This is a genomic window from Marichromatium sp. AB31 (assembly GCF_003718685.1).
Lineage (GTDB): Bacteria > Pseudomonadota > Gammaproteobacteria > Chromatiales > Chromatiaceae > Marichromatium > Marichromatium gracile.
Window position 1 is genome coordinate 1 of record NZ_RHFI01000018.1, and the last position, 57,671, is coordinate 57,671.

46 protein-coding genes (1 of these 46 running past the window's edge) are annotated in these 57,671 nt (G+C 69.3%); 23 read left to right on the plus strand and 23 right to left on the minus strand.

Features of this window, described 5'->3' with window-relative positions; genetic code table 11:
- A partial coding sequence (locus tag EBL84_RS12595; RefSeq protein ID WP_190287960.1) for an alkaline phosphatase family protein occupies positions 1-878 on the minus strand: 878 nt, incomplete at its 3' end.
- A gap of 25 nt (positions 879-903) precedes the next feature.
- Entirely contained in the window at positions 904-2,442 is a 1,539-nt protein-coding gene (locus tag EBL84_RS12600) for a lipopolysaccharide biosynthesis protein (RefSeq protein WP_190287961.1), read from the minus strand.
- A 272-nt stretch (positions 2,443-2,714) separates the two neighbouring features.
- Here EBL84_RS12600 and EBL84_RS12605 point away from each other — a divergent pair, with 272 nt between their 5' ends.
- The 4 genes from EBL84_RS12605 to EBL84_RS12620 are packed head-to-tail and all read left to right on the plus strand — an operon-like array spanning position 2,715 to position 9,322.
- Positions 2,715-4,697, plus strand: coding sequence for a hypothetical protein (locus EBL84_RS12605; protein WP_148040298.1), 1,983 nt, complete (start codon positions 2,715-2,717; stop codon positions 4,695-4,697).
- Positions 4,672-6,138, plus strand: a complete 1,467-nt coding sequence (locus EBL84_RS12610) for an O-antigen ligase (RefSeq protein WP_123141139.1) — start codon at positions 4,672-4,674, stop codon at positions 6,136-6,138. Before EBL84_RS12605 ends, EBL84_RS12610 begins: the two co-directional genes overlap by 26 nt.
- Positions 6,129-8,168 (plus strand): polysaccharide biosynthesis tyrosine autokinase, encoded by a 2,040-nt coding sequence (locus tag EBL84_RS12615; RefSeq protein WP_123141140.1) that lies wholly within the window; start codon positions 6,129-6,131, stop codon positions 8,166-8,168. The genes EBL84_RS12610 and EBL84_RS12615 overlap by 10 nt, the downstream gene beginning before the upstream one ends.
- A 14-nt stretch (positions 8,169-8,182) precedes the next feature.
- Positions 8,183-9,322, plus strand: coding sequence for a polysaccharide export protein (locus tag EBL84_RS12620; RefSeq protein ID WP_123141141.1), 1,140 nt, complete (start codon positions 8,183-8,185; stop codon positions 9,320-9,322).
- On the opposite strand, the gene rfaD is transcribed toward EBL84_RS12620, so the two are convergent.
- From rfaD to EBL84_RS12655, 7 genes are read right to left on the minus strand one after another with little or no spacing between them, the layout of a single operon-like run.
- Positions 9,309-10,328: an ADP-glyceromanno-heptose 6-epimerase gene (gene rfaD, locus EBL84_RS12625; RefSeq protein WP_123141181.1), complete on the minus strand. Its 1,020-nt coding sequence runs from the start codon at positions 10,326-10,328 to the stop codon at positions 9,309-9,311. The two genes, EBL84_RS12620 and rfaD, sit on opposite strands and share 14 nt — an antisense overlap.
- Positions 10,329-10,340: 12 nt before the next feature.
- Entirely contained in the window at positions 10,341-11,510 is a 1,170-nt protein-coding gene (gene iolM, locus EBL84_RS12630; protein WP_123141142.1) for a scyllo-inosose 3-dehydrogenase, read from the minus strand.
- 5 nt (positions 11,511-11,515) lie between these two features.
- A complete protein-coding gene (locus tag EBL84_RS12635; protein ID WP_190287962.1) occupies positions 11,516-13,033 on the minus strand; it encodes a class I adenylate-forming enzyme family protein in 1,518 nt (505 codons plus the stop codon).
- Between the two features lie 19 nt (positions 13,034-13,052).
- Positions 13,053-14,489, minus strand: a complete 1,437-nt coding sequence (locus EBL84_RS12640; protein WP_123141144.1) for a sugar transferase — start codon at positions 14,487-14,489, stop codon at positions 13,053-13,055.
- Complete coding sequence (locus tag EBL84_RS12645; protein ID WP_123141145.1) at positions 14,470-16,620, minus strand: molybdopterin-dependent oxidoreductase; 2,151 nt, start codon at positions 16,618-16,620, stop codon at positions 14,470-14,472. The genes EBL84_RS12640 and EBL84_RS12645 overlap by 20 nt, the downstream gene beginning before the upstream one ends.
- Positions 16,617-17,624, minus strand: a complete 1,008-nt coding sequence (locus tag EBL84_RS12650; RefSeq protein ID WP_123141146.1) for a glycosyltransferase family 2 protein — start codon at positions 17,622-17,624, stop codon at positions 16,617-16,619. Before EBL84_RS12650 ends, EBL84_RS12645 begins: the two co-directional genes overlap by 4 nt.
- Entirely contained in the window at positions 17,617-19,104 is a 1,488-nt protein-coding gene (locus EBL84_RS12655) for a radical SAM protein (RefSeq protein ID WP_123141147.1), read from the minus strand. Before EBL84_RS12655 ends, EBL84_RS12650 begins: the two co-directional genes overlap by 8 nt.
- 212 nt (positions 19,105-19,316) lie before the next feature.
- Between EBL84_RS12655 and ampD the strand changes: the two genes are divergently transcribed.
- Positions 19,317-19,871, plus strand: a complete 555-nt coding sequence (gene ampD / locus EBL84_RS12660; protein WP_123141148.1) for a 1,6-anhydro-N-acetylmuramyl-L-alanine amidase AmpD — start codon at positions 19,317-19,319, stop codon at positions 19,869-19,871.
- Here ampD and EBL84_RS12665 read toward each other — a convergent pair.
- From EBL84_RS12665 to EBL84_RS12675, 3 genes are all read right to left on the minus strand, one after another.
- Positions 19,760-20,542, minus strand: coding sequence for a GNAT family N-acetyltransferase (locus EBL84_RS12665; RefSeq protein WP_123141149.1), 783 nt, complete (start codon positions 20,540-20,542; stop codon positions 19,760-19,762). The genes ampD and EBL84_RS12665 overlap by 112 nt on opposite strands.
- Positions 20,543-20,741: 199 nt before the next feature.
- The gene (locus EBL84_RS12670) at positions 20,742-21,104 is read right to left on the minus strand and encodes a phenylpyruvate tautomerase MIF-related protein (protein ID WP_123141150.1); all 363 of its coding nucleotides are present in this window, start codon (positions 21,102-21,104) and stop codon (positions 20,742-20,744) included.
- Between the two features lie 53 nt (positions 21,105-21,157).
- The gene (locus tag EBL84_RS12675; RefSeq protein WP_123141182.1) at positions 21,158-21,976 is read right to left on the minus strand and encodes a UDP-2,3-diacylglucosamine diphosphatase; all 819 of its coding nucleotides are present in this window, start codon (positions 21,974-21,976) and stop codon (positions 21,158-21,160) included.
- A gap of 229 nt (positions 21,977-22,205) precedes the next feature.
- Between EBL84_RS12675 and EBL84_RS12680 the strand changes: the two genes are divergently transcribed.
- From EBL84_RS12680 to EBL84_RS12690, 3 genes are all read left to right on the plus strand, one after another.
- On the plus strand, positions 22,206-23,876 hold the full coding sequence (locus EBL84_RS12680; protein ID WP_123141183.1) for a cation:proton antiporter: 1,671 nt from the start codon (positions 22,206-22,208) through the stop codon (positions 23,874-23,876).
- Positions 23,876-24,778: a universal stress protein gene (locus EBL84_RS12685; protein WP_123141151.1), complete on the plus strand. Its 903-nt coding sequence runs from the start codon at positions 23,876-23,878 to the stop codon at positions 24,776-24,778. Before EBL84_RS12680 ends, EBL84_RS12685 begins: the two co-directional genes overlap by 1 nt.
- A gap of 470 nt (positions 24,779-25,248) precedes the next feature.
- Positions 25,249-26,469, plus strand: a complete 1,221-nt coding sequence (locus EBL84_RS12690) for an argininosuccinate synthase (protein ID WP_123141152.1) — start codon at positions 25,249-25,251, stop codon at positions 26,467-26,469.
- Between the two features lie 560 nt (positions 26,470-27,029).
- Here the strand turns inward: EBL84_RS12690 and EBL84_RS12695 are convergent.
- From EBL84_RS12695 to EBL84_RS12720, 6 genes are all read right to left on the minus strand, one after another.
- Positions 27,030-28,160: a PQQ-dependent sugar dehydrogenase gene (locus EBL84_RS12695; RefSeq protein ID WP_123141153.1), complete on the minus strand. Its 1,131-nt coding sequence runs from the start codon at positions 28,158-28,160 to the stop codon at positions 27,030-27,032.
- A 53-nt stretch (positions 28,161-28,213) separates the two neighbouring features.
- Entirely contained in the window at positions 28,214-28,648 is a 435-nt protein-coding gene (locus EBL84_RS12700) for a gamma-butyrobetaine hydroxylase-like domain-containing protein (protein WP_123141154.1), read from the minus strand.
- Positions 28,649-28,662: 14 nt separating this feature from the next.
- Positions 28,663-29,763, minus strand: coding sequence for a ferrochelatase (gene hemH / locus EBL84_RS12705; protein ID WP_123141155.1), 1,101 nt, complete (start codon positions 29,761-29,763; stop codon positions 28,663-28,665).
- Complete coding sequence (locus EBL84_RS12710) at positions 29,763-30,323, minus strand: hemerythrin domain-containing protein (protein ID WP_123141156.1); 561 nt, start codon at positions 30,321-30,323, stop codon at positions 29,763-29,765. The genes hemH and EBL84_RS12710 overlap by 1 nt, the downstream gene beginning before the upstream one ends.
- A gap of 144 nt (positions 30,324-30,467) precedes the next feature.
- Complete coding sequence (locus EBL84_RS12715; RefSeq protein ID WP_123141157.1) at positions 30,468-32,183, minus strand: TrkA family potassium uptake protein; 1,716 nt, start codon at positions 32,181-32,183, stop codon at positions 30,468-30,470.
- Between the two features lie 33 nt (positions 32,184-32,216).
- Complete coding sequence (locus EBL84_RS12720; RefSeq protein ID WP_062277143.1) at positions 32,217-32,600, minus strand: DUF6394 family protein; 384 nt, start codon at positions 32,598-32,600, stop codon at positions 32,217-32,219.
- 316 nt (positions 32,601-32,916) lie between these two features.
- On the opposite strand from EBL84_RS12720, the gene EBL84_RS12725 reads away from it, so the two are divergent.
- Positions 32,917-35,550, plus strand: a complete 2,634-nt coding sequence (locus EBL84_RS12725; RefSeq protein ID WP_123141158.1) for a DUF2339 domain-containing protein — start codon at positions 32,917-32,919, stop codon at positions 35,548-35,550.
- Here the strand turns inward: EBL84_RS12725 and EBL84_RS12730 are convergent.
- The gene (locus tag EBL84_RS12730) at positions 35,507-37,081 is read right to left on the minus strand and encodes an alpha-isopropylmalate synthase regulatory domain-containing protein (protein WP_123141159.1); all 1,575 of its coding nucleotides are present in this window, start codon (positions 37,079-37,081) and stop codon (positions 35,507-35,509) included. The two genes, EBL84_RS12725 and EBL84_RS12730, sit on opposite strands and share 44 nt — an antisense overlap.
- The gene (thrC, locus tag EBL84_RS12735) at positions 37,078-38,478 is read right to left on the minus strand and encodes a threonine synthase (protein WP_123141160.1); all 1,401 of its coding nucleotides are present in this window, start codon (positions 38,476-38,478) and stop codon (positions 37,078-37,080) included. Before thrC ends, EBL84_RS12730 begins: the two co-directional genes overlap by 4 nt.
- A gap of 543 nt (positions 38,479-39,021) precedes the next feature.
- Between thrC and EBL84_RS12740 the strand changes: the two genes are divergently transcribed.
- The 13 genes from EBL84_RS12740 to pyrC all read left to right on the plus strand — a co-directional run bounded on the left by EBL84_RS12740 (position 39,022) and on the right by pyrC (position 55,127).
- Positions 39,022-39,279: a DUF4212 domain-containing protein gene (locus EBL84_RS12740; RefSeq protein ID WP_123141161.1), complete on the plus strand. Its 258-nt coding sequence runs from the start codon at positions 39,022-39,024 to the stop codon at positions 39,277-39,279.
- A gap of 12 nt (positions 39,280-39,291) precedes the next feature.
- Entirely contained in the window at positions 39,292-41,097 is a 1,806-nt protein-coding gene (locus tag EBL84_RS12745; protein WP_123141162.1) for a sodium:solute symporter family protein, read from the plus strand.
- A 177-nt stretch (positions 41,098-41,274) separates the two neighbouring features.
- Positions 41,275-43,134, plus strand: a complete 1,860-nt coding sequence (locus tag EBL84_RS12750) for a DUF294 nucleotidyltransferase-like domain-containing protein (RefSeq protein ID WP_123141163.1) — start codon at positions 41,275-41,277, stop codon at positions 43,132-43,134.
- Positions 43,135-43,143: 9 nt separating this feature from the next.
- The gene (locus EBL84_RS12755) at positions 43,144-43,821 is read left to right on the plus strand and encodes a 3'-5' exonuclease (protein ID WP_123141164.1); all 678 of its coding nucleotides are present in this window, start codon (positions 43,144-43,146) and stop codon (positions 43,819-43,821) included.
- A 250-nt stretch (positions 43,822-44,071) separates the two neighbouring features.
- Positions 44,072-46,018: an acetate--CoA ligase gene (acs, locus tag EBL84_RS12760; RefSeq protein WP_123141165.1), complete on the plus strand. Its 1,947-nt coding sequence runs from the start codon at positions 44,072-44,074 to the stop codon at positions 46,016-46,018.
- Positions 46,019-46,491: 473 nt separating this feature from the next.
- A complete protein-coding gene (locus EBL84_RS12765; protein WP_123141166.1) occupies positions 46,492-47,346 on the plus strand; it encodes an NYN domain-containing protein in 855 nt (284 codons plus the stop codon).
- Between the two features lie 94 nt (positions 47,347-47,440).
- The gene (gene pilB / locus EBL84_RS12770; protein WP_123141167.1) at positions 47,441-49,156 is read left to right on the plus strand and encodes a type IV-A pilus assembly ATPase PilB; all 1,716 of its coding nucleotides are present in this window, start codon (positions 47,441-47,443) and stop codon (positions 49,154-49,156) included.
- 6 nt (positions 49,157-49,162) lie between these two features.
- Complete coding sequence (locus EBL84_RS12775; RefSeq protein ID WP_123141168.1) at positions 49,163-50,425, plus strand: type II secretion system F family protein; 1,263 nt, start codon at positions 49,163-49,165, stop codon at positions 50,423-50,425.
- Positions 50,426-50,482: 57 nt separating this feature from the next.
- Positions 50,483-51,352 carry an A24 family peptidase gene (locus EBL84_RS12780; RefSeq protein WP_123141169.1) on the plus strand — a complete coding sequence of 290 codons (870 nt, stop codon included), beginning with the start codon at positions 50,483-50,485 and terminating at the stop codon, positions 51,350-51,352.
- On the plus strand, positions 51,349-51,975 hold the full coding sequence (gene coaE, locus EBL84_RS12785) for a dephospho-CoA kinase (protein ID WP_123141170.1): 627 nt from the start codon (positions 51,349-51,351) through the stop codon (positions 51,973-51,975). Before EBL84_RS12780 ends, coaE begins: the two co-directional genes overlap by 4 nt.
- Positions 51,976-52,049: 74 nt before the next feature.
- Complete coding sequence (locus EBL84_RS12790) at positions 52,050-52,304, plus strand: hypothetical protein (RefSeq protein ID WP_123141171.1); 255 nt, start codon at positions 52,050-52,052, stop codon at positions 52,302-52,304.
- A 172-nt stretch (positions 52,305-52,476) separates the two neighbouring features.
- Positions 52,477-54,081 carry a phosphoenolpyruvate carboxykinase gene (locus tag EBL84_RS12795; protein ID WP_123141172.1) on the plus strand — a complete coding sequence of 535 codons (1,605 nt, stop codon included), beginning with the start codon at positions 52,477-52,479 and terminating at the stop codon, positions 54,079-54,081.
- A gap of 5 nt (positions 54,082-54,086) precedes the next feature.
- The gene (pyrC, locus tag EBL84_RS12800; RefSeq protein ID WP_123141173.1) at positions 54,087-55,127 is read left to right on the plus strand and encodes a dihydroorotase; all 1,041 of its coding nucleotides are present in this window, start codon (positions 54,087-54,089) and stop codon (positions 55,125-55,127) included.
- Between the two features lie 57 nt (positions 55,128-55,184).
- On the opposite strand, the gene EBL84_RS12805 is transcribed toward pyrC, so the two are convergent.
- Entirely contained in the window at positions 55,185-55,943 is a 759-nt protein-coding gene (locus EBL84_RS12805; RefSeq protein WP_123141184.1) for a VacJ family lipoprotein, read from the minus strand.
- A 121-nt stretch (positions 55,944-56,064) separates the two neighbouring features.
- On the opposite strand from EBL84_RS12805, the gene rnt reads away from it, so the two are divergent.
- Positions 56,065-56,730, plus strand: coding sequence for a ribonuclease T (gene rnt, locus EBL84_RS12810; RefSeq protein WP_123141174.1), 666 nt, complete (start codon positions 56,065-56,067; stop codon positions 56,728-56,730).
- Between the two features lie 14 nt (positions 56,731-56,744).
- Here rnt and grxD read toward each other — a convergent pair whose 3' ends face one another.
- Together grxD and EBL84_RS12820 are read right to left on the minus strand one after the other, a co-directional pair.
- The gene (gene grxD / locus EBL84_RS12815; protein WP_005224048.1) at positions 56,745-57,080 is read right to left on the minus strand and encodes a Grx4 family monothiol glutaredoxin; all 336 of its coding nucleotides are present in this window, start codon (positions 57,078-57,080) and stop codon (positions 56,745-56,747) included.
- Positions 57,081-57,146: 66 nt separating this feature from the next.
- Positions 57,147-57,671, minus strand: partial view of an N-acetylglutaminylglutamine amidotransferase gene (locus EBL84_RS12820; protein ID WP_123141175.1) — the final stretch only. 1,266 nt of this gene lie beyond the right edge of the window; the window shows 525 of its 1,791 coding nt (coding positions 1,267-1,791); the start codon falls outside the window, past its right edge — the gene reads right to left on this strand; its stop codon occupies positions 57,147-57,149.

Genomic DNA, 57,671 nt, shown 5'->3' on the forward strand with positions numbered 1-57,671 from the left:
ATCTCGCGACGCAGATAGCCCTCGCGCGCCAGCCAGTGCTCGAGCCTGACCCCCTTGTAGAGCGGCCCGAAACCGTGATCGGACATCACGCACAGGGTCACGTCCTCGGGCACCAGCGCCAGCAGCTCGCCGAGACGGCGGTCGAGATCCTCGTAGGCGCGCTCGACCAACTCGCCGTAACGGGCATGGTCGCGGGCGTTGTACTCGGGATGGGCCGGATCGCGGAACTTCCAGAAGTTGTGCTGGGCACGGTCGGTCGACTCGAACACCACCACGAACAGGTCCCAGGACTCGCGACCGAGCAGATGCGCGGCGGCGCGGAAGCGGTTCTCGGTGATCTCCTCGATGCTGCGCGCATAACGCCCGACGGCACGGCGCGAGAGCCGCCGCTCGACGCGTTCGAGACGGTAGCCGCCGGTGACCCGGTCGAGCTCCTCGCGAAACTCCGACGGATGGACGAAGGCGCTCTCCAGGCTCGGCGTGTCCATCCCCGAGACCATCACCCCGTTGATCGGGTCGGGCGGGAAGGTGAAGGGCACGTTGAGCACGCAGCTCCGACGCCCGCGCGCGCTCAGCAGGCTCCACAGCGGCGGTCGGCGACGGTAGGAGGCGTTGAAGAAGCGGGTCTCGTAGGAGCCGGCCTCGACCGGTCCGAAGAAGTCGTTGACCCCGTGCGCCCCGGGGGTGACCCCGGTCATGAACGAGGTCCAGGCCGGCGGGCTCAACTCGGGCACGCTGGAGTCGAGCGTGCCGCTCGCCCCGCGCGCGATCAGCCGCGCCAGATTGGGCAGCCGGCCGGCATCGAGCAGCGGCTGCATGATGTCGAAGGTGGCCCCGTCCATGCCGAAGACCATCACCCGGTTGTTGCTCTGCGTCATCTCGTCTCCCCCATGCCCCGGGCGCTCAGGCCCGGCTCAGTCGCCCGCCGCGAGCGAGCCGTCCGCCCAGCCCCCGCAACAGTCTCAGGTCCTCGGCCGCGAGACCGAGGCGCCAGCCCAGCGCCGCCAGCGCCAGCCCGACGCCCAGCCCGCACCACAGCGGCGCCAGCGCGCGCAGCCCGCTCAGCTCGCACCCCAGCACCACCACCACACCAGCCGCCGCCACCAGCAGCGGACGCCGGGCGAAGGGCTGCATCCCCAGCCGCGCCCGGACCATCAACAACCGCAGCCCGTTGAGCGCGACCAACGCGATGGCGGTCGCCAGCGCCGCGCCGAGCGGCCCGAGCAGCGGGATCAGCGCCAGGTTGAGCGCCAGGTTGAGCGCGATCGCGATCAGGTTGGCGAGCAGCTCCAGCCCCTGGTGACCGGTCATCGCCAGCACCTGACCGACCCCACCGCTGGCGCAGTTGAGCGCGTGACCGATCACCAGCACCGCCAGCACCCCGGCACCGGTGGCGACGAAGCCGGGGCCGAACAACGCCATCAACGGCTCGCGCGCGAGCACCGCCGCGCCCGCCAACGGCAACGCCAGCAGCGTCAGCCAGCGCGTGGTGGCACGATAGAGATGGGCGACGCGCGCCGGATCGGCGCCACCGTGGGCACTGGCGATCAGCGGCGCGAGGATGCTGTTGACCGAACTCATCAGCGTCGAGGACAACAGCCCGGCGAGGGCGAGCGCGGCGGCATAGACCCCGACCTCGGCGACCGACACCCAGTGACCGAGCAGCAGCAGGTCGAGCGAGCCCATCAGCATCGCGGCGAAGCCGCTCAAAAACAGCGGCAGCGAGTAGCGCAGCACCACCCCGACGCCCGGCGCGGGCGCGACGGCGGCGGACGGCGTGCGCGGCGCGCGCAGCGCGGCGCCGAGCTGACGGCGCAGCGCCAGCAGGATCAGCGCCAGCGCCACGCCATAGGCCAGCACCATCCCCCAGATCACCGCCCCGAGGCTGCCGCCGAGCAGATAGCCGCCGAGCACGGCGCACAACAGCAGCGCCGGCAGCGCGAGCTGCTCGACCAGGGTCGCGTAACGGGTGGTGTGGAAGCCGCGGCTGGTCTCGACCCCGACGCGCAGCAGCGCCAGCGCCGGGATGGCGAAGGCGATACGTTGCAGGTGCGGGGCGAGCGTGGGATCGCCGAACCAGCCGATGGCGAGGGTATCGGCGCCGTGGAAGAGGGCCAGGGCCCAGAGCAGCGAGAGCGCCAGCGGGATCGAGAACACGGTACGCAACAGCGCCGGGATGGTCTCGGGGCGACCCTCGCCGAGCGCCAGCGCGAGAAAGCGCATGCCGCCGCGCGCCAGCCCGGCCACCGCCAGGGTGCGGGCGAACTCGCCGACGAGCAGACAGAGCGCCAGCGCGCCGAAGGCCGCCTCGCCGAACAGTCGGGTGACCAGCACCCTGAGGGCGAAGCCCAGCCCCTTGCCGGCGAAGGTGCCGGCGAGGGTGATCAAGGAGCCGCGCGCGGCCACGCCCAACGCGCCGTCGCCCTGGTGCGAGCCGGTCACCGCACGACCACCCTGGATGGATCAATCCCGACCACTGCGTGTTCTCCCGACCGTTCAAGCCCTCACGCCAAGTCGGCCGCATCCTGACTGGCCCGCGCCGGCGGGATACCGACGGATCGCGACCTTGCGATAGATAGAAGGATAACAGCAGCGCACCGGACCGACCTTGTTCCAGCGCAGCTCGCGCACACGCCGCGCAACCATCGCCACTGGACCTGACACCCGCAGCCGACCGACAATAGGCCGATGCCACCCCGCTCTCGGGAGCGCCGATGACACCATCCAGCCGCCTCGCGACCCTGGCCCTGTTGCTGACGAGCCAACTGCTGCCGGCCTGCGCCCCCGAGAGCGGCCCCCGACCGCCACCCTGGGGCCGACCCGCCGCCCCCATGGCCGAGCGCCCGGCACAAGGTCAGGCGCAGCGCCCGGCCATGGCACGAGTGGAGCGGGTCGAGGGCGAGCGGGTGCACCTGATCAGCGCCGACGGGCGCGCCCTCACCCGGACGCTCGGCGGACTGCGGCTGCTGCGTCACAGCCGTGTCGACCCCGCCGCGCTCACCCCGGGCGAGCGGGTGGTGGTCCCCCAGGGAGGCGCGGGACGGGGTCCGCTGCGCGGACGCGTGGTGGCCGGCACGCCGCCGCGGATCGAGACGCCCGGCGGCGAGACCCGAGCGCTCCCGACCGGCGCCCTGGTGTTGCGCGAACACGAGATCGGACGCGACGCGCTGACCCCGGGGACCCGGGTGCGCCTGACCCCGAACGCGCTGATCGTCGTCGACGGCGGCCCGGGAGGCGCACGCCCGCCAGGCGCGCCGAGCGTGCGCCCCGCCCTGGCCGGCGCACCGGCGCGGGCGGCGGCGCAACGCCCGACGGTCTCGCTGCCGATGCCCGAGACGGCGCCCGAGGACCACTTCGACCGGGCCCGGATGCAGGCCTCGCTGGACTCGCCCTTCGGCTTCTTCGACCCCAACATGCTGCGCTTCCGGCACACCTCCTGGAACCAGGGCTATGGCGAGACCATGCGCGCGCTCGGCGCCCACTGGGCGTCACAGGGCGCGACCTTCGCCTTCAGCTGGAACCTGGTGCAGGGGCGCGACGCCGACGGCGGCTGGGCCGGCTACGACTGGAGCCGGCTCGACGCCCTGGTGCGCTACAGCCAGGCCAACAACATCCATCTGGTGCCCATCCTCACCGCCTCGCCGCCGCAACCGACGGGCCAGCGCATGGCGCGCTCGATCCCGCGCAAGCCCGATGACACCGCCGCCTACAGCGCCTTCGTGCGCGCCGCGGTGGAGCGCTACGACGGCGACGGGCGCGCCGACATGCCCGGCCTGCGCGCGCCGATCCGGCGCTGGGTGGTGGAGAACGAACCCTATGCCAAGCGCTACTGGCAGGGCGACGGCGCCGACCTCGCCGACACCCTGATCCTCGCCCATCGCGCGATCCGCGCCGCCGACCCCGGCGCCGAGGTGATCGCCGGCATGGTGCGCGGTCCCGGCTGGCACGGCGACACCGACCCGCGCCGCTTCATGGATGCCTTCTTCGACCGGCTCGGCGCCCGCGCCGGGGGCGAGCGCCCCTATGACTATCTCGACCAGCACTGGATCGGCACCGCCCCGGGGGTGGCGCTCGAGCGCCAGTACGCCGAGCTGCGCACCTGGATCGACGACCTCGAGCGCGCCGCCGCGCGCAACGGCTTCGCGCCCGCGCCACTGGTCGCGCTCGAGCATGCCGGGCGCCATCAGGACGAGCGCGCCCAGGCCGAGGACGTGGTCAAGCGTCACGCCTACCTGCTCGGCTCCGGGTTCCGCCTGACCCTGTGGTCGGGGCTGCGCGCCGCCCCCGAGCGTGGCGCCAGCCCGGGCGACGGCTACTTCCGCCAGGTCACCCTGATCGACGCCGACGGGCGGCGCAAACCGGCCTATCACGCCTATCGGCGGATGACCGAGCGGCTCGACGGCTGCGACTGGCGGCGCACCCGGCTGCTGCGCGACGAACAGGGTCTGGTGGTGGTGCGCTTCCACTGTCACGACGCACCGCTGCTGGTGGCCTGGAGCGACCGCTCGGGCGGCAGCGCAGCGGTACGCATCCCCATCGAGCACCCCGGGGTGAGGCGGGTGCGGGTCGAGTCGGCGCTGCCCGACAGCGGCCCCTCACCGCGCACCCTGGCGCTGGAGGACGGCGCGATCCGACTCGACCTCGACGCCACGCCACGCTACCTGAGCCCGGATGGACCGACTGGCGACGCCCCTTAACGCCACCCTGCAGCTCGCGCTCGCGCTACCCGCGGTGCTCGCCATCCTGATCTCGCCCTGGCTCGGGCTCGGGCTGGTCGCGCTGCTGTGGTTCTATGCCGCGAGCCTGCGCTGGCCGCTGACCGGTTTCCTGGTGGTCTATGGCGCGGCGCTGCTGATGAACATCAACCTGATCACCGACTCGCCGCTACGCGCGCTCGGCGAGCGCTACCCGCTGGCCCTCGGGCTCGCGCCGCTGCTGCTGCCGCTGCTTGCCGCGCGGCTGCTCGCCCGACGCGTGCCCGGCGCCGCCCCGACGATCGCCCCGCTCGACACCCTGCCGCCGCTGCTGCTGCTGTGGATGCTCGCCAGCTACGGTTGGAGCCTCGACCCGCTGCACGGCACGAGCATGGGGTTGAACCTCGCCTTCGGGGTCGGACTCTATTTCCTCATCCAGCTCTATGTCACCGACCGCCGCGCCCTCACCCTGACCCTCGGCTTCACCTTCGTCTGGGGCCTGGCGCTGGCACTGATGCTGGTGCTCTCCAACAAGATCGACACCAGCCCGCTGCAGGCGCTGCAGGTCCGGCTCGGCGCCGACTGGCGCTTCGAGCCCTCGCTGATCCTCTACGGCACCCGCGCCGGCGGCTTCGCGCCGCCGCAGATCGCCGGCACCGTCACCACCTTCGTGTTCATGGCCGGCTGCGCGCTCTGGCCCGAGTGCGGCGGGCGCGCCCGGCTGGTGCTCGCGCTGAGCGCCCCCTGGCTGATCTCCAACCTGCTGGCCACCGGCTCCAAGGGCGCCGCCGGCGCCTTCGTCATCGCCGTCTCGGCCTTCATCGCGCTCTACCCCGGGTTGCGCGGGCGACGGTTGCTGACCGGGCTCGGCTTCCTCGTCGCGCTGGTCGCGATCATGGCCTTCAACGTGGTGGTGTTCAGCGCCGACCGGCTGGCCTCCGGGGCCGAGGTCAACGAGCTCTCCATCACCTTCCGGCTGGAGTTCTGGGAGGCCGGACTGGCGCTGCTCGGCGAGCGCTGGATCGGCGCCGGGCTCGGCGGCTTCGCCCATCTCGTCGACCCCTGGCCGGGGGCGCACAACTACTATTTCAGCATCCTCTTCGACGCCGGTCCGGTCGGCACCCTGTTGCTGCTCGGTTTCGTCCTCGGGGTGGTCGTCGAGCTGGCGCGCGCGCTGCGCGAGACCCGCGACCCGCGGCTGCGCCGCTATCTCTACTGTCTCGCCACCGCCCTGCTGGCACTGTTGATCCACGCCACCGTCGACTTCTCCTACGATTCGGCCTTCAGCTGGATGCTCTACGGGCTGATCGTCGCCACCGTGCGGATCGCGCGACGCGAGGCCGCCAGCCGCTATAATGGGCCGCCGCCGACCGCACACGCGCCGACAACCTCCGCCGCGGTCGTCCCCGACCCAGAGCATGACGACGCCACGAGATGGAGCTGATACAGATCCGCGACCTGCTGATCCGGCGTCGCCGCACGCTCGCCACCCTGTTCCTCGCCGTGGTGGCGCTGGTCGCGCTCTTCACCCTGGCGAGCGCGCCGACCTATCGCTCGACCGCGCTGGTGCTGGTACGCGAATCGCCCGGCGCCAACACCCTGCTCGCCGCGCTCGGCATCCCCACCGCCAGCCTCACCAGCAGCGACGACTTCGACGCCGACACCGAGATCTCGCTCGGCCAGCTCGAACCCTCGCTCGACCGGGTGATCGCCACGCTCGGGCTCAGCGACGACCAGGGCGAACCGCTCACCGCGCGGCGGCTGATCAAGGGCGGGCTGCTGCCGCGCCTGACCCCGCGTCCACACCTCGACATCGATCAGCTCGAGGACGGCCGGGTGGTCGAGATCGTCGGCTGGAGCGGTGAGCGCGATCAGGCCGCGGCACTGGCCAACGGACTCGCCGAGGCCTATATCGCCAGCCAGGTCGAGCTCCAGCAGGCCGATCTGGCGCGTGCCCGCGCCTTCGTCGACGAACGCCTCGGCGCGGTGCGCGACGACTATCTCGCCGCCCTCGCCGCCCAGCGCGCCTTCGTCACCGAGACTGGGGCGATCGACCTCGACGCCCAGATCGAGACCCTGGTCACCAAGCTCGGCGCACTGCGCACCCAGGCCGAGGAGAACCACACCGAGCAGGCCGCGCTCGCCGCCGAGCTGGCCGCGCTCGACACCGAGCTGGCGCGCACCGGGGCGGCACGCAGCGCCGATCAGGCCCAGGCCAACAGCGAGCACATCCGCACCCTCAAGGCCGACCTCAACGACCTGCTCCAGGAGCTTGCGGCGCTGCGCGTCGACAGCACCGAGGCATCCTCCGAGTACCGTCGGCTGTTCGCCCAGATCGAGCGGCTGCGCGAGCTGATCGTCGCCGAGGCACGGGCGGTGGTCGGCGGCGGCGGCGAGACCCTGGGCTTCTACGAGGAACTCGGCGCTCGGCGCACCGAGCAGCAGGTGGCGCTGGCGATCAGCGAGGCCGAGGGCCGCCAGATCGCCCACACCATCGCGGAGTACCGCAACCGGGTCGACACCCATGCCGCGCTGCTCGAGCGCCAGGCCGAGCTGGACAGCGAGCTGGAGGTGAGCGAGGCGATCCATGGCCGGATGCTCGAGGCGCAGCGGCAGCTCGGGCTTGCCGCGGCGCTGGTCGCACCGACCCACGTGCTGGTCCAGCGGGCCACGCCGACCACCCGCCCGGCCAGGCCGAGCCTCGCGCTCAATGCCGTGGTCGCGGTGTTGCTCGGCGGCTTCTGGGCGCTCGGCATCGCCCTGATCGAGGACCTGTTCGACGACTCGGTACGCGACCCGGCGGCGCTGCGCGGCCCGCCCCTGCTCGCCCGGCTGGTGCGGGTACGCCGCGACGCGCGTCCGGCGCGGGCGTGGCGCGAGCCGCTGCGCGCACTGCGCAACCGGCTGCGCGAGCGGCTCGACGGCCAGCTGCCCCGGCGGCTGGCGCTGGTCGGACCCTGTCGCGGCGACGGGCGCAGCACCCTGCTCGCCGCACTCGCCGAGCAGTGCGCCGGCGACGGGCTGCGGGTGCTCGCGCTGGAGCTCGACCTGCGCGCCCCCGACCTCGCCTCACGCCTCGATGCCGCACCGCAGCCCGGGCTGGTCGGGCACCTGTGCGAGGGCGTGGCGCTCGAGCGCTGCATCGTCCCCACCCGCGTGCCCGGGCTCGATCTGCTCCCCGCCGGCGCCGCCCTCGACGATCCGGCACCGCTCCTCGCCGAGGCCCGGCTCGGCGCGCTGCTCGCCCGTCTCGACGAGGACTACGACCTGATCCTGATCGACACCCCGCCGCTGCGCGCGAGCGAGGACGCCATCCAGGTGCTGGCGCTGGTCGAGCACGCGCTCCTGGTGGTCGCCGCCGGTCGCACCCCGCTGCGCGCGGCGCGCGCAGCGCTCGAGCGGCTCTCGCGACGTGCGCCGCTCGGCCTGGTGCTGACCGCCGTCGACCCACTCGAACACCGTTATCTGCACTGAGCCCGGATGCACCGATGACCACCACTCACACGCCTTCGCCCCGTGCCCGCTGGAGCGCCGCGCTCGCGCTGATCGGCCTGATCGCGCTCGGCGCCGGCTGCGCGCTGGTCCCCGGCACCCGGATGGTGACCTTCGACAAGCCACGCAGCGCCGCCGAGGACCCCCCGGTCGCCGCCCAGGCCGAGATCCACCCGATCACCTTCAAGCTGATCCGGCAACTCAGCACACCGCCACCCAGCCCGCTCGACAACCCGGCGCTGGAGCGCGAGATCGCCGACTATGCCTATCGCGTCGGCAAGGGCGATATCCTCAACATCATCGTCTTCGAGCACGAGGAGCTGACCATCCCCGCCGGCTCCTATCGCAGCGCCGCCGAGTCCGGCACCTGGGTCCACAGCGACGGCACCCTCTACTTTCCCTATGTCGGCAAGCTCGCGGTCGCGGGACTGACCCTGGAAGAGGTGCGCCTGCGTCTCACCGAGGCGCTCTCGGAGTACATCGAGGAGGTCAAGGTCGAGGTCAACGTCGCCGCCTTCAACGCCAAGCGGGTCTATGTCACCGGCGAGGTCAGGGAGCCGGGACCGCGCCCGCTCACCAACATCCCGCTGACCCTGCTCGATGCCATCAACCACGCCGGCGGCCTGACCGAACACGCCGACTGGGACAACGTGGTGCTGAGCCGCCGCGGCGCGGAGCAGCGGATCTCGCTGCAGGCGCTGCTCCAGCACGGGGTGCTCACCGAGAACCGGCTGCTGCGCGCCAACGACATTATCCACGTGCCGCGCAACGACACCCTCAAGGTGTTCGTGCTCGGCGAGGTGCGCCAACCGACCACCCTGGTCATGGGCCGCAACGGCATGCGCCTGACCGAGGCGCTGAGCAGCGTCGGCGGGCTCAACGAGGGCAGCGCCGACGCCACCGGGGTGTTCGTCATCCGCCCCGGCGGCGAGACGCGACCGATCCAGATCTATCAGCTCGACCTCCGCGACGCCACCGCAATGGTGCTCGGCGCCCAGTTCCGGCTCGCGCCGCGCGACGTGGTCTATGTCACCGCCGCGCCGCTGGCACTGTGGACCCGAGTGGTCGACAACCTGCTGCCCTCGCTACAGGGCTACGACCTGATCAACCGCAACATCAACGTCAACACCCGCTGACCCCGGCGCCCCATTCGCGATAGCTGCGACGGATCTCGGGGAGATACGCGGCCACGCCCCGCGCAAGGTCGTACTCGGGGGCGTAGCCGAGCGCCGCGCGGGTGGTCTCCAACTCGGCCCGGGTATGGGTCTGGTAGGCGTGGTGGGGGTTGTCGATGTAGTCGATCGGCAGCGCCGTGCCCAGACCCTGCTGGAGCAGCTCGAGCACCCGGGCGAAGGACTCGGCACGACCGCTGCCGACGTTGAACACCCCGCTGACGCGACCCGCGGCGGCGGCGAGCACCGCGCGCACCACGTCCTCGACATGGACGAAGTCGCGCAGGATGTGCTCCGAGCCGTGGAACAAGCGGGGCGCGCGCCCGGCGAGCAGCTGGAGGCCGAGCTGCAGCACCATCGAGGCGGTGGTGCCCTTGAAGTACTCGCGCGGCCCGTAGACGTTGAAGAAGCGCAGCCCGGCGACGGCCAACCCGGGATGCTCCTGACGGAAGCGCGCCGCCATCTGGTCCATCTTCAGCTTGCTGAAGCCATAGGGGGTGTCGGGGGCCTCGTGACCGATCCGCTGCGGCGCCGGAGCGGCACCATAGGTCGCGGCCGAGGAGGCGTAGACCAGATCGGCGCCGCGGCGCGCGGCCAGACCCAGCAGATCGGCGAAGACATTGACGTTGGCGCGCAGGATCGCCGCCTGGTCGTAGACCCGGGTGTCGGAGACGGCGGCGAAGTGCAGGATCAGGTCGTAGCGCAGGCGCTGCAGCCGGGCGAGGTCGCGCGGCTCGGTGAGATCACCGCAGATCAGCTCGCCGGCGAAGTCGATCAGGTTGAGATAGTGCCCGAAGGCGCGCGGGCCGGGGGCGTCGGCGGCGGCGCCGAAACAGTCGACCACCACCACGCGACACCCGGGGTGGTGGCGCTGCAGGTGCAGCGCGACATTGCTGCCGATGAAGCCCGCCCCACCGGTTACCAGCACCGTCTTGCCGTCGAGACCGCGCGGCGATTGTCCCTGTGCCATGCTCACCTCCACTCAGCCGATCCGCACCATCACCTTGCCGTCGGTCCGCTGCACCGAGGTCGCCAGCGCGCTGATCGCCTCGGCGAACGGGTAGCGCGCGGTGATCATCGGCGCGACCTCGAGCCGACCACTGGCGAGCAACCGGATGATGCCGTCGTAGATGCCGTAGCCGGCGTGACCGCGCCCGCCCTGGATGGCGTTGGCACCGCTCACCAGCCCGTTGAGCTGTACCGGGGTCTCGGTGGCGGCGCGCCCGAGATAGACGATCTGGCCGCCGGGGGCGAGCGAGGACTGCATCTCGGGGACGGTCTCCCCGGCCGCACCCGCCGCCTCGACCTGGATCTCGGCACCGCGCCCGGCAGTGTGCTCGAGCACCAGGTCGCGCGGCCTGACGCCGTCGCGACGCAGCGCCGCGGTGTCGTAGACGCGATCGGCCCCCAGCGTCTCGGCGATCGCCAGGCGTTCGACGATGGGGTCGAAGGCGATCACCTGACTGGCCCCCGCCAGGCGCGCCAGGGCGATGGCGCCGAGTCCGATGGGACCGGCGCCGTGGACCACCACCACCGCCCCGGGACGGAAGCCACCGGCACAGACGAACAGCCCGTTGTAGGCGCAGCCCAGCGGCTCGATCAGCGCCGCCACCTCGAACAGTCGGGTGTCGTCATAGCGCCCGGCGAGCGCGGCGATCGACCAGCACTGACGCTCGTCGACGGCGACGTACTCGGCCAGCGCGCCGTCGGTGGTGATCCCGGTCAGCTCCACCCGATCGCACTGGTTGAAGGCGCCGCTGCGACAGGGCGTGCAGCAGCCGCACCAGACGATGCTCTCGGCGGCGACCAGATCGCCCTCGCGCAACCCGCGCACCGCGCGCCCGACGCGCTCGACCACCCCGGCGTACTCGTGGCCGATGATGCAGGGCAGCGCCGCCGGACCGGAGAACATCAGATAGCCCTCGGCGTCGGTCTGGTAGAGATGGCTGTCCGAGCCGCAGATGCCGCAGCACACCACCCGCACCAGCACCTCGGTGTCGCCGATCTCCGGGACCGCGACCTCGGCGAGCGCGAAGCTCGGATCGCGCCACACCTGGCTGGCGCAGTCGGCGCGACGCCGCTCCAGCTCGCGCGCGCTCGGCGCGTACCCCGGTCTGGGATCCCAGACCGCCGTTGCCATCAATGCCTTCATCGTCGTCACCCGTCGGTCAGGGACCCGCGTTCCACCAGAGTCCGCAGGGGCCGCTTGTCGATCTTGCCACTGCCGATACGCGGCAGGTCGTCGACCAGCTCGAAGCGTCTCGGCACCATGTAGTTGGGCAACCCCTGGGCGCGGCAGTGCGCGCGCAGTCGGGCCGCGTCGAGCTCGGCTCCCGGCTCGGGCACGACGAAGGCCACCGGCACCGCGCCCTTGCGGCGGTCGGGGCGACCGAGCACCGCCGCCTCGCGCACCCCGGGATGGGCGCCGAGCAGCAGCTCGAGCTGCAGCGGATAGACCTTGAGCCCGGCGACCTTGATCATGCCGCTGATCCGCTCGACGTAATAATAGAAGCCGTCGTCGTCACGCCGGACCAGATCACCGCTGCGATACCAGCCCTGGTGGCCGGCCAGCGCGATCCCGCCGTCGTAGCCAGAGACCAGCCCCGGACCACGTAGCTGCAGTTCGCCGACCTCGCCCGGCGGCAGCTCGCGCCCCTGCTCGTCGACGACGCGCGCCTGATAGTGCGGACACACCCGCCCCATGCTGCCGTCGAGCCGATAGCCCTCGGCGGTGTTGGCCAGCGCCACCCCGCTGGTCTCGGTGCTGCCCCATACCGACATGACCGGCACCCCGCCGCGCGCGGCGAAGGCGGCGTTGATCTCCGGGCTGGTATACATCCCCCCGCTCTCGGCCAGACGCAGGCTGGCGAGATCGGCGCGCGCGCAGGCCCCGGCCATCATCCGGTACATCGGCGCCAGCCCCATCATGCAGGTCACCCCGAACGCGCGGATCGTCCCGGCGATGGCGCGCGGGTTGATCTCCTCGAGCAGCACCAGCGCGCCGCCGGTCTGGAGCGCGCGACAGAACAGCTCGTGGGGATGGGCGAAGGCGGCGAACATGCACAGATGGACGTCGTCCGGGCCGAGCGCGAAGGCTTCGATCGCGGCGCGGGTGTTCCAGTAGAGATTGGCGTGGGTCGCCAGCGCGCCCTTGGCCCATCCGGTGGTGCCGGTGGTGAAGTTGAGATAGGCGACCTGCCCCGACTCGGGCTCGGGCGGGGAGGCGATGGGCGTGGCGCCGAGCAGCTCGGGCCAGGAGAGGCAGCCGGGATGACGGCCGGCGCGGTCGATCAGCGCCATCCCCTCGGGCACCTCCCCGGCGGCCAGCGCCGCCAGCGTCTCGCCCTCGGCGAGCAGCGCGGCGAGCCGCTGCGCGCGCGCGAACCCGAGTAGCAGACGCGGCTCCAGCGCCGGGTTGAGCGCCACCGGCAGGGCGCCGATCCGGGTCGCGGCGAGGAAGGCGAGCACCCCCTCGGGCCGCCGCCCGAGCGCGATCCCCAGCCGCGCCCCCGGTCCCAGTCCGAGCGCGTGCAGCGCGCCGGCGAGACACTCGACCAGCGCCTGGGTCCGGCGATAGTCGAGCGTGCCGTCGCGATGATGGATGAAGGGGCGCTCCGGGGTGCGCCTGGCGTGCTCGGCGAGCAGGGCGTTGAGGGTTGGGGTCGCGGTCTCCATGGCGGCTCCGGTGGCGCGGCTAGCAGGTACGCATCGCCGAGACGGCGAACAACAGGGTGCGTACCAGGATGATGGCGTCGAGCAGCAGCGAGCGGTTCTCGACATAGAACAGGTCGTAGGAGATGTTCTCGTGGATCTGCTTGTCGCGGTCGCCGCTGATCTGCCAGACCCCGGTGATCCCCGGCTTCACCCGCAACCGCTCGCGATGGATCTCCTCGTACTCCTGTTCGACGATGAAGGGCATCTCGGGGCGCGGGCCGACCAGGCTCATGCTGCCCTCGAGCACGTTGAACAGCTGCGGCAGCTCGTCGAGGCTGGTGCGGCGCAGGAAGCGCCCGGCGCGGGTGATCCGCGGGTCGTCCGAGACGGTCGGCGAGTAGGCGAACCTGGGGCTGTCGAGGTGCATGGTGCGGAACTTGTACATCGGGAAGCGCGCGCCGTCCTTGCCCACCCGCTCCTGCACGAAGAGCACCGGCCCCGGCGAGTCGCGACGGATCCACAGCGCGATCGCGATCATCAGCGGCGCGAGCAGCAACAGCGCCGCCCCCGCCAGCGTCAGGTCGAGCAGGCGCTTGCTGATCTGCTCGGCGGGCCGGGGGCGGATCGCGCCCAGGGTCACCATGGGGATGCCGTTGATGTCCATGAACTGGATCTGCTTGGCGAAATAGCCGCTGAGATAGGGCATGAAGCAGATCCGCACCGCCAGCCCCTCGGTCAGGCGCATCAACTGCTGGAGGTGACACTCGCCGGCGCTGCGGATCGGGGTGCTGATCAGCACCAGCGTGACCTGCTCGCGCTCGATGAAGGCGCGCAGCGCGTCGGCCTCGGCGATCAGCGCCGGCGCCTCGGGCCCGGCGGCGGCCTCGCCGGCGAGCGCCAGGGCGCGACGGTCCTCGTCATAGAAGCCCGAGACCCAGTAGCCGAGCTCGGGGGCCTCGCGGATGTGCTTGTAGAGCATCCGCCCGGCCTCGCCGGCGCCGACGATCAGCACCCGGCTGACGTTGAAACGACGCGAGTAGAGCGACTGCTGCAACCGGTAGACCAGGGCGCGCGCGCCCAGCAGAGTGACCAGCAGCCAGCCCATGGCGTGGAGCAGCGCGAGCCGCGCCGCCTGCTCGCCGGTGTAGAAGGCGAAGGCGGTGAGCACCAGGGCGAGGATCACCACCGCGCGGATGATCTTGCGGATCTCCACCAGCCGCATCATGCTCGGCTCGTAGCGATAGAGTCCGACGCGCTCGAACACCAGGGCACCGAGCAGCATCCCGACCAGCCCCAGCGTGGCCCCGTCGACCGGCCCGCCCCCACCGATATGGTGCGAGAGACAGCCCAGCCACAGGCTGAGTGCGAGACAGCCGAGGTCGGTGACCACCAGCGCGAGCACGAACCAGCGCACCCGCTGGCCGCCGACCCGCGCGCCGAGGAAGAGGTTGAGACGCTCAAGCGCGTGCTGGATCATCGTCGGGCTCGTCGATCTCGTCGGCGGCGGGCGCGCTCGCGGGGGCGAGGCGACACAGGAGTCCGCGCAGCTGATAGGTGCCGAAGGCCGGGTCGTAGGGCGGCGCGTCGGAGGTCAACAGATTGGCATTGGCGCGCCACGCCCCGGCGAGCGCACTCGGCGCCTCCGGGAACCACCAGCCGTGATCGATGCTCACCACCTCGGGATTGATCTCGGGGGTGACCTCGGCGCGCATGCGGATGCGACCGCGCGGCGTGGCGATCGCGATCCAGTCGCCGTCGGCGATGCCCTCGGCGCGCGCCACCTCGGGGTGGAGCTGGGCGCGCGGGTCGGGCGCGCGGCGACGCAGCCCGGCGACCTGACGGTGCTCGCTGTTGAAGAACTCGCGCCGACGGCTGCCGGTGATCAGCACATAGGGATAGTCGCGCGCCAGGTCGGGGCGGCTGCGCGGGCTCTCGGGCGGTTCGACATGGCTCGGCAGCGGATCGTAGCCGAGTCGTTCGAGCGCCTTGCTGTAGAGCTCGATGCGCCGCGACGGGGTGCGGAAGCCGCGTGTCTCGTACTTGCGGTAGCGATGCGGCAGCCGCAGCACGCCCTGGCGACGCAGCTGATCGAGACCGACCCCGGTCGGCTCGAGCTGATGGGCCATCACCGCCTCGAAGGGACGCTCGCTGTCGGGCAGGCCGAGCCGCCGCGAGAGCTGGTCGATGATCCACTCGTCCGGTCGGCACTCGCCGCGTCGGGTCAGCGCCGGTTGGTGGTAGACCAGGTTGCCGGTGGCCAGCGGATAGCCGATCACCTGCTCGACCTCGGGCCAGAAGGCCGCCGGCAGCACGAAGTCGGCCAGCTCCGCCGTCGGCGTCATGAACAGCTCGCTCACCACCAGCAGGTCGAGACACTCGAGGCTGCGGCGCACCGCGCGGGCGTTGGCCACGGTCGCCAGCGCGTTGTTGCCGAACACCAGCAGCCCCTTGACCGGATAGGGTTCGCCGGTGCGCATCGCGGCGAACAGCGTGGGGATGTGCGCCGAGGGCATGTAGGCGCGCCAGCCACCGAGCAGCTTGAAGCGCTCGGCGCCGAGCCGCTTGCGCGCCTGCTCGCGCGGCAGTTGCTCGGCCAGGGTCGGATAGGCGCGCATCCGCTGCATCGACAGCAGCTCGCCGCCGGGCACGTCGATGCTGCCGACCAGGGCGCGCAGACAGGCCAGCGCGCGCACCGTCTGCAGGGCGTTGACGTTCTGCTCGATCCCCACGCCCCACTCCAGCACCGCCGGACGGAGCGCGGCATAGCGGCGCGCCGCCTCGACGATCAGCTCGGGGGCGACCCCGGTGATCGGTGCCGCCCAGGCCGGGGTACAGTCGGCGACATGGGCGGCCAGCGCGTCGAAGCCCTGGGTCCAGCGCGCGACGAACTCGGCGTCGTAGCGCCGCTCGGCGATGATCACCTGGATCATCGCCAGCGCCAGCGCCGCGTCGGTACCCGGGCGCAGCCCCAGCCACAGCTCGCAGCGACGCGCCGTCTCGTGCCGACGCGGATCGACGGCGATGCCGACCGCACCGCGATCGAGGGCGCGACGGATGGCGATGCCGATCTTGCCGTCGGGGTTGGAGACCAGCGGGTTGCTGCCCCAGAAGAGGATGCAGGCCGGCGGGGTGTCGCCGTAGTAGTCGCCGGTGACATAGCCGCCGTAGGTGAGGTTGCTCACCGTCACCCGCGGGATGAAGCACTGCGCCAGCCCCGGCTCGTACCAGTTGGGGGTACCCAGGGCGTTGGCAAAGCGCACCACGTGCATGTAGTGATGACGCCCGGTGCCCTGCCCCAGGGCGATCGCCTCGGGGCCGAGGCGATCGCGGATCGCGGCGACGCGCTCGGCGATCTCGTCGAGCGCCGCCTCCCAGCTCACCCGCTCCCAGCCGCCGGCCTTGCCCGCGCGGCGGCGCCGCGGCCACTCCAGCCGGTCGGGGTGGTTGACGATCTCCGGGGTGCGCAACCCCTTGACGCACATCCAACCCTGGTTCATCGGTGAGTCGCGATCGCCGACGACCTTGACCACGCGTCCGTCCTCGACGGTCACCAGGGCACCGCAGCCGCCGTGACAGATCCGGCAGACACTGCGGTGGGTGCGTCTCATCGAGCCGTCCCCGCGCCCGCGCCGAGACGCCCCAGCAGACTCCCGGCGACGGCGCCGCCGCCGAGCGCGGCGGCGCGTACCAGCAGCAGTGCCGGCGCGGCCAGCGCCAACCGGCGATCGCGCCGCCAGGCGGCGGCGAGGAAGGGCGTGGCGCTGAGCAGGAAGGCGGCGAGCGTCGCACCGCCGAGCGCCAGCGCCGCCCTCGGCCACCAGGGCGCGAGCGCCAGCGCCGGGGCGAGCGCAAGGATGGCGAGGATCTGCAGCTTGAGCGTCTGCGGGGTGTAGCTGTCGGCGACCATCTTGCCGGGGTGGCGCTTGTAGACCACCATCCGCCAGTAGCCGCGCGAGAACTTCAGCCGCGCATAGCGCCAGACCGAATCGGGGTGACCGAGATGGCTGACCACCGCGTCGGGAGCAAACACCATGCGCATGCCGCGCGCGGCCATCCGGTAGGAGAGTTCGGTGTCCTCGTTGTCGGCCTTGGGGAAGCGCGGATCGAAGCCGCCGAGTGCGACGAAGACCGCGCGCCGATAACCGGCGGAATAGGTGTCGACCATGTCGATGCGCGCGCGTCGGCGCAGCCGCGCGAAGCGTTGCTCGAACTCGAGCTGGACGAAGCGCGCCACCAGTTGCGGCTGATCGCTGCGATAGGCCCCCTTGACCGCCATCACCTCGGGATCGGCGAAGGGCGCGCGCATCCGCTCGATCCAGTCCGGCGCCGGCACGCAATCGCTGTCGGTGAACAACAGCAGCTCGCCACGGGCCAGCCGCGCGCCGTGGTTGCGCGCCGCCGCCGGACCGGCGTTGGCCTGATGGACGTAGCGCAGCGGATAGCGCCGGGCGATCTCGGCGGTGCGATCGCGCGAACCGTCGTCGACCAGGATCACCTCGTAGTCATCGGCGGCGGTGTGCTGGGCGAGGAGTGCGTCGAGACAACGCCCGAGGGTCGCCTCGGCCTGATAGGCGGGGACCACCACCGAGACCCGCGGCGCGGCCTCAGCCATGGCCGGCCTCGATGTCCGAGCCGCGCAGCAGATGGCGCAGGAAGGTGCGCCCGGCACGCCAGGTGCGGCGGAACTCCTCGCGATCGCGCGCCACCAGCCCGAGACGCCGCCACAGATAGCGCGGACGCAGATAGAAACGCCGCCGCGCCTGGTCGCAGAAGGCGACCAACGCCTCGGCGTCGAGCGCTGCGCTGCGCACCACGGTGTTGTGCAGCCCGGCGGGGGTGAGCCAGCGCGAGAAGTCCTCGGTCACCAGCATCCCCTCGCGCGCATACCAGTCGTAGGCGGCGGTCCCCGGATAGACCATGATCGGGTAGAACTGGGCGGTGTCCGGGGCCAGCTCGATGGCCAGCTCCAGGGTCCGGCGCATGGTCTCCGGGGTCTCGCCCGGCAGCCCGACCATGAAGCAGCCGTGGACGATCAGCCCGAGCGCGCGGGCCTCGCGCATGAAGGCGCGCGACTGCGCCAGGGTGATACGCTTGCGCACGCGATCGAGCAGCGCCTGGTCACCGCTCTCGAAGCCGACGCAGAGGTTGCGACAGCCGGCGCGACGCATCAGCCGCAGGGTCTCGGGCTCGACATCGACGCGCACGTTGGCCGACCACGGCAGGTCGAAACCGCGACGGATCATCTCCTCGCAGATCTCGGCGCAGCGGGCGCGGTCGGCGGGAAAGGTGTCGTCCTCGAAGAACACCGAGCGCGCCTCGGGGAAAGCTCTGCGGATGTACGCCAGCTCGTCGACCACGTGGCCCGCCGAGCGCCGTCGCAGCCGGTGCCCGGTGATGGTCTGCGGGTAGACGCAGAAGGTGCAGTGGTTGGGACAGCCGCGACTGGTGCTGATGGTCACCATCGGGTGGATGGCGTTGGGGTTGAAGTAGTCGCGGATGTCGAGGAAGCGACGATAGATCGGGCTGATCGGCGGCAGCCGATCGAGGTCCTCGAATACCGCGCGCGCGACACCGAGACGCGGCCTGTCGCCGTCGCGATAACAGAGCCCGGCGACCGTGGAGAGCGGCTCGTCGCACGCGAGCGCCGCGGCCAGGTCGCGCACCCCGAGGTCGTACTCGCCGAGCACCACCAGATCGACCGCCGGCTCATCGCGCAGACACGCCTGCGGTCGCGCCGAGGCATGGGTGCCGACCAGCGCCACGCAGGTCGCCGGCAGGCGTGCGCGGGCGCGGGCGCAGAAGGCCAGGTCGCTGGCGATGCTCGGGGTACTGGTCTCGACCACCAGCAGCCGCGGGGCGAAGCGCGCCAGACGCGCCAGCACCGCCTCGGTGTCGGCACCGCTGGCCGGGGCGTCGATGAGATCGATCTCGTGGCCCGACTCGGCGCAGAGCGCGGCAGCGGCGGCGAGCCACATCGGGAAATAGAGGGTGCCGCTCTTGGTCACCGCCGGAGAGCGTTGGGTACGCGAGAACCGCTCCAGATAGGGCGGGTTGACGAAGGCGATCTTGAGCGCGGGTGCAGTCTGCTGCACGGCGGTTCCCTATCGGATCAGGACGAGACGGCTCCCCGACGACCATCCCTGAGACCTAACGGGGCTTCGTATACAGCTTGGCCACTATAGCACGCCAAGGTACACGGCATCGCCAACACGGAGGCTTTTCAAGCGCCCCAATGACCAGGATCAGTGCTTCGCGTACACCGAACACGCAGCCACCGGACACGAACAGAAGACAGACAGCAACCATGGACACCGACCCCGAGATCGACACCGACGGCTGGTTCGACGGCGCCCTCGCCCGCCCCTCGCCCAACTGCGACGAGCGACCGCCGGCGACCACCATCGACCTGCTGGTGATCCACAACATCAGCCTGCCGCCGGGCGAGTTCGGCGGGGAGTGGATCGACGCACTGTTCCGCAATCGACTCGACCCCGACGCCCACCCCTATTTCGCTGCCATCGCCGGATTGCGCGTCTCCGCCCACCTGCTGATCCGGCGCGACGGCGCCCTGGTGCAGTACGTGCCCTGCGAGCGCCGCGCCTGGCACGCCGGACGCTCGCGCTTCGGCGAGCGCGAGGCGTGCAACGACTTCTCCATCGGGATCGAACTCGAGGGCACCGACACCCAGCCCTTCACCGCCGCTCAGTACCACCAGCTCGGACGTTGTGCGCGGGCGCTGCGGCGGCGCTATCCGGGGATCACCCCCGAGCGTGTCGTCGGGCATGCCGACATCGCCCCGGGGCGCAAGACCGACCCCGGTCCGGCCTTCGACTGGGCACGGTTGCGCCGCGCGCTCTGAGCCGCGCGCCGCGCCAGCACGCGCGAGCGCCGCGCACCGAACGAGCGTGGCCGCGGCTGCATCCACACACGATAGCGGGCAAAGGTCGCACGCCAGCCAGTGGCCACGACCTCGTGCCGCTCGACGCCGCCGAGCTGGTGCTCGTATTCGAGCAGCGCGCCGCCACGCCAGCGCGGCCGCCCGCCGAGGCGCGCAGCCAGCGCGCGCATGCCGACGTTGGCCGCCAGCACCTCGCAGCGCAGCCGGCGGATGCCGACGGCACGGGCGTGACCGATGAGCGCCTGCAGGAGCGCGGTGCCGACGCCGCGACGCTGCGCCGCGTCGATCACCTCGACGGCCAGCTCGCCGCTGTCGGCGCCGGGCGCGGTGCGGATACAGCGCGCCACGCCCAGCGGCTCGCCCGGCATCCCGCGCTCGTCGAGACGGATGGCGCCGATGGCTAGATGATGGTGTCCGTCGATGGCCGCGAGCACCGCGAGGTCGCGCTCGTTGAGCTCGCGCTTGATGCCGCAGAAGCGCAGCCGACGCGACCCCGGCGACAACCCGGCGAAACAGGCGAGCAGAAAATCGCGATCCTCCGGGCCGAGCGCGCGCAGCAGACAGCGACTGCCGTCGCGCAACCGCACCAGGTGGCGACCGGGGCCCCGGTCGGACAGTTCGCGGGCCTCCATGACTCCACTCCTCCATCGCAAGGATCGGCAGGGACCGCCCGGGGTGGGCGGGGGATAGCCCCGGGCATCGCGGCGGGGCGGGCGAGACGGGGCGGCGTGGGCGACAATCGTTCCGATCGCCGCAACCGAGCTACACCGCACCTATTAGATGCTTGCTGGATGACGGCGGTTCAATGGCGCGCGGAGATGGCGGCAAGGGTCAGTCGCGACGCGGGTCCTGGAAGGTCCCGCCGTTCCAGCCGAAGAGATGGCGCGGCGGCGAGCGGAAGTCGATATAGACCCGTCGCTCGGGGACGCCGAGCAGCGTCTCGCAGAGCGCGCAGAGCGCGCGCGCATGGCGTGGGGTCTCGGACTCGGGCAACCCGAGGCTGAGCAGTTCGAGCAGCGCCGTCGGCTCGGTGCTGCCGCCGAAGCTCAGTGCGCAGCCGTCATCGAGCAGGACCATCACATAGGACTCGGGCTTGCCGAGCAACTCGGCTACGGCGGCCGAGAGCCGGGCGAGCAGCTCGGCGCGACGCTCGGGGGCGACGGTGACATTGGTGTGCAGTTGCAGTGTGGGCATGGCGCATCTCCTCTGGTCGGGATCTCGCCCCATGATAGGCCAGGGTCGGCGGGTCAGCCGACCCGCGCCAGCGCCACCGCCGGACGCCCCTCCTCGTCGCCGAGCGACTCGGCACAGGCATCGGTCCAGCGCAGCAGTTCGAGCCGACCGTCGTGATGCTCGACCAGCGCGGTACAGCTCTCCACCCAGTCGCCGCAGTTGCAATAGGCCACGCCGGCGATGTCGCGCATCTCGGCATGATGGATATGACCGCAGATCATGCCGTCGAGCGTGCGGCGCACGGCCTCCTCGGCCACCACCCGCTCGAAGTCGCCGATATAGTTGACCGCATTCTTGACCTTGCGCTTGAGATAACCGGCCAGCGACCAGTAGCGCAGCCCCAGCAGCCGCTGCAACCGACTGAGCTGGGCGTTGAGCGCGAGCAGCCGGTCGTAGGCGTGCGAGCCCAGACGCGAGAGCCAGCGCGCGTGCTCGATCACACCGTCGAAGCGATCGCCGTGCAGCACCAGGAAACGGCGCCCGTCGGCGGTGGTGTGGACCACCTCGTCGCGCACCGCCACCCGCCCGAAGTCGAGCCCGAGGTGGGCGCGCAGCACCTCGTCGTGGTTGCCCGGCACATAGATCACCTCGGTGCCGGTGCGCGCCTTGTCGAGGATCGCGGCGACCACCCGGTTGTGGGCCTCCGGCCAGTAGAGTCCGCCGCGCAACGCCCACAGATCGACGATGTCGCCGACCAGATAGAGCTGCCGGCACTGGGTGGCGGCGAGGAAATCGAGCAGGAACTCGGCCTGACACCCCTTGAAGCCCAGATGGACGTCGGAGATGAAGATGCTGCGATATTTCAGAGGGGACATGCGGGTGATCTCGGTCATCGCATCGCCTGCCTGGATGAGCTTGACGCACAGGATCACCGAACACTGTTGCCGCGGCGTTGATGGCGAGTGAAGATGGGGTGAAGGGGCGGTGACCGATGTGGGAACCGGCGCGATCGCGACCGGTCCGATGGGGAGAGAGCGACCCATCCGAGGTGGACCATGGACCGACCCTGCAGCCCGCCCAACCCCAGGAGCACCCTCGAGCCGCACAGCGGCGGGCATGCCGATGAGCGATGACCTCTTCCTGCAGATGGGTCTGATCCTCGGTGTCGCCGCCATCGCCGGCGCGCTCGCGCGTGGCCTGCGCCAACCGTTGATCGTCGCCTTCATCGCCGTCGGCATCCTGCTCGGACCGGCAGGCTTCGGGCTGGTCGCGCACAGCAGCGAGATCGAGCTGTTCGCCCGACTCGGCATCGCGCTGCTGCTGTTCGTCGTCGGGCTCAAGCTCGACCTGCACATCATCCGCACCGTCGGCCCGGTGGCGCTGGCCTCCGGCCTTGGCCAGGTGCTGTTCACCTCGGCGGTGGGCTATGTCATCGCCCGGCTGCTCGGGCTGGAGCCGGTGGCCGCGCTCTATGTGGCGGTGGCGCTGACCTTCTCGAGCACCATCATCATCGTCAAGCTGCTCTCGGACAAACGCGAGGTCGACGCGCTGCACGGGCGCATCGCCGTCGGCTTTCTCATCGTCCAGGACATCGTGGTGGTGCTGGTGATGATCGCGCTGACCGCCGTCGGCCAGGCCGAGGGCGACGTCCACCCGGTGCGCGAGGCGCTCGCCATCCTGCTCAAGGGGGCGGCGATGCTCGCCACCGTGGCGCTGCTGATGCGCTATGTGCTGCCCTGGCTGCTGCACCGACTGGCGCGCTCGACCGAGCTGCTGATGCTGTTTGCCATCGCCTGGGCGGTGCTCGGCGCACTCGCCGGCGACGCCCTCGGCTTCAGCCGCGAGGTCGGCGCCTTCCTCGCCGGGGTGTCGATCGCCTCGACCCGCTATCGCGAGCAGATCGCCGCGCGGCTGGTGACGCTGCGCGACTTCCTGCTGCTGTTCTTCTTCATCGAGCTGGGCGCGACGCTCGAACTCGGGCTGATCGGCGGCCAGCTCGGCGCGGCGGCGGTGCTGTCGCTGTTCGTGCTGATCGGCAACCCGCTGATCGTGATGGCGATCATGGGCTACATGGGCTATCGCCGCCGCACCGGCTTCCTCGCCGGGCTGACGGTGGCGCAGATCAGCGAGTTCTCGCTGATCCTCGCCGCGCTCGGACTCGCCCTCGGGCATCTCGCCCCCGAGACCCTGGGACTGATCACCCTGGTCGGGCTGGTCACCATCAGCGTCTCCACCTATCTGATCCTCTACTCGCACCCGCTCTACGAGCGGCTCGCGCCCTATCTGGTCTGGTTCGAGCGCCGGGTGCCGCATCGCGAGATCGAGCAGGAGTCGGAGGAGACCGGCGAACCCGAGATCCTGCTGTTCGGCCTCGGGCGCTTCGGCGCGGTCATGGCCGACGGGCTGCGCGAGCGCGGTCGCCGGGTGCTCGCCGTCGACTTCGATCCCGACGTGGTGCGCCGCCAGGCACGCGCCGGCTACCACGTCCACTACGGCGACATCGAGGATCCGGAGCTGATCGCCACCCTGCCGCTGAGCCGCGCACGCTGGGTGGTGAGCACGGTGCGCGAACGCGCGATCAACCGCCTGCTGCTCCAGGGACTGCGCCAACAGGGCTATGGAGGCCGGGTCGCGCTCTCGGCCACCAGCGACGCCGACGCGCAATGGTTCGCACAACAGGGGGCGGATCTGGTATTCATCCCCTATGCCGACGCCGCGCGCAGCGCGGCGCAACGGCTGAGTGAGGATTGCGCGCCGGGACGACCTGCGGGCGGAGCTGCCGAGGGCATGTGATGAAACGATTCAAGAACATCCTCTATGTCATCGCCGATGGCGTCGGGCCGGAGCATGCGCTGGCGCGCGCGCTGACGCTCGCGCACAACAACCAGGCCCGGCTCAGCGTGCTCGCGGTGCTGACCGCACCACCGGCGAACGAACCCGTGCAGGAGACGATCGCGCGCATCGAACGGGCGCTGAAGGTCCGGCTGGCGGCCCACCACGACTGCTGCGCGCTGCGCATCGAGGTGCGGGTCGGCGCCCTCGCGCGCGAGGCACTGCGCGAGATCGAACAGCGCGGTCACGACCTGGTGATCAACCCCGCCCAGCCCCCGGAGCGGCTCGAACGCTTCCTCGGCGGCGACGATCGCCAGCTGCTGCGCAACAGCCCCTGCCCGGTGTGGCTGATGCAGCCACGCGAGCGCGACAACTACGACAATATCCTGCTCGCGCTCGACTACGATCCGGCGCAGCCCGACTCGATCGACACCCCGCTCAACCGCCGGCTACTCACCCTCGCCGGCTCGCTGGCACTCTCGGACTTCGCCGCGCTCCACCTGGTACACGTCTGGGACGCCCCGGCCGAGCTGCTGTTCCGTGTCTGGTCCGATGCACCGGACCATTCTCCGCGCGACTATGTCGAGAGCGAGCGTATCCGTCACCGGCGCGGACTCGAGGCGCTCAACATGATGCTGCGCGAGATCCTCGGCACCGAGGCCCACGACTATCTCACCCCCCGTCTGCATCTGCCCCGCGGACTGGCCACCGAGCAGGTCCGCCTGCTCGCCGGTCAGCTCGACGCCGACCTGGTGGTGATGGGCACCGCCGCACGACGCGGTCTCACCGGCCTGCTGATCGGCAACACCGTCGAGTCCATCCTCGACCAGCCCCCCTGCTCGGTGCTGGCGGTGCGGCCCTAGAGAGAGCCGCCAGCTACCAGCTACCAGCTACCAGCTACCAGCTACCAGCTACCAGTCGCCAGCCTGCCGTCTCCAGCCAACGGCGCCAAGCCTTCCCCACTGGAGGCTGACGGCTGGTAGCTGGAGGCCGGCGGCTGGCCGCAAGCACCTTGCCAACCGAACATCCCCTTCGCGCCCCTTTGGGCCTTTGCGGTTCAATCCCCCTGACGACTGACGACTGACGACTGACGACTGACGACTGACGACTGACGGCTGGCGGCTGGCGGCTGGTAGCCGGAGACTGACGACTGAACCGAAGCCGCCCTCCGCCCCTCCCCTTGATCCCGCTCGACGTTCTATACTGGCGGATTACCCGGGACGCGACCGTCGGGCCGATCATGGCACCGCGCGCCACTGGTATCCGCCACCGGGGAGGGCGAGTCGCTCGCCCGGCCCCTGCAAACACCCCTTCACGATTCTGGAGCAAGACGATGGCGCAAAGCGCAGTCAAGAAAGTCGTTCTGGCCTATTCGGGCGGACTCGACACCTCGGTGATCCTCAAGTGGCTGCAGGAGGAGTACGGCTGCGAGGTCGTGACCTTCACCGCCGACATCGGTCAGGGCGAGGAGCTCGAGCCGGCGCGCGCCAAGGCCGAGGCCGCGGGCGTGAAGGAGATCTATATCGACGACCTGCGCGAGGAGTTCGTCCGCGACTTCGTCTACCCGATGTTCCGCGCCAACGCCGTCTACGAGGGCGAGTACCTGCTCGGCACCTCGATCGCGCGTCCGCTGATCGCCAAGCGCCTGATCGAGATCGCCGCCGAGACCGGTGCCGACGCCATCTCCCACGGCGCCACCGGCAAGGGCAACGATCAGGTCCGCTTCGAGCTCGGCGCCTACGCGCTCAACCCCGAGATCAAGATCATCGCCCCCTGGCGCGAGTGGGACCTGCTCTCGCGCGAGAAGCTGATGGCCTACGCCGCCAAGCACGGCATCGGCGTCGAGCAGAAGCGCGAGGGCAACAAGTCGCCCTACTCGATGGACGCCAACCTGCTGCACATCTCCTACGAGGGCTACGACCTCGAGGACCCCTGGACCCAGCCCGGCGATGCGATGTGGCGCTGGAGCGTCTCGCCCGAGCAGGCCCCGGACCGGGCCACCGAGATCGAGCTGACCTTCGAGCGCGGTGACATCACCGCCATCGACGGCAAGGCGATGAGCCCGGCCGAGGTGCTCGCCGAACTCAACCGCATCGGCGGGGCCAACGGCATCGGGCGCGCCGACATCGTCGAGAACCGCTATGTCGGCATGAAGTCGCGCGGCTGCTACGAGACCCCCGGCGGCACCATCATGCTCAAGGCGCACCGCGCCATCGAGTCGCTCACCCTCGATCGCGAGGCCGCGCACCTCAAGGACGAGCTGATGCCGCGCTACGCCAGCCTGGTCTACAACGGCTACTGGTTCGCCCCCGAGCGGCGCATGCTGCAGGCGGCGATCGACGAGAGCCAGCAGGTGGTCAACGGCGTGGTCCGTCTCAAGCTCTACAAGGGCAACGTCAGCGTGCTCGGCCGTCGCTCCGAGACCAACAGCCTGTTCGACGAGTCGATCGCGACCTTCGAGGAGGACGCCGGCGCCTACGACCAGACCGACGCCACCGGCTTCATCCGCCTCAACTCGCTGCGCCTGCGCGTGGCCGGCCGCAAGCGCGGCTGATCCCCCACCCGGCCCCTCGGGCCGGGCCACCGTCGCCGCGCCCCGCGGCGACGGTCTCCAGAGAGAAAGGCCCTCAGCCTCCAGCTACCAGCCGCCAGCCACAAGCGCCAAACCCTCCCCGCTGGATCAAAGCTGAAGGCTCATATCAGTGCGTAGGCTGGGCAAAGCGTCGCGTGCCCAGCGAAAGGCGCGACCAGCGACCAGCGACCAGCGACCAGCGACCAGCGACCAGCGACCAGCGACCAGAAGATTGAACCGCCAAGGCGCGAAGGACGCAAAGCAAGCGGACGGTCTGCAGATCCGCAGACCGGGCAAGGCGCAGTCTCCCCGACTGGAGGCTGGAAGCTGATCGCTGGAAGCTGGTTCGAACCGCCAGCCTCCAGTGAGGGGGCAGGGTTGTCTCGTCGCGTCGCGGTTGACCGCATACCGACACTGGAGGCTGTTTGCTGAAGGCTGGTCGCTTTCTTCGTGTCCTTTGGGTCTTGGCGGTTCAATCCCCTGGCGGCTGGCGGCTGGCGGCTGGCGGCTGGCGGCTGATCGCTGAACGCTAGCCCCGCGCGCTATCCATCCGGGACGATCCGCAGCAACGCGCCGTCGGGCGCATCGGTGAGGACGTAGAGGTGGCCATCGGGGCCCTCGCGCACGTCGCGTACCCGAGTGCCGATGGTCAGCCGTTCCTCGCCCACCACCGCGCCGTCCTCCAGGTCGATACGCCGCACCTCGCCGAACTTGAGCGCGCCGCTGAACAGGTCGCCGCGCCAGGCCGGGAAGTGCCGTCCACTGTAGTAAGCGAGCCCGCTCGGCGCCTTGGAGGGGGTCCATTCGAGCAGCGGCGCGGTGACGTCGACGCGCTGGTGGACGCTGGAGATCGCCGGTCCCCAGTACTCGTGGCTGGTGGTGACCTCGGGCCAGCCGTAGTTGGCGCCGGGGATGATGCGATTGAGTTCGTCACCACCGCGCGCGCCGTGCTCGTTGGCCCACACCCGCCCGCTCGCCGGGTCGCGGGCGAGACCCTGGATGTTGCGATGCCCGAGGCTGTGGATGGCCGCGCGCGCGCCGCCGGCAGCGAACCAGGGGTTGTCGGGATGGGGGCTGCCGTCGGCGCGCAGCCGCAGGATCTTGCCGAAGTGGCTGTCGAGACGCTGCGCCTGCTCGCGGATCAGTCCGCCGGCGAAGCGAATCGGCGGGTTGCCGCCGTCACCGATGCTGAGCAGCAGGCTGTCGTCGTCGAGCCAGAGGATGCGCGAGCCGAAGTGCTGGGTGTCGCGCTTGGTGTCGGGGTTGGCATAGAGACGCTCGAGATCGCGCAGCGCGCCGTCGACCAGTCGCGCGCGCGCCAGGGCGGTGCGATTGGCGCGGGCCGTACCCTCGGCATAGCTGAGATAGACCAGCCGGTTGCGACGGAAGTCGGGGTGTGGGGCGACGTCGAGCAGACCGCCCTGCCCCTCGGCGAGCACCTCGGGCACGCCCTCGATCGGCCTCGGGTCGAGCCGGCCGTCGGTCGCGAGCCGACGCAGCCGGCCCGGTCGCTCGCTGATCAGCGCCGTGCCGTCGGGCAGCCAGGCGATCGCCCAGGGGTGTTCGAGCCCGCGCGTCACCACCTCGGCGCGCCAGCCCTGGGCCTCGGGTGGCGCGGCCTCGACCGCGAGGGCGCCGAGCAGCGCGCACAGCACCACTGTCCGGCGACGCATCAGGCCTCCATCCATGTGCCTCCACTCCTGCGGGCCGCGCCCGCTCCCGGGTGTCAGTCGCGCGCCGTCGCCGCCGTCTCTGCCGGTACCTCGCCGCGCGCCTGCAATTGTTCGAAGGGGTCGGGACCCTCACGGTGCGCGCCGGCCTCCTCCAGCTGCTTGAGATAGTCCTGCCACAGCGGCTGCCAGGCGCGACCGAGGCGATGGAGATAACCCCAGTCGTAGAGCCCGGAGTCGTGACCGTCGTCATAGCGGATCTTGAGCGCATAGGCGCCGATCTGCTCGATCGCGGTGATGTTCACCCGCTCCTTGCCGAGCTGCAGCTTGGCGCTCGCCGGGGAGTGACCGCGCACCTCGGCCGAGGGCGAGTAGACCCGCAGGTACTCGCACGGCAGCCGGAAGCGCGCCCCGTCGTCGAAGGCCAGCTCCAGCACCCGCGAGCGCTGGTGCAGGCGGATCTCGGTGGGCAGTGGATGGGCGTCGTCCATGGGGACCTCCGCGGTCAGTACTCGGCGCCGAGCGCGCGGGCGCGGGCCAGACGCTCGGCGAGCGCCTCGGCATCCTCGGTCGGGGCGTCGAGCCCGGGCCAGCCGGCGCAGTGGCGCAGGATCAGCTCGGTGAGCAGATCGAGATGCGCCGGGGCGTCGTTGAGACAGGGGATGTAGCCGTAGTGCTCGCCGCCGGCCTCGAGGAAGTACTCGCGGTTCTCCTCGTCGATCTCCTCGATGGTCTCCAAGCAGTCGGCGGAGAACCCGGGCGAGAGCACGTGGACCGACTTCACCCCGGCCGCGCCCCATTCCTTGAGGGTGGTCTCGGTATAGGGCTGGAGCCACTCGCTCGAACCGAGACGCGACTGGAACGACATCCCCCAACGATCCTCCGCCAGCCCCAGCGACTCGATCACCAGCCGTGCGCTCTTGCGACACAGACAGTGATAGGGGTCGCCCTTGTCGAAGTAGTCCTTGGGGATGCCGTGGAAGGAGAACAGCAGCCGCTCGGGCTCGCCGTGCTCGGCCCAGTACGCGCGGATGCTGGCGACCAGGGCATCGATATAGGCCGGATCGTCGTGGTACTGGTTGATGAAGCGCAGCTCCGGCAGCCAGCGCCAGCGCCGCAGCTCGGCGGTGACGGCGTCGAAGGCCGAGCCGGTGGTGGTGGCCGAGTACTGCGGATAGAGCGGGAGCACCAGGATGCGTCGGGCATTGGCCGCGCGCAGCTCGGCCAGCGCCGAGGCCACCGAGGGGTTGCCGTAGCGCATCCCCAGCGCAACCTTGACCGGCCCCCCGAGCCGCGCGCCCAGCCGCTCGGCGATGCCGTCGCGCTGCCGCCGCGAGATCGCCAGCAGCGGCGAACCGTCCTCGGTCCACACCGACTCATAGGCACGCGCCGAGCGCGCCGGGCGGGTGCGCAGGATGATGCCGTGGAGCAACGGCAGCCACAGCGCGCGCGACATCTCCACCACCCGCGGATCGGAGAGGAACTCGGCGAGATAGCGGCGCACGTCCGGCACGCTGGTGCTGTCGGGCGTGCCCAGGTTGATCAGCAGCACCCCGAGCGACTCGGGGGTGTCATGGCGGTAAGCGGGGGTATCGACGAACTTCATCAAGGGGTCTCGGACTGGGCCTGTTCGGAAAGGAGTCGGTAGAGTGCCTGGAAGCGCTCGGGATCGGGGGCGCCGAACAGCGGATCCTCGGCGGAGGGCGCCTCGGCCGCCACCGCGTCCCAGTCGGCCTCGTCGAGCACCTCGAGGGCGATCGGGAAGGCCTCGCGATCCTCGAGCGAGAGGTGTGCGCGCATGGTCGCGACCAGCTCGCGACCATTGGCCTCGACGTCCTCGCGCAACAGCACCTCCTCGTTGAGGATGCCGTCGAGCGACTGACGGAAGCGCTTGTTGATCTGGCTGAGGCTCGCGTGCTGACGCATCAGCACGTCGAACACCTCGTGCTGCCCGGCGCCCTTGTCGAGGACTCGACGAAAGATGATGTCCTCGGTCGGGTGATGGACGGTATCGGCATAGCCGTCCATGTACTCGAGCATCTCGGACATCAGGTCGTAGTCGGGCTCCTCACCCGCGTGGAAGCGGTCGAGCAGGGTCTCGAACAGGTCGAGCAGCTTGACGAGACGGGCATGGTCCTGGCCCAGTCGGGTCATCACCGGGTGCATAGGCCTTTCTCCTAGTCGGTGGCAATCGTCTCAATCGATCCAGTATGCCATCATCTCCAGCCGAGCCAAGGCACGCGCGATGCGTCCCCGGGCTCTCATCCAGCATCAGACGAGCGGCATCGGTCGGGGTTCCCGGCGCGGCGGTCAATGATCGCGGGCGCGCCGCAGCAATGGGGCCAGCAACTGCCAGACCGGCCCTTCGCGCCAGCTCTCGCGACCACACACATAGTCGAGCGCATGCAGGTTCTGCAGCGTCCAACCCATGCGCCTGCTCGCCCACTCGCGACCGCAGCAGAGCAGCCGGTCGCCGGCCTCGAGTTCGGTCTCCGGCCCCGGGAGCAACCACCGGGCGCCGTCGCGCGCCAGCAGCAGGGGGATCACCGGCAGGCGTTCGTCGCGCGCCTGCGGGTCGCGCAACAGGATCTCCAGGGTCGGCGGCTCGCCGCGCGCAATCGCGTCACACACGGCGAAGGCGCGCCCGGGTTCGAGGACGATCTCCCAGACGTGCGGGGCGCACTCCCCGACCAACCCCAGCACCCGGCTCACCAGCTCGCAGGCCCAGGGCTCGTCCTCGAGCCGTGCCAGGGTGGCGAAGTCGGAGAGCAGCGGGTTGACCAACCGGATACCGATGCGATTGGCGACGATCAGACTGGGGTGCATGATCGCATGGGCACCGACCCGGGCGAACAACTGATGGTTGTGGTGCTGGTTCTCGCGCGCGATCACGAACAGCCCGCGGTTGAGCATCAGCGCGGTCATCACGATCGAGAGGTTGTCGGCGTCGTGATCGGTGCCCGCCACCAACCCCACGGCACGACGGATCCCGGCCTGCTCCAGGGTCACCGCCTCGGTGCCGCGGCCCTGCACCACACCCTCCTCGGGGATCCCGGTCTTGTGTGGCAGCGCCTCGATCACCTGCACCTCCATCCCCTGCTCCTTGAGATGCTTGTACATCGCCTTGCCGAAGCGACCATAGCCACAGATCACCCAGCGCCCCCGAGTCGGCGGGAACAGCGGCTCCTTGAGCCGTTCGCCGCCGAAGCCCGAGAGCCAGTCGAACAGCAGGGTGAGACAGGGCGCCTGGATGGCGGTGGCCATGTAGAGCGCGAAGGTATCGAAGGGGTCGTAGATGTGGTCGGTGCCGAAGGAGGCCATGTTGGCCTCGACCTCGTGCGAGTCGGCGCGACAGATCACCGTCACCTCGGGGTGCATCAGCTTGGCGGCGATGGCGATCTTGAGGTTGGTCTCGTTGACGTTGGTCAGCGCCACCACCCCCTGACACAGCGGATGCCTGAGCCCGGCCGCCTCGAGGTGCGCCGGACTGCGCGCGTCGGCGCAGAACGCGGGGACGTATTCGCGCTGGTTCTCGAGCTGGAGCAGATTGATGCGCTCGGGATCGATATCGACCACCACCGCATGCAGATGACGATCGGTTAGCCCCCGCACCAGGGCGCTGCCGGTCTGGCCATAGCCGCAGACCAGATAGAAGGGGGTGCACAGCCCGCGCACCCGGGCGCGAAAGCGGCGCTCGCGGATCGCGCGCTGAAAGGTCGCGTCCTGCAGCAGCGCGATCAGGGTGCCGATGGCATAGATCCACACCGCCACGGTGGCGAACACGCAACCCGAGACCCACAGCCGCTGGGCATCGGTGAAGGTATTGGGCAGCTCGCCGAAACCGATGGTGGTCGACATGTAGCTGACGAAATAGAAGGCATGGAACAGGCTCATCGTCGCCGGCTCGCCGGCGGCGTCCTGCGCCGGGATCAACGCCAGCCCGGCCATCGCCACCGCATAGACCAGGATCAGCGACAGCAGCGGCGCGCGCATCCGCCGGAAGACGAGAAAGACGATGGTATCCATGCGACGGCTCCCCCGGTCGCGGCGCCGCACCGCTCAGCGGCGCAGCATCACCGTCTCGATCAGCAACAGCACCACCGAGACCACGTTGGCGATCATCGCCCCGCCGGCGAGCGAGACGATGCTGGCCATCGCCGAGGGGGTCATGCCGCCCTCACCGACGTGCACCACCGCCGTCCACACCAGCGCCGCGGCGACGAGCTGCAGGATCGCCACCAGACTGGTGGCGAGCAGCACCGCGCCGAGCTGGGTGCGGTCGCCGAACTTAAGCACGGTGGCAACGAGGTTGACCACGATCACCGCGAACAGCTCCCAGGCGTGATGATGGTCGGGATTGTCGATCTCGCCGACGAAGAACCCGAAGTTCAGCGTCAGGGCGAGCACGATGAAGAAGCCGAAGACGACCTTTTCCGGATTCATCCGTCTCTCCGCAACAAGGGGCCCGAGCGGGCGCGAACACGATGGCGGCCAGACCGCCGGCGCATCATAGCAGTTTGCCGGCGGGTAGCTACCAGTCGCCAGTCGCCAGCTACCAGTCGCCAGCCGCCAGTGAAAGGGCGGACAGTCCTTGACCACCGTCGTTGAGCACAAGCGTCCACTGACAGCTGGCGACTGGCGGCAACGGTGGCTGGTAGCTGGTAGCTGGTGGCTGGTGGCTGATAGCTGCCGCCCCGATTGCCCCGCTCCGAGCGCCGGGCTAACGTGTCGGCATACACGGCGGTACGAGGAACCCGGCATGGCCCTGACCCTGATCCTGACCCTGGTCGGTCTCGCCGGCGGGCTATGGCTGGCGGAGGCCGGGCTCGACGGGCTCGCCGCGCCGCTGATCGGCGCACTGTTCGGTTTCGTGCTCGCCCGCCAGCAGTTGCTCGAGCGGATGCTGCGCGAGCAGCTGGGGCGTGCGACCCCATCGCCCGCGGAGCCCCAGCCGGAACCGGCGCAAGCCCCCGACTCCGAGCCGCTGTCGCTCGACCTGCCCGCCCCGCCGCCAACCCCGCCCCGCCCGACGCCTGCCCCACGCGCCCCCTGGCGCCTGCGCGAGCGCCTGCTCGGTGCCAATCCGCTGGTGCGCATCGGCATCCTGTTGGTGTTCGTCGGCACCGGCTTCCTGATCAAGTATGCGGTCGACCAGCAGTGGCTGCGGCTGTCGCTGGAGCTGCGTCTCGGCGCCATCGCGCTGGCCGCGTTGGGGCTGCTCGGGCTCGGCTGGCGGGTGTGCGCGCGCAATCGCGACTACGGACTGCTGCTCCAGGGCGCAGCCATCGGCATCCTCTATCTCGACGTCCACGGCGCCCATGTGCTTGCCGGGCTGCTCGGGCCCGTGGCCGCCTTCGCGCTGCTGGCATTGATCGCGCTCGTCTGTCTCGCCCTGGCGCTCACCCAGGAGGCGCGCAGCCTCGCCTGGTTCGGCCTGATCGGCGGCTTCCTCGCGCCACTGATCAGCGCCGACGGTGGCGGCGACCCGGTGGTGCTGTTCGGTTACTACGCCCTGCTCGACACCCTGGTGCTGGCGCTGGCCTGGGCGCGCGGCTGGCGCGCGCTCAACCTGCTCGGCTTCGCCTTCACCTTCGTCATCGGCATCGTCTGGGGCGTGCTGCGCTACGAGCCGGCACTGTTCCATCGGGTCGAGCCCTTCCTGATCTACTTCTTCCTCGTCTATGTCGCCGTGACGGTGCTCCACGCCCGGCACCGACCGCCGGGCTCCGCCACCCCGGTCGACGCCACCCTGGTGTTCGGCACCCCGCTGCTGACCCTCGCCTGTCAGCTCGCGCTGGTCGCCCACCTGCCTTGGGGCGAGGCCTACTCGACCCTGGCGATGGGGCTGTTCTATCTCGTCCTCGCCGGCTGGCTGCGACGCGACGGGCATCCTGCCACGACGCTACTCGCCCAGACCTTCCTCGCGCTCGCGGTGATCCTGCTGTCGCTGACCCCGGTCTTCGCCCTCGAGGCCGAACTCACCGCCGGTTTCTGGGCGCTCGAGGGCGCGGCCATGGCCTGGATCGGCGCCCGTCAGGAGCAGACGCGGGTGTTGGTCTTCGCGCTGTTGCTCCAGCTCGGCGCGGCACTGACGCTGCCCTTCGCCGAGACCGCCGCCGACCCGCGCCCCTTCCTCGGCGCCGAGGTGCTCGGCGCGCTGACGATCGCCCTCGCCGGGCTGGTAAGCGCCTACTGGTTCGAGCGTGCCCGCCCCTGGTGCCGCGCCCTGGCGCCCTGGTTGATCGGCTGGGGGGCGCTGTGGTGGCTCGGCGCCGGGGCCGCCGAGCTGTGGCGCCTCGACCCCGGCGCGGTGCTGCCGGCGCGACTCATCGGCTATACCCTGCTCGGCGCGCTGCTCGCCGAACTCGCCGCCACCCGGCTGCGCTGGGCGCGACTCGACGCCCTGCTCGGCGGGCTGCCGCTGCTCGGGCTGGTCGCGCTGGCGGCCAGCGCCGAGCGGCTGGAGCAACCGTTCGGCGCCGGCGGCGCGCTCGCCTGGCCGGCCTTCGTCGCCCTCGGCTATCTGCTGCTGTGGCGGGTCGAGCGCCGCGCACTCGCCCCGCGAATCGGCTGGGGCCTGTTCGCCCAGGGGCTGACGACCCTGCTGGTGCTCGACTGGGGCTGGCTGTGGTGGGCGTTGGTCGCGCACCAGCCCGCCCCCGGCTGGCACGCCGCGGCGCTGGCGCTGCTCCCGGCCGTGGCGCTACTGCTGGCCACGCGGGCGCGACCCTGGCCGCTGACCTGGGCGCGGGTCCATGTCGGCGCGCTCGCCGCGCCGCTCGCGCTCGGGCTGGCGCTCTGGTCGATCTGGTCGACCGGGATCGCCGGCGGTAGCGCGCCCTGGCCTCGGCTGCCGCTCGTCAACCCGCTCGATCTCGTCACCGCGCTGGTGCTCATCGCGCTGTGGCGCTGGTGGCGCGCGCTCGAGACGCACGGGCTGATCGCCCCCGGCGCGCCGGGCCGGCGGGCCGTCACCGCGCTGTTCGGGGTGCTCGGCTTCGGCTGGCTCAATCTGGTACTGCTGCGCGCACTGCACCATGCCTGGGGGGTGGACTACCGGGTGGCGGCGCTGCTCGACTCGGCACCGACGCAGATGGTGCTGTCGGTGAGCTGGGGGCTGTGCGCGGTGGTGCTGTTGCTGGGGGCGCGGCGCTGGCGCTCGCGCGCGCTCTGGTTCGGCGCGGCGGCGGTGCTGACGCTGGCGGTGGTGAAGCTGTTTGCGATCGATCTGGCCGCGCGCGGCGGGGTGGAGCGCATCGTCTCCTTCCTCGCCGTCGGCGGGCTGATGATGGGGATCGGCTGGCTGACGCCGCTGCCGCCGCGCGCGACGACAGCCGACGAGACAGGGCTCAGTCGCCCGTCGTCGCGGACTCGGCAGCCGCCGCCTGCTTGAGTGCGCGGTGGATGACGATGTTGAGCATGCGCAGCGTCGCCGCGATCGAGGCGAACACCTGGTTGGCATGTACCCCGCGGGTGCGTAGCTCGCCCAGGTCGGTCTGCCAGACGATGCTGCACTCGGTGAGGGCATCGGTGCGCCCGCCCTTGGGGATGCGCACCTCGTAGTCGGTCAGCCGCGGCAGGGTCAGGCCGCGCTTCTTCACCACCCGCGCGAGCGCGCTCATGAAGGCGTCGAAGCCACCGTTGCCGCTGCCCACGGCGTTATAGACGTCGCACTCGATACGGACCTTGATGCTCGCGGTCGACTCCAAGTCCATGGTCGAGGCCACCGAGCAGGCAAGCAGCTCGGCATGGTCGTAATCCTTGCTCTCCAGCACCTCGGCGATGATGAAGGGCAGATCCTCGGTGGTGATGGTCTTCTTCGAGTCGCCGAGCTCGATGATACGGCGCAACACCGTCTGCTGCTGCTCCTCGGAGAGCTCGATGTCGAGTCGTTCGAGGTTCTTCGCCAGCGAGGCCTTGCCGGCGAGCTTGCCGAGCGCGTACTTGCGTCGCCGGGCAAAGCGCTCGGGCGAGAGCCGCGAGTGGTAGAGACTGCCCTTGCGATCGCCGTCGGCATGGATGCCGGCGGTCTGGGTGAAGACGTCGGCGCCGACGATCGGCGCGTTGTCGGCGATGCGCTTGCCCGAGAAGTACTCGACCAGCTCGCTGGCGCGGGCGAGATGGGTCTCGTCGATGCCGGTGCGATAGCCGAGCTGATCGCGCAGGTTGACCGCGACCTCGGCCAGCGAGGCATTACCGGCGCGCTCGCCGAGACAGTTGACGGTGCAGTGCAGCGCGCTCACCCCGGCGCGCGCGGCGGCGAGCACGTTGGCGGTGGCCAGGCCGTAGTCGTTGTGGGGGTGGAAGTCGAAGCACAGCCGGGGGAAGCGCGCGACCATGTCGGCGATCGCCGCCTCGACCTGCTCCGGGGTCATCACCCCGAGGGTGTCGGGCAGCATGAAGTGCCCCACCCCGCTGTCGGCGAGCTGCTCGACGAAGCGATAGACATAGTCCGGGGTGTCGCGATAGCCGTTCGACCAGTCCTCGAGATAGAGGTTGACGGCAAGCCCCGCCTCCTGGGCGCGGGCGACACAGGCGCGCACATCACCGACGTGCTGCTCCAGGGTCTTGCCGAGCTGGCCGTGACAGTGACGCTCGCTGCCCTTGGTCAGCAGGTTGAGCACCCGTCCGCCGGCATCACGGATCCAGTCGATGCTGCGCCCCTGGTCGACGAAGCCGAGGACCTCGACCCGCTCGGCGAGTCCGCGCCCCTCGGCCCAGCCGAGGATCTGACGCACCGCGTCGGCCTCGCCGCTGGAGACCCGCGCCGAGGCGACCTCGATGCGATCGACCCGCACCTGTTCGAGCAGGGTCTTGGCGAGATTGAGCTTCTCTGCCGGCGAGAAGGACACTCCCTGGGTCTGTTCCCCGTCGCGCAGGGTGGTGTCCATGATCTGGACATAGCGTTCGGCCGACTCGCTCATGCACCCGCCCCCGTGGCGGCGAGGGTGCGCTCGATCTCGGCCTTGATCGCCTCGACCGTGGCCGGCAGCTCGACACAGCGCTGCTCGCGCTCCATCAACCCCTGCAGCGACGGCGGCAGTGGCGCGCCCTGACCGATCGCCTGCTCGACAGCCTCGTTGAACTTGGCCGGATGCGCGGTGGCCAGGCAGATGGCGTCGTCCATGCCACGCGCGGCATGGAGGCCGACGGCGGTGTGCGGGCAGCAGATATAGCCGTCGCACTCGTAGCTGGCGCGGATCTGCTCCAGGGTCTCGGCGTCGCTCGCGGCGCGGGCGTCGAAGTCGGCGCGCACCCGCGCGTGGCGCTCGGCGTCGAGTTCGATGCGACCGTGCTCACGCAGCCCCTCGAACAGCGCGCGCACCCGTGCGCAGTCGCCGTCGTGGAGGAAGTAGAGATAGCGCTCGAAGTTGGAGGCGAGCTGGATGTCCATCGCCGGGCTGAGGGTGCGGTGGACCTGCGACTCGGCGGCGTAGACCCCGCTGTCGACGAAGCGGGTGAGGATGTCGTTGCGGTTGGTGGCGATCACCAGCCGGCGCACCGGCAGCCCCATGCGGCGGGCGAGATAGCCGGCGAAGACGTCGCCGAAGTTGCCGGTGGGCACGGAGAAGCTGACCGCGCGCTCGGGATCGCCGCCGCTGACCCGACCCCAGGCGTAGAAGTAGTAGACCATCTGGGCGAGGATCCGCGCCCAGTTGATCGAGTTGACCGCGCCGAGGTGGTGGCTGCGCTTGAACGGCAGGTCGCTGAACAGCGTCTTGACGATGCGCTGGGCGTCGTCAAAGGTCCCCTCGACGGCGATGTTGTGCACGTTGTCGTCGAGCACCGTGGTCATCTGGCGCGCCTGGATCGGCGACACCCGGCCCTTGGGGTGGAGGATGAAGACCCGGATGCGCGCCTTGCCGCGCACCCCGTAGATCGCCGCCGAGCCGGTATCGCCCGAGGTGGCGCCGACGATGTTGAGCTCACCGCCGTCACGCGCCAGCAGGTATTCGAAGAGATTGCCGAGAAACTGCAGCGCCACGTCCTTGAACGCGGCGGTGGGGCCATGGAAGAGCTCGAGGATGCGCGCCCCGCCGGCCTCGACCACCGGGGTGACCTCGGGGTGGGAGAAACCGGCATAGGAGCGATCGATCAGCGCGCGCAGGTCCTCGCGCGGGATCTCATCGCCGACGAAGGGGGTGAACACCTCGAGGGCGAGTTCCTGAAAGCTCAACTGCGACCAGGCACGCAGGGTCGCGGCATCGACCCGGGGCAACTCGGCCGGGACCAACAGACCACCGTCGGTGGCCAGGCCCATGGTGACCGCGTCGGCGAAACCGATGGAGGTGACACCCCCGCGGGTACTCAAGTAGTGCATCTCGTTCTCTGTATTGACTGGTTGCTGTAGACGAGCGGGCGCCGGCACCCGCGCGCGGCCTCGGACGTGCGCTCCGTGCAGGCGTCGGGAGACGATGGACGAGACGGGCAGACACCCCGGTGGTGGCGAGGCGGCGTGCCCGGAGCGTGCTCGGGGGAGCGGGCGCGGCGCAATCCGTCCCCTGCTCCCAGCGAACGCCGGGGAAATGGTTGAGAGTAAAAAACCTGGCCACGCTTGGCAACCGTGGCGTGGTCTCGGCCACGATCACCAGCGTGCCGTGATGAATGCTGCACCCGCGTCACAATGATCACCATTGAATCCGATGTCACTTCGAATCGTTGACATTGCGGCAAAGGCAACCAGACAATGCAAAGCGTGCGCCTGAACTGACAGATACGGCACACACACACTAGAAGAAAGAGAATGAGGGGGCATCTGTCGCGGTCTGACCATCGGGCCCGTGCTTGCGCGCGGCTGCCGGTCAACGCCCCGTCACCCCGAGCAATTACGCAATCCACTTGTCGATTACGGAGTGACATCGAAATGACACCTGAAAAACGGGCAGATTACTGGCGGGCGAATCTACGCCTGCTGGCGGTACTGCTGACCATCTGGTTCGTGGTCTCGTATGGGTTCGGGATCATCCTCGTCGAACCCCTGAATGCCATTTCCCTTGGGGGCTACAAGCTCGGCTTCTGGTTCGCCCAGCAAGGCTCGATCTATACCTTCGTGGTACTGATCTTCGTCTATGCGGCGAACATGAACAGGCTCGACAAGAAGTTCGACGTCGGCGAAGAGTAAGGAGCACAGATCATGACGCCTCTTGATATGTGGACCTACGGCGTTGTCGGCGCGACCTTTGCGTTGTACATCGGCATCGCCATCTGGGCCCGCGCCGGTAGCACCGGCGAGTTCTACGTCGCCGGCGGCGGCGTTCACCCGGTTGCCAACGGCATGGCCACCGGCGCCGACTGGATGTCGGCGGCATCCTTCATCTCCATGGCCGGGCTGATCGCCTTCAACGGCTATGGCGCATCCGTCTTCCTGATGGGCTGGACCGGCGGCTATGTGCTGCTGGCGCTGCTGCTCGCACCCTATCTGCGCAAGTTCGGCAAGTTCACCGTACCCGAGTTCATCGGTGATCGTTACTACTCGCAGTCGGCGCGCATCGTCGCGGTCATCTGTCTGATCCTCGCCTCGATCACCTATGTCATCGGCCAGATGAAGGGGATCGGCGTGGCCTTCTCGCGTTTCCTCGAGGTGCCCTACGACACCGGTCTCTATATCGGTATGGGCATCGTCGCCATCTACGCCGTGCTCGGCGGCATGAAGGGTATTACCTATACCCAGATCGCCCAGTATGTGGTAATGATCTTCGCCTACACCGTGCCGGCGGTGTTCATCTCGCTCAATCTCACCGGCAACCCGCTGCCCCAGCTGGGGCTCGGCAGCGAATACATTCAGAACGGTGTCGCCACCGGCATGTCGCTGCTCGACAAGCTCGATCAGGTGGTCACCGACCTCGGGTTCAAGGAGTACACCACCCAGACCATGGGCAACTCCCTGAACATGTTCGCCTACACCCTGTCGCTGATGATCGGCACCGCCGGTCTGCCGCACGTCATCATCCGCTTCTTCACCGTGCCCAAGGTGCGTGACGCGCGCTATTCGGCCGGCTGGGCGCTGGTCTTCATCGCCCTGCTCTACACCACCGCCCCGGCCGTCGGTGCCATGGCGCGACTCAACCTGATGGACACCATCCAGATCGGTCCGATCGGCAGCGTCGAGGGCAACCTGCTCTATGACGAGCGTCCCGAGTGGTTCAAGAAGTGGGAGGAGACCGGCCTGCTGCAGTTCGAGGACAAGAACGGCGACGGTCGCATCCAGTACTACAACGACGCCGAGGCCGAGTTCGCCGCCGAGGCCGAGTCCTACGGCTGGGCCGGCAACGAGATGGTCAAGGTCGACCGCGACATCATGGTGCTCGCCAACCCCGAGATCGCCGGCCTGCCGGCCTGGGTGATCGCACTGGTGGTCGCCGGTGGTCTGGCCGCGGCGCTCTCAACCGCAGCGGGACTGCTGCTGGCGATCTCCTCGGCGATCTCCCACGACCTGCTCAAGGGCGTGATGATGCCGAAGATCTCGGAGAAGAACGAGCTGATGGCCGGACGCGTGTCGATGCTGGTGGCGATCATGGTCGCCGGCTATCTCGGCCTCAATCCGCCGGGCTTCGCCGCCGGTACCGTGGCCATCGCCTTCGGGCTCGCCGCCTCCTCCCTGTTCCCGGCGCTGATGATGGGGATCTTCGCCACCCGGATGAACAAGGCCGGGGCGGTCGCAGGCATGATCGCCGGTATCACCGTGACCCTGCTCTACGTGTTCCAGCACAAGGGCATCTTCTTCGTCCCCGGGACCTCCTTCCTGATGCCCGAGATGGGCATGGGTCAGGACTGGTTCTTCGGGATCTCGCCCAACGCCTTCGGCGCGGTCGGCGCGGTGGTCAACTTCACCGTGGCCATCATCGTCGCCAAGCTCACGGCACCGCCGCCGGAGCACATCCAGCACCTCGTCGAGGACGTGCGCATCCCGCGTGGCGCCGGCGAGGCCGGCGGCCATTGATGGACGCCGCGCTCAATCCCTGAGCGTTGACTCAAGCCCCGCTTCGGCGGGGCTTTTTCGCCCTGTCGCGGCATCCTGCGACAGGGCGGCCCAGCACGGACACCGACAACGCCGGGCCGGCGCACGCCGCCAACCACCCGGCCGAGCCACTCAGATCACGGGCACGGGACATCGACCATGGACATCGAACTGATCGAGATCCAGGAATTCCTCGCCGGCCGGCCGCCCTTCGACCAGCTGCCCGAGGAGGCGCTGGTACAGCTTCCGCGCCGCCTCCAGGTACGCTATTTCCGTCGTGACAGCGCCTTTCCGCCGGAAGACGAGGACAGCCCCCGGCTCTATATCCTGCGACGCGGCGCGATCGAGCTGCGCAACGACGATGACGAACTGATCGGCAAGCTCGCCGAGGGCGATCTGTACGACCTGCGCTGTCGCGACGACGGCGATCACTACCGCGCCACCGCCGTCGAGGACACCCTGGTCTACGCCCTGCCCTGCGGTGAACTACAGGCGTTGCGCGAGCGCCATGCCGGCTTCGCCGAACACTTCGAGCAGTCGATCTCCAACCGCCTGCGCAAGGCCCTCGACGTAGTGTGCGACACCCCGCCGGCGGGCACCGGACTGATGACGGTACGGGTGCGCAGCATGATCAACCGCGCACCGATCAGCACCGGCCCGGAGACCAGCATCCGCGAGGCGGCGGGGATCATGTCCGAGCACCGCGTCTCCTCGCTGCTGATCATGGAGGGCGAGCACCTGGCGGGGATGATCACCGATCGCGACCTGCGCAGTCGCTGTCTCGCCGCCGGGCTGTCGAGCGAGCGACCGGTGCGCGAGATCATGACCGAGCGACTGCACAGCATCGAACCCGACACCCTGGGCTTCGAGGCACTGCTGACCATGACCCGGCTCAACGTCCATCACCTCCCGGTGATCGAGCGCGGGCGGGTGATGGGACTGGTCTCGAGCACCGACCTGACCCGCTTCCAGAGCGCCAACGCCGTCTATCTGGTCGGCGACATCCATCGCGCCGAGTCCCTCGAGACCCTGGTGGAGATCGGCTCGCGCATCCCCGAGTTGCAGGTCCACCTGGTCACCGCCGGGGCCACCGCCAACCAGACCGGGCAGGCGATCAGCACCATCACCGACGCCATCACCCGGCGCCTCCTAAAGCTGGCCGAGGCCGAACTCGGCGCGCCGCCGGTCCCCTACTGCTGGATGGTCGGCGGCTCCCAGGCCAGGCGCGAGCAGTCCTCGCACTCCGATCAGGACAATGCCCTGCTGCTCGCCGACGAGGCCGGCCCCGAGCACGACGCCTACTTCGCCGCACTCGCCCGCTTCGTCAACGACGGTCTGCACGCCTGCGGCTTCATCTACTGCCCGGGCGACGTGATGGCCTCCAACCCCAAGTGGCGCCAACCACTGCGGGTCTGGCACGACTATTTCGCCACCTGGATCGTCAAACCCGAGCCACTGGCGCTGATGCTCGCCAGCGTGTTCTTCGACCTGCGCCCGCTGCACGACCCGGCGGGCCTGTTCGAGCCGCTGCAGCAGCGCATGCTCGAGCGCACCCGCGCCAACCGCATCTTCATCGCCTACATGGCCGCCAACGCACTCAAGTACCGCCCGCCGCTCGGTTTCTTCCGTAACATCGTGCTGATCCACGGCGGCGACCACGACCATACCTTCGACATCAAGCATCGCGGCACCGTGCCGATCATCGATCTGGCGCGGGTCTATGCGCTCTCGGCCGGACTCGCCGAGACCAACACCCGCGAGCGACTACGCGCGGCGGCCGAGTGCGGCGCGCTGAGCCGCGACGGCGCGGCCAATCTGGTCGATGCCTCGGAGTTCATCGCCACCCTGCGCATGCGCCACCAGGCCCATCAACTGCGCAACGGCACCAAGGCCGACAACTTCCTCTCGCCCGACGAGCTCTCGCCGCTCGAACGCGGTCATCTCAAGGACGCCTTCCTGCTGATCAACACCATGCAGGAGTCACTCGGACAACGCCATCAGGCGGGCCGCTTCACCTGAGGACGCCGGATGCCAGGACTGATCGAATGGCGCCGGCGCTGGCGACTGCGCCGCGCGCCCCAGGGGCCGCTGCGCGAGCACCTCGCCCAGCCGACGCCACGCCCACGCACCGACTGGCGCGAGGTCGAGTATCTCGCGGTGGACCTCGAGACCACCGGACTCGATCCGCGCAACGACCAGATCCTCAGCGTCGGCCATGTGGTGGTACGCGGCGCGGCCATCGACCTCGCCACCGCGCGCCGTCATCTGGTGCGCGTCGGCGGCGCGATCCCCGAGGCCAGCGCGGTGATCCATCAGATCACCGACGATCAGGCGGCCTGCGGCGGCGAGCTCGAGCCGGTCCTCGCCGAGCTGCTCGCGGCGCTCGCCGGACGGGTGCTGATCGCGCACCACGCCAGCATCGAGCTCGGCTTCCTGTCGAGCGCCTGCAGACGACTGTGGCGCCAGGGGCTGCTGACCCCGGTGGTCGATACTCAGGTGCTGGCGCATCGCACCTTCGAGCGTCGCCAGATCCCCTTTCGCGGCTCGGACCTGCGTCTCTACGCGCTCTGCGACCGCTACAACCTGCCCCGTCACGGCGCCCACGACGCGCTCGGCGACGCGCTCGCCGCCGCCGAGCTGTTCCTCGCCCAGGCGGCCTACCGCGACGACGGCAAGGGGGTGGCGCTCGGCACCTTTCTGTGCTGAGTCCGGGACGAGACAGTGGCGAGGCAGAGAACACGAAAGGAACATGACATCGCGCAAGGGTCCACGATCGTCATCCGCGCTGGAGCACATGACAGACGCGCCCCAGCGAATGGCTAGATGCCTCAGGTGTGACCGTTTACCATGTGCCCACAACAAGACGCCGGCCTCACGGTATCGACGCTGCTTCAAGCAGTTCGCCGGCACCGAATCACCCTACAAGAAGAGACCACGATAAGAGGAGACGACATCCATGTCGGAGCAAAAGGTCTATCCAGTGCCGGCGGAGACTGCCGCCAACGCCCACATCGACGCTGCCACCTACGAGGCGATGTATCGACGTTCCGTCGATGACCCCGAGGGTTTCTGGGGCGAGCACGCCGAGCAGTTCGTCACCTGGTTCAAGAAGTGGGACAGCGTCCTCGACTACAGCTACCAGGCCGACGACCTGCACGTCGAATGGTTCAAGGGCGGCAAGCTCAACGTCACCTACAACTGCCTCGACCGCCATCTCGACACCCGTGGCGATCAGGTCGCCATCATCTGGGAGGGCGACGACCCCAACGAGGATCGCAGCATCACCTATCGTGAGCTGCACGAAGAGGTCTCGCGGCTCGGCAACGCGCTCAAGGCGCGCGGCGTCGAGAAGGGCGATCGGGTGTGCATCTATCTGCCGATGATCCCCGAGGCGGCGGTGGCGATGCTCGCCTGCGCGCGCATCGGCGCCGTGCACTCGATCGTCTTCGGCGGCTTCTCGCCCGACTCGCTGCGCGACCGCGTGCTCGACTCCGAGTGCAAGGTGGTGATCACCTCCGACGAGAGCGTGCGCGGCGGCCGTCACATCCCGCTCAAGCGCAATGCCGACACCGCGCTGCAGGAGTGCCCCAACGTCGACACCGTGGTGGTGGTGCGACGCACCGGCGGCGAGGTCGAATGGGTCGAGGGTCGCGACATCTGGTACCACGAGGCCATCGCCGCGGCCGCGCCGACCTGCGAGCCGACCGAGATGGACGCCGAGGACCCGCTGTTCATCCTCTATACCTCAGGGTCGACCGGCAAGCCCAAGGGCGTGCTGCACACCACCGGCGGCTACCTGGTCTATGCCGCGATGACCCACAAGTACACCTTCGACTACCAGGAGGGCGAGGTCTACTGGTGCACCGCCGACGTCGGCTGGGTCACCGGTCACACCTACATCGTCTATGGTCCGCTGGCCAACGGCGCCACCTCGCTGATGTTCGAGGGCATCCCCAACTACCCCGACATGTCGCGCTTCTGGCAGGTCGTCGACAAGCACCAGGTCAACAGCTTCTATACCGCGCCCACGGCGATCCGCTCGCTGATGCGCGCCGGCGAGGAGCCGGTCAAGCAGACCTCGCGCAAGTCGCTGCGCATCCTCGGCTCGGTCGGCGAGCCGATCAACCCCGAGGCCTGGGAGTGGTACTACCACATCGTCGGCGAGGAGCGTTGCCCGATCGTCGACACCTGGTGGCAGACCGAGACCGGCGGTCATCTGATCACCCCGCTGCCGGGCGCCACCGCGCTCAAGCCGGGCTCGGCCACCCGCCCCTTCTTCGGCGTGGTGCCGGCGCTGGTCGATCCCGCCGAGGGTACCCCGATCGAGGGCGAGGGCGAGGGCGCGCTGGTCATCACCCGTCCCTGGCCGGGGCAGATGCGTACCGTCTACGGCGATCACCAGCGCTTCATCGACACCTACTTCAAGCAGTACCCGGGGTACTACTTCTCGGGTGACGGCGCACGCCGCGACGCCGATGGCTACTACTGGATCACCGGACGTATCGACGACGTGCTCAACGTCTCCGGCCACCGTCTCGGCACCGCCGAGATCGAGTCGGCGCTGGTGCTGCACCCGCACGTGGCCGAGGCCGCGGTGGTCGGCTACCCCCACGAGGTCAAGGGTCAGGGCATCTATGCCTATGTCACCCCGATGGCCGGGGTCGAGCCGACCGATGCGCTGAAGAAGGAGCTGGTCTCGCTGGTGCGCGGCGAGATCGGCCCGATCGCCATCGTCGACCTCATCCAGTGGGCGCCGAGTCTGCCGAAGACCCGCTCGGGCAAGATCATGCGCCGCATCCTGCGCAAGATCGCCGCCAACGAGATCGACTCGCTGGGCGATACCTCGACGCTCGCCGACCCGACCGTGGTCAACGAGCTCATCGACGGCCGACTCAACCGCTGAGGACCGCCGCCGAGGCGCATGGACGCGCCGCGCCCGGGAGCACCGGGCGCGTTCGGGGCGGCGTCCGGGAACACGATTGCCGGACGCCGTCTTGATTCATTCGAGCAAACACCACACCATCGGTCCGTCTGCCCAGTTGGACGACCGCCCCTCGGGGCACGACCCCAGCCCCTGCGCTGTGACCCGATGCACCCGGGTGCCAGGCACCCTGGAAGCATCCCCGAGCCCGCGGAGGTGACTCGGGGGCGGATGGCGTCTTGCCGTCCCGAACCAGCCGCGCCCTCACCCGGCATCACGGTCACAGGCCTCCAGCGGCCTCTCACCGCAGCGGGTCGTCCACCATACCCTCGCCGCTTTGCAGGGCGACTTCACGGATGCACCCAAGCGCCGTGCCCGGCGTCCACGAAGGGACTCAGCACTCACACCTGAGACCATTCAAACAGTTGGTCGAGACAACGAGCAAACCATCCAACATGAGCCCACAACCCAGGGTCGGTGTCTTCATCGACGCGGAAAACATCCGCTACAACGGCGGCTACCAGATGCGCTACGATGTGCTGAGACGGTTTGCCGCGCGCGAAGGAGGGAGACTGCAGCGCCTCAACACCTATATCGCCTATGATATCGAGCGCGCGGACAAGGATGGTGACGAGGACTACAAGCGCAAGTGTCATGAGTACCATCAGCTGATCCGGGAGTTCGGCTACAAGGTCAACCTCAAGCACGTGCGTCACTATCGCGACGAAGACGGCAACATCACCAACAGCAAGGCCGATGCCGATCTCGACCTGGCTGTCGATGCCATGCTGCAGGCCGAGCGACTCGACCACATCCTGCTGGTCACCGGAGACGGCGACTTCCTCCCGCTGGTGCGGGCACTGCAGAACCAGGGGTGCCGGGTCGAGCTGATCGGCTTCAAGCACATCTCGGAGGAGCTGCAGCAACAGGTCGACGCCTTCTACTCAGGCTTTACCATCCCCGACCTGCTGCCGATCCACTACGAGAAGGACAATCAGTGGGGCGAGGCCGGCTCGTGCGTGCGCGGCGTCTGCGTCAACTGGCTGAAGGACAAGGGCTACGGTTTCATGCGGGTACTCAACCGGATCTCCGCCGATCTGTGGGTCACCGACACCCGCAACCCACAATCCCCCTATAGCTCGGTGTTCTTCCACAAGAGCGAGGTCGATCACGGGATCGAGGACAGACACCTGATGAGTCGGGATTTCGTGTTCGAGTTCTACCTCCAGCCGAGCGAGCAGAAAGACGGCCTGATCGCAACCAACATCAGGGACGCTTACAAGGTCAACCAGGACCACAAGAACAAGTGATCCCGCGCCCTCCCGCCCGCCACCAGCCTCGTTCGCCGCACCGTCCGAGCACGCGCGGGCGACGGTGCCACCATCCCATCGGAGCCTCGATCCCATGTCGCTAGATGCCGCCAACGTCAAGCTCTCGGGACTGGCCTTGCGTCTGGTCAGGGACGAGCTGCTCAGCGAGCAACAGGCGACCGACGCCCAGGAAGAGGCGATCCGTCAGCGGCGGACCTTCGTCGGCCACCTGGTCGGCCAGGGGCTGCTCTCGAGCCGGGCGATCGCGGTTGCGGCGGCACACGAGTTCGGCGTCCCCCTGCTCGACCTCGGCTCGGTCGAGGTCTCCGAGCTGCCGACCAATCTGGTCGACGAGCGACTGATCCGCAAACACCACGCACTGCCGCTGTTGCGGCGCGGCAACCGGCTGTTCCTCGCCGTCTCCGACCCCACCAACGACCAGGCGCTCGAAGAGATCCGCTTCAACACCGGGCTGGCCACCGACGCGGTGCTGGTCGAGGAGGACAAGCTCCAGGCGGCGATCGACAGCGCGATCGAGGCCCAGGACACGACCATGAGCGAGATCATGGACGCCGACCTGGAAAAGCTCGAGATCGCCCCGGACGAGGACGAGGAGCGCGACGACGGCAGCGAGGCCAATATCGACGAGGCGCCGATCGTGCGCTACGTCAACAAGATCCTGGTCGACGCCATCACCGCCGGGGCCTCGGACATCCATTTCGAGCCCTACGAGAAGTTCTTCCGTGTGCGCTTCCGCCAGGACGGCATGCTCCAGGAGGTGGCCAACCCGCCGCAGACCATCGCCAACCGCCTGATCGCCCGACTCAAGGTGATGTCGCGGATGAACATCGCCGAGCGGCGCATTCCCCAGGACGGGCGCATCAAGCTCAAGCTCAGTCGCTCGCGCGACATCGACTTTCGCGTCAACACCCTGCCCACCCTCTACGGCGAGAAGGTGGTGCTGCGTATCCTCGACTCCTCCTCGGCACAGGTCGGCATCGATGCGCTCGGCTTCGAACCCGAGCAGCGCGACACCTTCCTCAAGGCGATCAAGAAACCCTACGGCATGATCCTGGTCACCGGCCCGACCGGTTCGGGCAAGACCGTCTCGCTCTACACCGCGCTCAACATCCTCAATGAGCCGGATATCAACATCTCCACCGTCGAGGATCCGGTCGAGATCCAGGTGCCTGGCATCAACCAGGTCAACATGAATCCCAAGACCGGGCTGACCTTCGCCGCGGCGCTGCGGGCCTTCCTGCGCCAGGACCCGGACATCGTCATGGTCGGCGAGATCCGCGACCTCGAGACCGCCGAGATCGCCGTCAAGGCCGCCCAGACCGGCCATCTGGTGCTCTCCACCCTGCACACCAACGACGCCCCCCAGACCCTCACCCGTCTGGCCAACATGGGTGTGGCGCCATTCAACATCGCCTCCTCGGTGCTGTTGATCATGGCCCAGCGACTGGCGCGCCGGCTCTGTCTGCACTGTCGCGAGCCGCACGAGTTGCCGCCCGAGGCGTTGCGCGCCGAGGGCTTCAGCGACGAGGAGGTCGAGGCCGGGCTGACCATCTACAAGCCGGTCGGCTGCGAGCGCTGCACCAAGGGCTACAAGGGGCGCGTTGGCATCTTCCAGGTGATGCCCATCTCCGAGGAGATCAGCCGGCTGATCCTCGAGGGCGGCAACTCGATGCAGCTCGCCGACCAGGCGCGGCGCGAGGGCGTCGCCGATCTGCGCAAATCGGGGCTGCGCAAGGTCAAGAACGGTCTCACCAGCCTCGAAGAACTCAACCGCGTCACCAAAGAGTAAGCACCCATGGCGCTGGCAGCGAAACAGAAACCCAAGCCCCCCCAGAACAAGGCCAAGGACAAGGAGAAGGCCAGCGTCTTCCTCTGGGAGGGGGTCGACCGCAAGGGCGCCCGCATCAAGGGCGAGAGCCGCGCAGCGACGATGAACCTGGTGCGCGCCGAGCTGCGCCGTCAGGGCGTCAACCCGACCAAGGTGCGCAAGAAGCCCCAGCCGCTGCTCGGCGCCCGCAAGAAGAAGATCACCACCGCCGACATCGCCGTGTTCACCCGCCAGCTCGCCACCATGATGGCCGCGGGCGTGCCCCTGGTGCAGGCCTTCGACATCGTCGGTCGCGGTCACGACAACCCCTCGATGCAGGACATGATCCTGGCGATCAAGCAAGACATCGAGAGCGGCACCGCGATGGCCCTGGCGCTCGGCAAGCATCCGCTCTATTTCGACGATCTGGTGTGCAACCTGGTCGCCGCCGGCGAGCAGGCCGGCGTGCTCGACGTGCTGCTCGACAAGATCGCCATCTACAAGGAGAAGACCGAATCGATCAAGGGCAAGATCAAGAAGGCGATGTTCTATCCTGCGGCGGTGATCGCCGTGGCGGTGATCGTCACCGTGGTGATCCTGCTGTTCGTCATCCCTCAGTTCAAGGACCTGTTCTCGAGCTTCGGCGCCGATCTGCCGGCCTTCACCCTGCTGGTGATCAGCCTCTCCGACCTGTTGCAGCAGTGGTGGTGGGCGGTGTTCCTCGGCCTCGGCGGCGCCGGCTACGGCTTCGCCGCGCTCTATAAGCGCAGCCGCGGGCTGCGCGAGGGGATCGACCGACTGGTGCTGCGCATCCCGGTGATCGGCCCGATCCTCAACAAGGCCGCGCTGGCCCGCTTCGCCCGTACCCTCTCGACCATGTTCGCCGCCGGCGTGCCGCTGGTCGACGCACTCGAGTCGGTCTCCGGGGCCACCGGCAACATCGTCTACCAGGACGCGGTGCTGAAGATGCGCGAGGAGGTCGCCACCGGTCAGTCGCTGCAGCTGGCGATGCGTCAGCGCGACCTCTTCCCCCACATGGTGATCCAGATGACCTCGATCGGCGAGGAGTCGGGCGCGCTCGACACCATGCTCGGCAAGGTCGCCGACTTCTACGAGGAGCAGGTCGACAACGCCGTCGACAGCCTCAGCAGCCTGCTCGAACCCATGATCATGGTGATCATCGGCGGCCTGGTCGGCAGCCTGGTGGTGGCCATGTACCTGCCGATCTTCAAGCTCGCCTCCGTCGTCTGATCCCGTGGCGACGCCCCGGCGTCGCCTCTCCCGACCCGCCCCAGCAAGGACTCGACCATGCCCTGGCTAGAGCCATTCCAGCAGTCCCCCATGCTGCTCTATGTCACCGTCACGCTGCTCGGACTGATCCTCGGCAGCTTCCTCAACGTCGTCATCCTGCGTCTGCCACGGATGCTCGAACACGAGTGGCGCGCGCAGTGCGCCGAACTCGCCGGCGAGTCCGACGACGCGACACCGCCGCCCGGACTGGCACGCCCTCCATCGAGCTGTCCGCACTGCGGTCACCGCATCCGCGCCCACGAGAACATCCCGCTGCTGAGCTTCCTGCTGCTGCGCGGACGCTGCAGCGCCTGCAAGACGCCGATCGGTTGGCGCTATCCGGCCGTCGAGCTGCTCACCGCGTTGCTCGGTCTCGTCGCGGCGCTGCACTTCGGCGCCAGCGTGCAGCTACTCGCCGCGCTGGTGCTGACCTGGGGCCTGGTCGCACTGGCGGTGATCGACCTCGACACCCAGTTGCTGCCCGACCGCATCACCCTGCCGCTGCTGTGGCTCGGGCTGATCCTCAGCCTGTTCGGGGTGTTCACCGATGCCCAGGCGGCGATCATCGGCGCGGCGGCCGGCTACCTGCTGCTGTGGAGCCTCTATCACGCCTTTCGGCTACTCACCGGCAAGGAGGGCATGGGCTATGGCGACTTCAAGCTGCTGGCCCTGTTCGGGGCCTGGCTCGGCTGGCAGGCGTTGCCCCTGGTGATACTGCTCTCGGCGGTCTCCGGGGCGCTGATCGGTGGCGTGCTGATCGCGCTGCGCCGCCAGGGGCGCGACAGCGCCATGCCCTTCGGTCCCTTCCTCGCCGTCGCCGGCTGGGTCGCACTGCTGTGGGGCGAGCAGATCACCGGCGCCTACCTGCGCCTCAGCGGACTGGGATGAGCGCCATGCTGACCATCGCCCTCACCGGCGGCATCGGTAGCGGCAAGAGCACCGTCGCCGCGCAGCTCGAGCGACTCGGCGCCGGCGTGATCGATGCCGACCACATCTCCCACGCCCTCACCCGTGACGACCCCGAGACCCTGGCGGCGATCGCCGCGACCTTCGGTCGCGAGATGATCGCCGCCGACGGCAGCCTGGATCGCGCCGCGATGCGCGCGCTGGTGTTCTCCGACGCCGAGGCCCGCCAGCGGCTCGAGTCCATCCTGCACCCGCGCATCGAGGCGCGGATGTGTGCCGAGCGCGCCGCGCTGCGCACCCCCTACGCGGTGCTGGTGATCCCGTTGCTGTTCGAGACCGGACAGCAGCGTCTCGCCGATCGGGTGCTGGTGGTCGACCTCGCCGAGTCGGCACAGATCGAGCGCGTGCGGGCGCGCAGCGGCCTTGCCGACGACGAGATCGCCCGCATCATCGCCGCGCAGATCCCGCGCGCCCGTCGCCGCGCGCTCGCCGACGACCTGATCGACAACAGCGGCGACCCGCAGGATCTCGCCGAGCAGGTACGGCATCTGCATCAGCGCTATCTGACGCTGACCGCCGGGAAGAGCGACTTGCAAAGCGGTTGAGCGCGACCTAGCTTTGCTCACGCCACGTGCAAGGCAGGGAGTCTCACTCAAACCGACACGCACCGGAGGGAAGCATGCGCATCAACCCGCGTCTCGTGCTGTCCATCGCCACCGCCACACTCGTGCTCGGGGCCGCCCCGACGAGCCATGCCGCCTCGGCCTGCAAGGGTCTCGACAAGGGCGCCTGCGAGCGCAAGGGCGAATGTCACTGGGTCGATCCCTATACCCGCAAGGACGGGGTCAAGGTCTCCGGTCACTGCCGCACCAGCGGCAGCGGCAAAAATCAGGGGACGAGCAGCGGCTCGGGCGCGCGACCGGCCAGTTCGTGACCACGCCCCCGGTGCGATCCTGATCCGTCGCAAAGGAAGCGGGTATCGCACCGCTCGAGCGTCCGCAGCGGGGTCGATTTGGTGTAGGCTCCACGCCTATCGATCCCGTTGCGGCAAGATCCGAGCACTTGTCCAGCCTCCCTTGCCCAGAAAACCCAGATTGGAGCCAGCAATGCGCGTTTCCGGACGTCCGAACAGCGACCACCCGCTCGAACAACACGGCCTCTACAACCTCAACGCCGTCCATTGGAACCTCCCCACCGCGGAGCTCTACGAGCAGGCGCTCGCGCGCTACGAGGGCCAGGTCGCCCACATGGGTCCGCTGGTGGTCCGCACCGGCCATCACACCGGACGCTCGGCCAACGACAAGTTCATCGTCGAGGAGGCGGGCAGCCGCGACGACATCTGGTGGGGCGATGTCAACCGCCCGATCGACATCGAGCACTTCGACCTGGTCCATCATCGTCTCGCCTCCTACCTGCAGATGAAGGACGTCTACGTCCAGGACTGCTTCGTCGGCGCCGACCCCAACTACCGGCTGCCGGCGCGCGTGATCACCGAAAAGGCCTGGCACAGCCTGTTCGCGCGCAACCTCTTCATCCAGCCCAAACCCGAAGAGCTGGAGCACTTCGCGCCCGAGTTCACCGTCATCGCCGCGCCGCACTTCCACTCCATCCCCGGACTCGACAAGACCAACAGCGAGACCTGCATCCTGGTCAACTTCGAGAAGCGCCTGGTGCTGATCGGCGGCACCAGCTATGCCGGCGAGATCAAGAAGTCGCTGTTCACGGTGATGAACCACCTGATGCCGGGGCGCGGCGTGCTGCCGATGCACTGCTCGGCCAACATCGGCGAGGACGGTCGCACCGCGCTCTTCTTCGGTCTCAGCGGCACCGGCAAGACCACCCTCTCGGCCGACGCCTCGCGCACCCTGATCGGTGACGACGAGCACGGCTGGAGCGACGAGGGGGTGTTCAACTTCGAGGGCGGCTGCTACGCCAAGATGATCCGGCTCTCGGCCGATGCCGAGCCCGAGATCCACGCCACCACGCGCCGCTTCGGCACCGTCCTCGAGAACGTCACCATGGACATGGAGACGCGCCGGCTCGACCTCGACGACGACTCGCTGACCGAGAACACCCGCGGCGCCTATCACATCAGCGCCATCCCCAATGCCAGCGAAACCGGCATGGGCGGACACCCCGACGCCATCCTGTTTCTCACCTGCGACGCCTTCGGCGTGCTGCCGCCGATCTCGCGGCTGACCCCGGAGCAGGCGATGTATCACTTCATCTCCGGCTACACCGCGCGCGTGGCCGGCACCGAGAAGGGCGTCACCGAGCCCTCGCCGGTGTTCAGCGCCTGCTATGGCGCGCCCTTCATGCCGCGCCACCCGCAACGTTACGCCGAGCTGCTCGGCAAGCGCCTGGCCGAGCACGGCACCCAGGTCTGGCTGATCAACACCGGCTGGAGCGGCGGCCCGTATGGCGTCGGCAAGCGCGTCGCCATCCCCCACACCCGCGCCATGGTGCACGCGGTGCTCGATCGCAAGCTCGAGGGCGTGGCCACCCGTCCCGACCCGATCTTCGGGCTCAACATCCCCGAGAGCTGCCCCGGGGTGCCGACCGAGATCCTCGACCCGCGCGCCACCTGGTCCGATCCGGCCGCCTACGATGCCCAGGCACGCAAGCTCGCCGGGATGTTCCGCGACAACTTCACCAAGTTCACCGACGAGGTCGATGCCGCGATCCTCGCCGCCGGCCCGCAGGCGGGCTGATCGCGATGACCGAGACGATCGAGATCACCCGCCCCGACGACTGGCATCTGCACCTGCGCGACGGCGCGGCGATGGCCGATGTGGTGGGACACAGCGCGCGCCAGTTCGCGCGCGCCATCATCATGCCCAACCTCAAGCCGCCGGTGACCGACACCGCGCTCGCGCTCGCCTATCGTGAGCGCATCCTGGCGGCCCTGCCGCAGGGGAGCGGCTTCGAGCCGCTGATGACGCTCTATCTCACCGACCTCACCCGGCCCGAGGAGATCGACAGGGCACGCGCCAGCGGCGCGGTGGCCGCCTGCAAGCTCTACCCGGCCGGCGCCACCACCAACTCCGACAGCGGCGTCACCGACATCGCCCGCATCGCCCCGGTCCTCGAGGCGATGCAGCGCAACGCCATGCCGCTGCTGGTGCACTGCGAGGTCACCGACCCCGAGGTCGACATCTTCGAGCGCGAACAGCGCTTCATCGATGACAAGCTGGTGCCGCTGCTGCGCGACTTCCCCGAGCTGAAGGTGGTCTTCGAGCACGTCACCACCGCCGACGGCGTGGCCCTGGTGCGCGAGGGCCCGGAGACCCTGGGCGCCACCATCACCCCGCACCACCTGCGCTACAACCGCAACGCCCTGCTCGCCGGCGGCATCCGTCCGCACTTCTACTGCCTGCCGGTGCTCAAGCACGAGCGTCACCGCGAGGCGCTGGTCGAGGCCGCCACCAGCGGTCATCCGCGCTTCTTCCTCGGCACCGACAGCGCCCCGCACCCGCGCACGGCCAAGCTCAGCGACTGCGGCTGCGCCGGCGCCTACAGCGCGCACGCGGCGCTGGAGCTGTATGCGGAGGTGTTCGACGAGGCCGGCGCGCTGGATCGGCTGGAGGGCTTCGCCAGTCATCACGGCGCCGACTTCTACGGACTGCCGCGCAACCAGGAACGGGTGCGGCTGACCCGCACGCCCTGGCAGGTGCCGGCGCACTATCCGTTCGGCGAGGACTGTGTGGTGCCGCTGCGCGCCGGGGAGACCCTGGGCTGGCGGCTCGAGACGGCCTGATCGGGCCGTCCTGGAAGAGGCTCCGGCGTCCCCGAACGGGGACGCCGGATGGCGGGATCAGATCTCGGCGGGACTGTCGAAGTCGATCTCGTCCCAGACGTCGTCACCGCCTGCACCACTCGGCGGGTTGCCGTCGTGGACCAGGCTCTCGCGACGCTGCAGATAGGTCTCGCGCAGGAAGCTGTAGGGATCGAGCGCGGCCTCCTCGAGGATATCGCTGGCATCGAGCAGGTCGGCACGCTGATCGATCGCGCGCAACGCGATCGCCCCCCAATAGACCTGATTCTTCTCGAGGTTGAAGAAGGGGTCGAGCGCCACGTCACCGGCGAAGCCGAAGGTGTCGCGGATGCTGCTCGGACCGACGATCGGCAACATGAAGTAGGCGCCGGACTCGAGCCCCCAGTAACCGAGCGTCTGACCGAAGTCCTCCTTGTAGCTCGGCAGCCCGACGTTGGTGGCGACGTCGAACACCCCGAGGATACCCACGGTGGAGTTGATGAACACCCGGCCGACATCGCTGCCGGCGCGCGACATCTTGAACTGCAGCACGTTGTTGACCGCCGAGGTCATGTCGGCGACGTTGGCGAAGAAGTTGGTCACGCCGCGATCGACCGGCTCCGGCGTGACCTTGCGATAGGCGCGCGCGGCGGGTTGGATGAAGGCCTTGTCGAAATCGCTGTTGAAGCGATAGACGGCCCGGTTGTAAGGCTCGAGCGGGTCGCGTGGATCGCTCACGCGCGCCGCGCCGGAGGCGCAACCGGCCAGCAGCAGTGCCGCTCCGAAGATTCCCAGCCACTTGAACCCGCGTGTGTCCATCTCGACGTCCTTCACCTGATTCAACGCAACGAGTCGCGATCCTACCACAGCGCAGCCCCCTGACGGGGCCGGCATGGGCAACAGGATTGGCGTTGCCGACCAAACCACTTATGCTGTCGCGATGAACGGTGAAGAACAGATTCCAGACGGCATCGCACAGCGCTTTCGCGGCTTCCTGCCGGTCGTCGTCGACGTCGAGACCGCGGGCTTCGACGCCCAGCGCCACGCCCTGCTCGAGATCGCCGCGGTGGTCATCCGCATGGCGCCCGATGGCCGGCTCGAACCCGCGCCCGCGGTCCATTGCCATGTGCTGCCCTTCGTCGGCGCCGAACTCGACCCCAGGGCGCTCGCCTTCAACGGCATCGACCCGGACCATCCGCTGCGCGAAGCCGTGCCCGAGCACGAGGCGCTCAACCGCATCCTCTCCCCGGTCCGCAAGGCGGTGAAGAACACCGGTTGCACCCGCGCCATCCTGGTCGGGCACAACGCCCACTTCGACCTCGGCTTCATCAAGGCGGCGGTCGATCGTACCGAGTTCAAGCGCAACCCCTTCCATGCCTTCAGCGTCTTCGACACCGTCAGCCTGAGCGGGCTGATGTTCGGCCAGACCGTACTCGCCAACGCCGCACGCGCCGCCGGGCTCGGCTGGAGCAACAGCGACGCGCACTCGGCGCTCTACGACGCCGAGCAGACCGCGCGACTGTTCTGCACCATCATCAACCGCTGGAACGAGTTCGATCCACTGCGCTTCTGGGAGAGCGGCGAGCGACTGCCCGCCCCCGAGTAAGGGCTCGGACAACGCTAGTCGGCGCCGCCCTCGGCGCGCGCCGCCGCCTGCTCCATCATCGGCTTGAGTTCACCCCCGGCATGCAGTTCGAGGGTGATGTCGCAGCCACCGACCAACTCGCCGTCGATATAGAGCTGCGGGAAGGTCGGCCAGTCGGCATAGCGCGGCAGGTGCTCGAAGATCTCCGGGTCCTGCAACACGTTGACATAGGCGAAGGGCACGCCGCATTCCTGGAGTGCCTGCGCCGCACGCATCGAGAACCCGCACTGCGGGAACTGCGGCGTGCCCTTCATGTAGATCACCACCGGGTTGTTCTTGACCTGCTCGCCAATACGCTCCAACACGTCCATCGCTCACCTCGCACCGGATTTGATCCTGTCATCGCTGGCACGAGGATCGGGCCGACCGGGCCGATTTCAACCGGCGTCGGCGCCATCGACATTGCGCTGCAGCCACAGCTCGAGCGCCGCGAGATGCCACAGCTTGTTGCCCTGGATGCGGGTGTGGTGCATGTCGGGAGCGGCGAGCAGCTGCTCGATGTAGTCGCGCCTGTAGAGCCCGCGCTCGCGACAGGCGCGTGAGTCGAGCAACTCACGCATGAAGGCGAGGAAGGGGCCGCGCACGTACTTGAGCGCCGGCATCGGGAAATAGCCCTTGGGGCGATCGATCACCGCTGCCGGCAGCAGCCCGCGCGCCAGCGCCTTGAGCGGGTACTTGCCACCCTCGCGCAGCTTCAGTTCGGGCGGGCAGCGCGCGGCCAGCTCGACGAGCCGATGATCGAGGAAGGGTACCCGCGCCTCCAGCCCCCAGGCCATGGTCATGTTGTCGACCCGCTTGACCGGGTCATCGACGATCAGGGTGGTCACATCGAGACGCAGCACCGCGTCCATGAAGGTGTCGGCCCCAGGCGCGGTGAGCGCCGGACCGATCAGCTCGGCGGT

Excerpts from the sequence above, each read along its gene's own strand:
- EBL84_RS12605 (WP_148040298.1), top strand. The coding sequence starts at position 2,715 with ATGACACCATCCAGCCGCCTCGCGACCCTGGCCCTGTTGCTGACGAGC.
- EBL84_RS12610 (WP_123141139.1), top strand. The coding sequence starts at position 4,672 with ATGGACCGACTGGCGACGCCCCTTAACGCCACCCTGCAGCTCGCGCTC.
- EBL84_RS12615 (WP_123141140.1), top strand. The coding sequence starts at position 6,129 with ATGGAGCTGATACAGATCCGCGACCTGCTGATCCGGCGTCGCCGCACG.
- EBL84_RS12620 (WP_123141141.1), top strand. The coding sequence starts at position 8,183 with ATGACCACCACTCACACGCCTTCGCCCCGTGCCCGCTGGAGCGCCGCG.
- rfaD (WP_123141181.1), bottom strand. The coding sequence starts at position 10,328 with ATGGCACAGGGACAATCGCCGCGCGGTCTCGACGGCAAGACGGTGCTG.
- iolM (WP_123141142.1), bottom strand. The coding sequence starts at position 11,510 with ATGAAGGCATTGATGGCAACGGCGGTCTGGGATCCCAGACCGGGGTAC.
- EBL84_RS12635 (WP_190287962.1), bottom strand. The coding sequence starts at position 13,033 with ATGGAGACCGCGACCCCAACCCTCAACGCCCTGCTCGCCGAGCACGCC.
- EBL84_RS12640 (WP_123141144.1), bottom strand. The coding sequence starts at position 14,489 with ATGATCCAGCACGCGCTTGAGCGTCTCAACCTCTTCCTCGGCGCGCGG.
- EBL84_RS12645 (WP_123141145.1), bottom strand. The coding sequence starts at position 16,620 with ATGAGACGCACCCACCGCAGTGTCTGCCGGATCTGTCACGGCGGCTGC.
- EBL84_RS12650 (WP_123141146.1), bottom strand. The coding sequence starts at position 17,624 with ATGGCTGAGGCCGCGCCGCGGGTCTCGGTGGTGGTCCCCGCCTATCAG.
- ampD (WP_123141148.1), top strand. The coding sequence starts at position 19,317 with ATGGACACCGACCCCGAGATCGACACCGACGGCTGGTTCGACGGCGCC.
- EBL84_RS12665 (WP_123141149.1), bottom strand. The coding sequence starts at position 20,542 with ATGGAGGCCCGCGAACTGTCCGACCGGGGCCCCGGTCGCCACCTGGTG.
- EBL84_RS12670 (WP_123141150.1), bottom strand. The coding sequence starts at position 21,104 with ATGCCCACACTGCAACTGCACACCAATGTCACCGTCGCCCCCGAGCGT.
- EBL84_RS12675 (WP_123141182.1), bottom strand. The coding sequence starts at position 21,976 with ATGACCGAGATCACCCGCATGTCCCCTCTGAAATATCGCAGCATCTTC.
- EBL84_RS12680 (WP_123141183.1), top strand. The coding sequence starts at position 22,206 with ATGAGCGATGACCTCTTCCTGCAGATGGGTCTGATCCTCGGTGTCGCC.
- EBL84_RS12685 (WP_123141151.1), top strand. The coding sequence starts at position 23,876 with ATGAAACGATTCAAGAACATCCTCTATGTCATCGCCGATGGCGTCGGG.
- EBL84_RS12690 (WP_123141152.1), top strand. The coding sequence starts at position 25,249 with ATGGCGCAAAGCGCAGTCAAGAAAGTCGTTCTGGCCTATTCGGGCGGA.
- EBL84_RS12695 (WP_123141153.1), bottom strand. The coding sequence starts at position 28,160 with ATGCGTCGCCGGACAGTGGTGCTGTGCGCGCTGCTCGGCGCCCTCGCG.
- EBL84_RS12700 (WP_123141154.1), bottom strand. The coding sequence starts at position 28,648 with ATGGACGACGCCCATCCACTGCCCACCGAGATCCGCCTGCACCAGCGC.
- hemH (WP_123141155.1), bottom strand. The coding sequence starts at position 29,763 with ATGAAGTTCGTCGATACCCCCGCTTACCGCCATGACACCCCCGAGTCG.
- EBL84_RS12710 (WP_123141156.1), bottom strand. The coding sequence starts at position 30,323 with ATGCACCCGGTGATGACCCGACTGGGCCAGGACCATGCCCGTCTCGTC.
- EBL84_RS12715 (WP_123141157.1), bottom strand. The coding sequence starts at position 32,183 with ATGGATACCATCGTCTTTCTCGTCTTCCGGCGGATGCGCGCGCCGCTG.
- EBL84_RS12720 (WP_062277143.1), bottom strand. The coding sequence starts at position 32,600 with ATGAATCCGGAAAAGGTCGTCTTCGGCTTCTTCATCGTGCTCGCCCTG.
- EBL84_RS12725 (WP_123141158.1), top strand. The coding sequence starts at position 32,917 with ATGGCCCTGACCCTGATCCTGACCCTGGTCGGTCTCGCCGGCGGGCTA.
- EBL84_RS12730 (WP_123141159.1), bottom strand. The coding sequence starts at position 37,081 with ATGAGCGAGTCGGCCGAACGCTATGTCCAGATCATGGACACCACCCTG.
- thrC (WP_123141160.1), bottom strand. The coding sequence starts at position 38,478 with ATGCACTACTTGAGTACCCGCGGGGGTGTCACCTCCATCGGTTTCGCC.
- EBL84_RS12740 (WP_123141161.1), top strand. The coding sequence starts at position 39,022 with ATGACACCTGAAAAACGGGCAGATTACTGGCGGGCGAATCTACGCCTG.
- EBL84_RS12745 (WP_123141162.1), top strand. The coding sequence starts at position 39,292 with ATGACGCCTCTTGATATGTGGACCTACGGCGTTGTCGGCGCGACCTTT.
- EBL84_RS12750 (WP_123141163.1), top strand. The coding sequence starts at position 41,275 with ATGGACATCGAACTGATCGAGATCCAGGAATTCCTCGCCGGCCGGCCG.
- EBL84_RS12755 (WP_123141164.1), top strand. The coding sequence starts at position 43,144 with ATGCCAGGACTGATCGAATGGCGCCGGCGCTGGCGACTGCGCCGCGCG.
- acs (WP_123141165.1), top strand. The coding sequence starts at position 44,072 with ATGTCGGAGCAAAAGGTCTATCCAGTGCCGGCGGAGACTGCCGCCAAC.
- EBL84_RS12765 (WP_123141166.1), top strand. The coding sequence starts at position 46,492 with ATGAGCCCACAACCCAGGGTCGGTGTCTTCATCGACGCGGAAAACATC.
- pilB (WP_123141167.1), top strand. The coding sequence starts at position 47,441 with ATGTCGCTAGATGCCGCCAACGTCAAGCTCTCGGGACTGGCCTTGCGT.
- EBL84_RS12775 (WP_123141168.1), top strand. The coding sequence starts at position 49,163 with ATGGCGCTGGCAGCGAAACAGAAACCCAAGCCCCCCCAGAACAAGGCC.
- EBL84_RS12780 (WP_123141169.1), top strand. The coding sequence starts at position 50,483 with ATGCCCTGGCTAGAGCCATTCCAGCAGTCCCCCATGCTGCTCTATGTC.
- coaE (WP_123141170.1), top strand. The coding sequence starts at position 51,349 with ATGAGCGCCATGCTGACCATCGCCCTCACCGGCGGCATCGGTAGCGGC.
- EBL84_RS12790 (WP_123141171.1), top strand. The coding sequence starts at position 52,050 with ATGCGCATCAACCCGCGTCTCGTGCTGTCCATCGCCACCGCCACACTC.
- EBL84_RS12795 (WP_123141172.1), top strand. The coding sequence starts at position 52,477 with ATGCGCGTTTCCGGACGTCCGAACAGCGACCACCCGCTCGAACAACAC.
- pyrC (WP_123141173.1), top strand. The coding sequence starts at position 54,087 with ATGACCGAGACGATCGAGATCACCCGCCCCGACGACTGGCATCTGCAC.
- EBL84_RS12805 (WP_123141184.1), bottom strand. The coding sequence starts at position 55,943 with ATGGACACACGCGGGTTCAAGTGGCTGGGAATCTTCGGAGCGGCACTG.
- rnt (WP_123141174.1), top strand. The coding sequence starts at position 56,065 with ATGAACGGTGAAGAACAGATTCCAGACGGCATCGCACAGCGCTTTCGC.
- grxD (WP_005224048.1), bottom strand. The coding sequence starts at position 57,080 with ATGGACGTGTTGGAGCGTATTGGCGAGCAGGTCAAGAACAACCCGGTG.